This is a genomic window from Brevundimonas sp. AVps23W (genome assembly GCF_058681395.1).
The window spans coordinates 2105900-2162919 of record NZ_CM178738.1 but is presented as its reverse complement, the minus strand read 5'-3'; the positions used below and the strand labels follow the sequence as shown (position 1 = coordinate 2162919).

Annotated in this window: 48 protein-coding genes and 3 tRNA genes (2 of these 51 running past the window's edge); 29 read left to right on the top strand and 22 right to left on the bottom strand. The window is 65.5% G+C overall.

Annotation, left to right across the window (positions count from 1 at the left end; translation table 11 throughout):
* Positions 1-629, top strand: partial view of a 50S ribosomal protein L11 methyltransferase gene (locus ACW177_RS10540; RefSeq protein WP_492025673.1) — the 3' portion only. 238 nt of this gene lie to the left of the window's left edge; 629 of the gene's 867 nt are visible here — the last part of the coding sequence; its start codon lies off the left edge, out of view; the stop codon is at positions 627-629.
* 18 nt (positions 630-647) lie between these two features.
* Positions 648-2453 carry an aminopeptidase P family protein gene (locus ACW177_RS10535; RefSeq protein ID WP_492025672.1) on the top strand — a complete coding sequence of 602 codons (1806 nt, stop codon included), beginning with the start codon at positions 648-650 and terminating at the stop codon, positions 2451-2453.
* A gap of 40 nt (positions 2454-2493) precedes the next feature.
* Here the strand turns inward: ACW177_RS10535 and ACW177_RS10530 are convergent, their stop codons facing one another.
* Both ACW177_RS10530 and ACW177_RS10525 read right to left on the bottom strand, forming a co-directional pair.
* Positions 2494-4224, bottom strand: a complete 1731-nt coding sequence (locus tag ACW177_RS10530; protein ID WP_492025671.1) for a patatin-like phospholipase family protein — start codon at positions 4222-4224, stop codon at positions 2494-2496.
* 701 nt (positions 4225-4925) lie between these two features.
* Positions 4926-5468: a DUF924 family protein gene (locus ACW177_RS10525; RefSeq protein WP_492025670.1), complete on the bottom strand. Its 543-nt coding sequence runs from the start codon at positions 5466-5468 to the stop codon at positions 4926-4928.
* Here ACW177_RS10525 and ilvC point away from each other — a divergent pair.
* Positions 5467-6510, top strand: a complete 1044-nt coding sequence (ilvC, locus tag ACW177_RS10520) for a ketol-acid reductoisomerase (protein ID WP_492025669.1) — start codon at positions 5467-5469, stop codon at positions 6508-6510. The two genes, ACW177_RS10525 and ilvC, sit on opposite strands and share 2 nt — an antisense overlap.
* A 62-nt stretch (positions 6511-6572) precedes the next feature.
* Here the strand turns inward: ilvC and ACW177_RS10515 are convergent.
* Positions 6573-6649 (bottom strand) — tRNA-Pro (locus ACW177_RS10515).
* A 199-nt stretch (positions 6650-6848) separates the two neighbouring features.
* Between ACW177_RS10515 and ACW177_RS10510 the strand changes: the two genes are divergently transcribed.
* Positions 6849-6922 (top strand) — tRNA-Gln (locus tag ACW177_RS10510).
* 386 nt (positions 6923-7308) lie between these two features.
* Here the strand turns inward: ACW177_RS10510 and ACW177_RS10505 are convergent.
* Entirely contained in the window at positions 7309-9738 is a 2430-nt protein-coding gene (locus tag ACW177_RS10505; RefSeq protein ID WP_492025668.1) for a TonB-dependent receptor domain-containing protein, read from the bottom strand.
* Between the two features lie 629 nt (positions 9739-10367).
* Between ACW177_RS10505 and ACW177_RS10500 the strand changes: the two genes are divergently transcribed.
* Complete coding sequence (locus ACW177_RS10500) at positions 10368-12629, top strand: TonB-dependent receptor (RefSeq protein WP_492025667.1); 2262 nt, start codon at positions 10368-10370, stop codon at positions 12627-12629.
* A gap of 77 nt (positions 12630-12706) precedes the next feature.
* Positions 12707-13414 (top strand): TetR/AcrR family transcriptional regulator, encoded by a 708-nt coding sequence (locus ACW177_RS10495; protein ID WP_492025666.1) that lies wholly within the window; start codon positions 12707-12709, stop codon positions 13412-13414.
* On the opposite strand, the gene ACW177_RS10490 is transcribed toward ACW177_RS10495, so the two are convergent.
* Positions 13411-14853 (bottom strand): coniferyl aldehyde dehydrogenase, encoded by a 1443-nt coding sequence (locus tag ACW177_RS10490; protein WP_492025665.1) that lies wholly within the window; start codon positions 14851-14853, stop codon positions 13411-13413. The two genes, ACW177_RS10495 and ACW177_RS10490, sit on opposite strands and share 4 nt — an antisense overlap.
* 94 nt (positions 14854-14947) lie before the next feature.
* Between ACW177_RS10490 and ACW177_RS10485 the strand changes: the two genes are divergently transcribed.
* The 4 genes from ACW177_RS10485 to ACW177_RS10470 are packed head-to-tail and all read left to right on the top strand — an operon-like array spanning position 14948 to position 18980.
* On the top strand, positions 14948-16237 hold the full coding sequence (locus tag ACW177_RS10485; RefSeq protein ID WP_492025664.1) for an aminotransferase class III-fold pyridoxal phosphate-dependent enzyme: 1290 nt from the start codon (positions 14948-14950) through the stop codon (positions 16235-16237).
* Between the two features lie 39 nt (positions 16238-16276).
* Positions 16277-17203, top strand: coding sequence for a carbohydrate kinase family protein (locus tag ACW177_RS10480; protein WP_492025663.1), 927 nt, complete (start codon positions 16277-16279; stop codon positions 17201-17203).
* Positions 17200-17847 carry a class II aldolase/adducin family protein gene (locus tag ACW177_RS10475; protein ID WP_492025662.1) on the top strand — a complete coding sequence of 216 codons (648 nt, stop codon included), beginning with the start codon at positions 17200-17202 and terminating at the stop codon, positions 17845-17847. Before ACW177_RS10480 ends, ACW177_RS10475 begins: the two co-directional genes overlap by 4 nt.
* Positions 17844-18980, top strand: coding sequence for an MFS transporter (locus ACW177_RS10470; protein ID WP_492025661.1), 1137 nt, complete (start codon positions 17844-17846; stop codon positions 18978-18980). The genes ACW177_RS10475 and ACW177_RS10470 overlap by 4 nt, the downstream gene beginning before the upstream one ends.
* A gap of 96 nt (positions 18981-19076) precedes the next feature.
* On the opposite strand, the gene ACW177_RS10465 is transcribed toward ACW177_RS10470, so the two are convergent.
* Positions 19077-19958 carry a LysR family transcriptional regulator gene (locus ACW177_RS10465; RefSeq protein ID WP_492025660.1) on the bottom strand — a complete coding sequence of 294 codons (882 nt, stop codon included), beginning with the start codon at positions 19956-19958 and terminating at the stop codon, positions 19077-19079.
* Between the two features lie 89 nt (positions 19959-20047).
* Here ACW177_RS10465 and ACW177_RS10460 point away from each other — a divergent pair, with 89 nt between their 5' ends.
* The 5 genes from ACW177_RS10460 to mmsB all read left to right on the top strand — a co-directional run bounded on the left by ACW177_RS10460 (position 20048) and on the right by mmsB (position 25135).
* Entirely contained in the window at positions 20048-21550 is a 1503-nt protein-coding gene (locus ACW177_RS10460; protein ID WP_492025659.1) for a CoA-acylating methylmalonate-semialdehyde dehydrogenase, read from the top strand.
* Between the two features lie 134 nt (positions 21551-21684).
* Positions 21685-22827 (top strand): acyl-CoA dehydrogenase family protein, encoded by a 1143-nt coding sequence (locus ACW177_RS10455; RefSeq protein ID WP_492025658.1) that lies wholly within the window; start codon positions 21685-21687, stop codon positions 22825-22827.
* Positions 22824-23141: a DUF6968 family protein gene (locus ACW177_RS10450; protein ID WP_492025657.1), complete on the top strand. Its 318-nt coding sequence runs from the start codon at positions 22824-22826 to the stop codon at positions 23139-23141. The genes ACW177_RS10455 and ACW177_RS10450 overlap by 4 nt, the downstream gene beginning before the upstream one ends.
* 8 nt (positions 23142-23149) lie before the next feature.
* Positions 23150-24205, top strand: a complete 1056-nt coding sequence (locus tag ACW177_RS10445) for an enoyl-CoA hydratase/isomerase family protein (RefSeq protein WP_492025656.1) — start codon at positions 23150-23152, stop codon at positions 24203-24205.
* A 27-nt stretch (positions 24206-24232) separates the two neighbouring features.
* A complete protein-coding gene (mmsB, locus tag ACW177_RS10440; RefSeq protein ID WP_492025655.1) occupies positions 24233-25135 on the top strand; it encodes a 3-hydroxyisobutyrate dehydrogenase in 903 nt (300 codons plus the stop codon).
* Positions 25136-25335: 200 nt separating this feature from the next.
* On the opposite strand, the gene ACW177_RS10435 is transcribed toward mmsB, so the two are convergent.
* From ACW177_RS10435 to ACW177_RS10405, 7 genes are read right to left on the bottom strand one after another with little or no spacing between them, the layout of a single operon-like run.
* Positions 25336-25995, bottom strand: a complete 660-nt coding sequence (locus ACW177_RS10435; RefSeq protein ID WP_492025654.1) for an RraA family protein — start codon at positions 25993-25995, stop codon at positions 25336-25338.
* Complete coding sequence (locus ACW177_RS10430) at positions 25992-26657, bottom strand: RraA family protein (protein WP_492025653.1); 666 nt, start codon at positions 26655-26657, stop codon at positions 25992-25994. The genes ACW177_RS10435 and ACW177_RS10430 overlap by 4 nt, the downstream gene beginning before the upstream one ends.
* Positions 26654-27964 carry a Rieske 2Fe-2S domain-containing protein gene (locus ACW177_RS10425; protein ID WP_492025652.1) on the bottom strand — a complete coding sequence of 437 codons (1311 nt, stop codon included), beginning with the start codon at positions 27962-27964 and terminating at the stop codon, positions 26654-26656. The genes ACW177_RS10430 and ACW177_RS10425 overlap by 4 nt, the downstream gene beginning before the upstream one ends.
* Positions 27965-27970: 6 nt before the next feature.
* A complete protein-coding gene (locus ACW177_RS10420) occupies positions 27971-28372 on the bottom strand; it encodes a RidA family protein (RefSeq protein WP_492025651.1) in 402 nt (133 codons plus the stop codon).
* 20 nt (positions 28373-28392) lie between these two features.
* A complete protein-coding gene (locus ACW177_RS10415) occupies positions 28393-29388 on the bottom strand; it encodes a DODA-type extradiol aromatic ring-opening family dioxygenase (RefSeq protein WP_492025650.1) in 996 nt (331 codons plus the stop codon).
* A 1-nt stretch (position 29389) separates the two neighbouring features.
* On the bottom strand, positions 29390-30397 hold the full coding sequence (locus ACW177_RS10410; protein ID WP_492025649.1) for an amidohydrolase family protein: 1008 nt from the start codon (positions 30395-30397) through the stop codon (positions 29390-29392).
* 13 nt (positions 30398-30410) lie between these two features.
* The gene (locus tag ACW177_RS10405; protein ID WP_492025648.1) at positions 30411-31055 is read right to left on the bottom strand and encodes an RraA family protein; all 645 of its coding nucleotides are present in this window, start codon (positions 31053-31055) and stop codon (positions 30411-30413) included.
* A gap of 420 nt (positions 31056-31475) precedes the next feature.
* Here ACW177_RS10405 and ACW177_RS10400 point away from each other — a divergent pair, with 420 nt between their 5' ends.
* From ACW177_RS10400 to ACW177_RS10390, 3 genes are all read left to right on the top strand, one after another.
* Positions 31476-33584 (top strand): TonB-dependent receptor, encoded by a 2109-nt coding sequence (locus ACW177_RS10400; protein ID WP_492025647.1) that lies wholly within the window; start codon positions 31476-31478, stop codon positions 33582-33584.
* 119 nt (positions 33585-33703) lie between these two features.
* Positions 33704-34792, top strand: coding sequence for an aromatic ring-hydroxylating dioxygenase subunit alpha (locus tag ACW177_RS10395; RefSeq protein ID WP_492025646.1), 1089 nt, complete (start codon positions 33704-33706; stop codon positions 34790-34792).
* On the top strand, positions 34765-35778 hold the full coding sequence (locus ACW177_RS10390) for a PDR/VanB family oxidoreductase (protein ID WP_492025645.1): 1014 nt from the start codon (positions 34765-34767) through the stop codon (positions 35776-35778). The genes ACW177_RS10395 and ACW177_RS10390 overlap by 28 nt, the downstream gene beginning before the upstream one ends.
* Before the next feature lie 20 nt (positions 35779-35798).
* Here ACW177_RS10390 and ACW177_RS10385 read toward each other — a convergent pair whose 3' ends face one another.
* Together ACW177_RS10385 and ACW177_RS10380 are read right to left on the bottom strand one after the other, a co-directional pair.
* A complete protein-coding gene (locus ACW177_RS10385; RefSeq protein WP_492025644.1) occupies positions 35799-36935 on the bottom strand; it encodes an MDR/zinc-dependent alcohol dehydrogenase-like family protein in 1137 nt (378 codons plus the stop codon).
* A gap of 24 nt (positions 36936-36959) precedes the next feature.
* Positions 36960-38282 carry an MFS transporter gene (locus ACW177_RS10380; RefSeq protein ID WP_492025643.1) on the bottom strand — a complete coding sequence of 441 codons (1323 nt, stop codon included), beginning with the start codon at positions 38280-38282 and terminating at the stop codon, positions 36960-36962.
* A 298-nt stretch (positions 38283-38580) separates the two neighbouring features.
* On the opposite strand from ACW177_RS10380, the gene ACW177_RS10375 reads away from it, so the two are divergent.
* Positions 38581-39246, top strand: a complete 666-nt coding sequence (locus ACW177_RS10375) for a TetR/AcrR family transcriptional regulator (RefSeq protein ID WP_492025642.1) — start codon at positions 38581-38583, stop codon at positions 39244-39246.
* 25 nt (positions 39247-39271) lie between these two features.
* Here ACW177_RS10375 and ACW177_RS10370 read toward each other — a convergent pair whose 3' ends face one another.
* Positions 39272-40813, bottom strand: a complete 1542-nt coding sequence (locus tag ACW177_RS10370) for a class I adenylate-forming enzyme family protein (RefSeq protein ID WP_492025641.1) — start codon at positions 40811-40813, stop codon at positions 39272-39274.
* 270 nt (positions 40814-41083) lie between these two features.
* On the opposite strand from ACW177_RS10370, the gene ACW177_RS10365 reads away from it, so the two are divergent.
* The 4 genes from ACW177_RS10365 to ACW177_RS10350 all read left to right on the top strand — a co-directional run bounded on the left by ACW177_RS10365 (position 41084) and on the right by ACW177_RS10350 (position 44682).
* Positions 41084-41992, top strand: a complete 909-nt coding sequence (locus ACW177_RS10365; protein WP_492025640.1) for an enoyl-CoA hydratase-related protein — start codon at positions 41084-41086, stop codon at positions 41990-41992.
* Positions 41993-42101: 109 nt separating this feature from the next.
* Complete coding sequence (locus ACW177_RS10360) at positions 42102-43127, top strand: Gfo/Idh/MocA family oxidoreductase (protein WP_492025639.1); 1026 nt, start codon at positions 42102-42104, stop codon at positions 43125-43127.
* 1 nt (position 43128) lies between these two features.
* Positions 43129-43446 (top strand): 2Fe-2S iron-sulfur cluster-binding protein, encoded by a 318-nt coding sequence (locus ACW177_RS10355; RefSeq protein WP_492025638.1) that lies wholly within the window; start codon positions 43129-43131, stop codon positions 43444-43446.
* Positions 43447-43449: 3 nt separating this feature from the next.
* On the top strand, positions 43450-44682 hold the full coding sequence (locus ACW177_RS10350) for an NAD(P)/FAD-dependent oxidoreductase (RefSeq protein WP_492025637.1): 1233 nt from the start codon (positions 43450-43452) through the stop codon (positions 44680-44682).
* Positions 44683-44826: 144 nt separating this feature from the next.
* Here ACW177_RS10350 and ACW177_RS10345 read toward each other — a convergent pair whose 3' ends face one another.
* Complete coding sequence (locus ACW177_RS10345; RefSeq protein ID WP_492025636.1) at positions 44827-45954, bottom strand: lipocalin-like domain-containing protein; 1128 nt, start codon at positions 45952-45954, stop codon at positions 44827-44829.
* Between the two features lie 114 nt (positions 45955-46068).
* On the opposite strand from ACW177_RS10345, the gene ACW177_RS10340 reads away from it, so the two are divergent.
* Positions 46069-46680, top strand: coding sequence for a TetR/AcrR family transcriptional regulator (locus ACW177_RS10340; protein ID WP_492025635.1), 612 nt, complete (start codon positions 46069-46071; stop codon positions 46678-46680).
* Here ACW177_RS10340 and ACW177_RS10335 read toward each other — a convergent pair.
* Positions 46677-47207, bottom strand: a complete 531-nt coding sequence (locus tag ACW177_RS10335; protein WP_492025634.1) for a chemotaxis protein CheD — start codon at positions 47205-47207, stop codon at positions 46677-46679. The two genes, ACW177_RS10340 and ACW177_RS10335, sit on opposite strands and share 4 nt — an antisense overlap.
* Before the next feature lie 188 nt (positions 47208-47395).
* Between ACW177_RS10335 and ACW177_RS10330 the strand changes: the two genes are divergently transcribed.
* From ACW177_RS10330 to ACW177_RS10320, 3 genes are all read left to right on the top strand, one after another.
* On the top strand, positions 47396-47911 hold the full coding sequence (locus tag ACW177_RS10330; RefSeq protein ID WP_492025633.1) for a Dps family protein: 516 nt from the start codon (positions 47396-47398) through the stop codon (positions 47909-47911).
* 81 nt (positions 47912-47992) lie between these two features.
* Positions 47993-48355: a hypothetical protein gene (locus ACW177_RS10325; RefSeq protein WP_492025632.1), complete on the top strand. Its 363-nt coding sequence runs from the start codon at positions 47993-47995 to the stop codon at positions 48353-48355.
* Positions 48356-48413: 58 nt separating this feature from the next.
* Positions 48414-48498, top strand: a tRNA-Leu gene (locus ACW177_RS10320).
* Positions 48499-48607: 109 nt separating this feature from the next.
* Here ACW177_RS10320 and ACW177_RS10315 read toward each other — a convergent pair.
* Positions 48608-50182 carry an amino acid permease gene (locus tag ACW177_RS10315; protein WP_492025631.1) on the bottom strand — a complete coding sequence of 525 codons (1575 nt, stop codon included), beginning with the start codon at positions 50180-50182 and terminating at the stop codon, positions 48608-48610.
* 166 nt (positions 50183-50348) lie between these two features.
* On the opposite strand from ACW177_RS10315, the gene hrpB reads away from it, so the two are divergent.
* On the top strand, positions 50349-52784 hold the full coding sequence (gene hrpB / locus ACW177_RS10310; RefSeq protein WP_492025630.1) for an ATP-dependent helicase HrpB: 2436 nt from the start codon (positions 50349-50351) through the stop codon (positions 52782-52784).
* Between the two features lie 62 nt (positions 52785-52846).
* A complete protein-coding gene (locus tag ACW177_RS10305) occupies positions 52847-54133 on the top strand; it encodes an MFS transporter (protein WP_492025629.1) in 1287 nt (428 codons plus the stop codon).
* Between the two features lie 9 nt (positions 54134-54142).
* Here the strand turns inward: ACW177_RS10305 and ACW177_RS10300 are convergent, their stop codons facing one another.
* The 3 genes in view from ACW177_RS10300 to ACW177_RS10290 are tightly spaced (at most 18 nt apart) and all read right to left on the bottom strand, a layout consistent with a single transcriptional unit that may run on beyond the window.
* Complete coding sequence (locus tag ACW177_RS10300) at positions 54143-54952, bottom strand: TrmH family RNA methyltransferase (protein WP_492025628.1); 810 nt, start codon at positions 54950-54952, stop codon at positions 54143-54145.
* The gene (locus ACW177_RS10295; protein WP_492025627.1) at positions 54949-55860 is read right to left on the bottom strand and encodes an RsmD family RNA methyltransferase; all 912 of its coding nucleotides are present in this window, start codon (positions 55858-55860) and stop codon (positions 54949-54951) included. Before ACW177_RS10295 ends, ACW177_RS10300 begins: the two co-directional genes overlap by 4 nt.
* A gap of 18 nt (positions 55861-55878) precedes the next feature.
* Positions 55879-57020, bottom strand: partial view of a glycosyltransferase gene (locus ACW177_RS10290; protein WP_492025626.1) — the 3' portion only. It continues 244 nt past the right edge of the window; only the last 1142 of its 1386 coding nucleotides appear in the window; its start codon lies off the right edge, out of view; the stop codon is at positions 55879-55881.

The following is a 57020-nucleotide window of genomic DNA, read 5'->3' as shown; positions in this document are numbered from 1 at the left end:
ACGCCGACTGGCTGGCCATGTCGCTGTCGGGCCTGCCGCCGGTGCGGGCCGGGCGCTTCTTCGTCTATGGGGCCCATGACGAGGGACGGGTGCCGCCCAACGCCGTCAATCTGAAGATCGACGCCGGCGCCGCCTTCGGCACCGGCCACCACGGCACGACGGTCGGCTGTCTGGAGGCCTTCGACGATCTGCTGAAGCGCGAGCGGTTCGAGCGGGTGCTGGACGTCGGCTGCGGCACGGGCGTCCTGGCCATCGCGGCGGCGCGGACGGGCAGCCGAATCGCGGTCGGCACCGACATCGACGCCCCCTCGGTGCGGATCGCCAATGAGAACTCCGCCCTGAACCAGGCCCACGCCAGCTTCGTCCACGCCTCGGGCCTGAACGATCAGCGGGTGCGCCGCCACGGGCCCTATGATCTGGTCTTCGCCAATATCCTGGCCCCGCCGCTGGTGGCCCTGTCGCAGGACATCAAGATGGCGCTGAGCCTGGGCGGGGTCGCCATCCTGTCGGGCCTGTTGCGGACCCAGGAGCGCCGGGTGACGGCGGCCTATACCTCGCGCGGCTTCCGGCTGGAGAAGCGCATCCATCACGACGCCTGGAGCGCCCTGGTGCTGCGGCGGATGGGCTGAGGAACGAGAGACGAGACGATGCGCCAGACCTTTGATGAGACCACCGATCCGTCCTTTGGGGCCAAACACCTGCCGCTGCTGCGCGCCGAGATGGCCAAGCAGGGGCTGGACGGCTTCCTGATCCCGCACGAGGACGAGCACCAGAACGAGTATCTGCCCGACGCCAACGAGCGGCTGGCCTGGGCCACCGGCTTCACCGGCTCGGCCGGGGCGGCGGTGGTGTTTCAGGACCGGGCCAGCATGTTCACCGACGGCCGCTATACGGTGCAGGTCAAGGCCCAGACCGATCCGGCCCTGTTCGAACGGCGCGACCTGAACGACGTCGCCGCCTATCTGGAGACGGCGAAGCCCGGCCAGGTGATCGGCTATGATCCGAAGCTGCACAGCCCGGACGCCCTGGTCGCCCTGAAGCGGGCGGCGCAGAAGGCCGGGGCCGAGTTGAATCCGGTCGAGGTCAATCCGCTGGACCTGGCCTGGGGCGCGGAGCGTCCGGCCCAGCCGACCGCGCCGGTCACGCCGCACGAGGACGTCTATTCCGGCGAGGCCCATGCGGCGAAGCGGGCGCGGATCGGTCAGGCCGTGGCGGACGCCGGCGCCGACGCCGTGGTTCTGACCGCGCCCATGTCCATCGCCTGGCTGTTCAATGTACGCGGCGGTGACGTGATCCGTTCGCCCCTGCCCATCGGCCAGGCCGTGCTGGAGGCCGACGGCAGGGCGCGGCTGTTCCTGGACGGGGCCAAGGTGACGAATGAACTGCCGGCCTGGCTGGGCGACGACGTCCAGCTGGAGGCGCCCGAACGGCTGGCCGAGGCGCTGGACGGTCTGGCGGGTCGGAAGGTGATGATCGATCCGGCCCTGTCGTCCGCCTGGTATTTCGACCGGCTGGAGCAGGCGGGGGCGACGGTGGTGCGGGCGGCGGACCCCTGCGCCCTGCCTCGTGCGACCAAGAATGCGGTCGAGATCGAGGGCAGCCGCCGGGCCCATATCCGCGACGGCGCCGCCCTGGCCAACTTCCTGCACTGGGTCGATACGACGGCGCAGCAGACCCTGCCGGACGAGCGCGAGGTGGTGGAGACGCTGGAGCGGTTCCGCGAGGCGACCGGGGCGCTGAAGGACCTGAGCTTCGACACCATCGCCGGGGCCGGCCCGAACGGCGCCCTGCCGCATTACAAGCCGGTCGGCGCCAAGATCCGCAAGATCGAGAACGGCTCCCTGCTGCTGGTGGACGGCGGCGGCCAGTATCTGGACGGGACGACCGACGTGACCCGCACCATGGCGGTGGGCGAGCCGACGGCGGATCAGCGTCACAAGTTCACCCTGGTGCTGAAGGCCCATATCGCCATGGCGACCGTCCGCTTCCCGGCGGGGACCAGCGGCATGGCTCTGGACGCCATTGCGCGAGCGCCGATATGGGCGGCGGGGCTGGATTATGATCACGGCACCGGCCACGGCGTCGGATCCTATCTGGGGGTTCACGAGGGACCGCAACGGATCGCCAAATGGGGCACCAGCCAGCCGTTGCTGGAGGGGATGATCCTGTCCAACGAGCCCGGCTATTACCGCGAGGGCCATTGGGGCATCCGTATCGAGACCCTGCAGGTGGTGACGCCGGCCGTGGTTCCCGAGGGCGGCGAGCGGCCGATGCACGGGTTCGAACAGCTGACCTTTGCGCCCATCGACCGCAAGCTGATCGCGGTCGATCTGCTGACCCCGGACGAGCGGGCCTATGTGGACGCCTATCACGCCGAGACCCTGGCCAAGGTCGGGCCCTTGGTCGAGGGCGAGGTGCGGGCCTGGCTGGAGCGGGTCTGCGCCCCGCTCTAAGCCTCCGAGTCCGCTCATTCGCGGGGATGAGCGGAGGGTTCTAGTGATCGCGCAGCCTGCGCCGCAGGTGGGTGATCGGGACGGTCAGGTCGGCCAGGGCCGCCCGGGTCGCCTCGTAGCCTGAGGCGACCGGCTCGTCATAGGCCTTCCAGTCGCGGATGTCGGTTCCGCCGGTGCGCGGCAGGATCAGGACGTCTGCGGCGGCGCGCGACTGCTCCATCTCGGCGTCGGTGGTGATGGTCGCTGAACGCATCAGGATGGAGACGATGGGCGGGCCGGCCTTCCAGGCGCCCGACAGCACCCATTTCCACCAGGAGGGGGGATTTTCCAGCCCCGCCGGATCGACGCCGCGCGTCTGGGACATGTCCACGCCGATGATGGGGCCGCTGTTCAGCTGGCGCATCACGCTGGTCGGGAAGTTCTTCAGCACGGCCCCGTCCACCAGCACCTGGCCGTCCATGACCACGGGCGGCAGGACGCCGGGAATGGCGATGGACGCCCGCATGGCCCGGCGCATCAGGCCGGTGCGATGCACCTCGATCCGGCCCGAGGTCAGGTTGGAGGAGACGGCGAAGAAGGGCAGGCAGAGATCGGCCAAGTCCGTGTCGCCATAGGCGCGCTCCAGCAGGCGGGCCACCTTGCGGGCGCGGGACATGGCGATGATGGGGAAGGCCAGGTCGGACAGGGGGTCGGATTCGACGAAGGCGCGGCGGACCTCGTAATCCAGCCGCTCGAACGACCAGCCCATGGCCGGTCCGGCCGCCACGACCGCCCCCATGGAGGCGCCGCCGACGAAGTCGATGGGCACCTTGGCCTCTTCCAGCGCCTTGACCGCCCCCATGTGGCAATAGGCGCGCGCGCCGCCGCCCGACAGGACCAGACCCACGGCCGTTCCGGTGATGACGCGGGCCATGCGGGCGGTGTCGGCCTCGACCCCCGAGACGCAGTGGAACCAGCGGTCGGGTTGCAGCGCGTCCAGCCAGACGCGGGTGTTGGCGGGCCGGTTCATGCGCGGATCGCGCAGCAGGATCAGGTCCGTCAGGCGCCGGTCGTCGCCGAAGCCCATCCGGCGCGGCAGATCGGACGGCGGGGCCAGCAGGCCGCTGCCGACGATGAACAGCCGGTCCACCTGGCGGGCGCAAAGCTCGGCCCAGGCGGGCTGGTCCAGTTCGGCGACATAGAGGACATAGTCGTGATCGTCCTCGACCCGGCTGAACCATTCGGCGGCCGAGGTCAGGGCCGACTGGTCGATGACCCGGCAGGTGAAGCCCATGGCCTGGACCGCGGCGGCGATTCGTTCGACGAAGGCGCGGATCGGGCGGGGGCGGGCGGAGACGAAGCCGAAGACGCTGGGTTCGGCGGCGCCCCCGGCGCGCTCGCGGGCGCGGTGGATCATCAGTCGCGACAGTTCGACCATCAGGTCCGGTTCGGACCGGGCGGCCTCGAAGAAGGCCTCGCGCGGCAGGGCCAGAATCTCGGTGTCGCGCAGGGCGACGACGTCGGCGGTGTGCGGCGTGCCGGCCAGCATGGCCATTTCACCGACCGGCTCGCCGGGGCGGACCACGCCCAGAAGCCGGGGCGGCTGATCCTGTTCGCTATGGAAGACGCCCAATCGGCCCGACCGGACCAGATAGAGGGTGTCGGACGGATCCCCCGCCGCGAACAGCCGCTCGCCCCCCGTCAGGGCGAACCAGCTGGCGCGATCGATCATCGGCCCCTCGAAGATGCGCGACAGGGCGGAGGCCAGGGTGTCGGGACGAAGCGGAGCCATGGGACAGTTGTAGGTGAGATTCCGTTGCGGGTGAATCGGCTTTGTCCTCGCCGTTTTCGCAGCGAAGTTCGGGGAGGGCGTGGGACGCCGGGTCTGCACCCGGGTTTTGGAGTTTTAAGTACCGTTTCGGCGCAGTCGTCGTCCCACGCGGTCGTTTTCCACACGCACTCCGGCTGGCGGCCCTCCTTTTAGAGCCTTGCCGGATCGGCGGGCCGCCTTGCGACGGCTTCGCCGGGGCGGACATGCCGACGAAGGTCGACAGCGGTCCGCTTTCCTAGGCGTGCGGCGAGCAGGAGACGGCATCCATCGCCGCCCCTAAGGACCCCGGCGGTCTCCTCCCCACCGGCTTCATCGCTCGACCACAGCCCCGCCGCCGTCAGGGCGCTGGATCCGACGCCCTCCCCATCGGCGGGGATGAGGAGAGGATAAGGGCGCCGGCTTCTATGGCGCGGAAGTCGGGGCGAGATTCTTGTAGGGCGTTGAAATTATGCGATTCAGACCAGCGTCATTGTGCGCGCTGGCTCACCTCTCCGCGCGCGAAGGCGCGGGGGGAGGACCGGTCGCGCTTGCGACCAGGCGGGGGCGACTCAGGCGGTGGGGATGACCGCGTCAGCGTCTGACACCGAGTCGCCCCCTCCTGGCGCTCGCTGACGCGATCGCCGGTCCTCCCCGTTCGCCTTCGCGAACGGGGAGGTGAGAAGTCAGCCGCCGAAGCCGCCTTCGTCGAGGAAGGCCTGCTCCTCGGGCGTGGTGGTGCGGCCCAGGGCGGGGTTGCGGTGGGGGAAGCGGCCGAAGCGGACGATGATGTCGCGGTGGAGGCGGCCCCATTTCTCCAGCTCGGCGTCGCCGGCGACCAGGGCCATGTAGCGGTCCTGATCCTCGATCCGTTCGGAATGTTCGAAGGGGAGGAGGAGGAAGTTCTTCAGCTCGGGGGCGACCTGAAGATGGAGGCCGCGCGCCACGGCCTGGTTCGCGAACATCAGGGCCAGGGGGTCGGTGGCGAACTGATGCGCCGTGCCGCGGAAGCTGTTGCGCGGATACTGGTCCAGCAGGATCAGAAGGGCGAGGGCGGTGTCCGCTGTGTCGATCCAGTCGTCACGTTCGCGCCGGGCGGCGGACCAGTGCAGGTCATGGCCTCGCGCGCGAAACTCGGCGTCGAACGCTTCGTCCTTGGCGAACCACTTGTCGGGACCGGCCGCTTTCCAGAAGGCGACGACGTCGGATGGGGCTATGAAGGCGGTCATGACCCAGATCCTAGCCAATCCGTTGCCCGTCTTCCATGACCGCGACTGCGACCTTTCGATCCTTCGGGGCAAGCGCGTGGCCATGATCGGTTACGGCAGCCAGGGGCGGACCCATGCGCTGAACCTGCGCGATTCGGGCGTGACCGACATCGTCGTGGGCCTGAAGACCGGGTCGAAGACGCGGGAACGGGCCAAGGCCGATGGATTCGACGTGATGACGGCCGCAGAGGCGGCGGCGGGCGCCGACGTGATCGCCGTCATGACCTCGGACGAGGCGCATCGCGACCTGTGGCGCGACGAGCTGGCGCCGAATGTGCGGCCGGGCGCCGCCCTGGTCTTCGCCCACGGCCTGTCGGTGCGGTTCGGCCTGGTGGAGCCGCGCGCGGACCTGGACGTGATCCTGGCCTCGCCCAAGGGGATCGGGCCGCGCATCCGCGACCTGTACGAGGCCGGGGAGGGGGTCTTCTGCCTGTTCGGGGTGCATCAGGACGCCACGGGCGCCGCCCACGCCCTGGGCCTGTCCTATGCGGCCGCCCTGGGGTGCGGGCGCAAGGGGATCCTCGAGACGACGATGAGGGACGAGTGCGAGAGCGATCTGTTCGGCGAACAGGTGGTGCTGTGCGGCGGCATCGCCGAACTGATCGATTCGGCCTTCATGAAACTGGTCGAGGCCGGCTATCCGCCCGAGGTGGCCTGGTTCGAGTGCTTCTATGAGGCCAAGCTGGTCACCGACCTGATGTACGAGCGCGGCATAGCGGGCGCCTTCGCCAAGATTTCCAACACGGCGGAGTACGGGGCCTATCTGACCGGACCGCGCGTGATCAACGCCGCCTCGCGCGCGGCCATGGACCAGGTGCTGGCCGAGGTGCAGGGCGGGGGCTTCGTGCGGGCCCTGATGGCGGATTACGACGCCGGCTCGCCCGACCTGCTGGCGCGGCGAGGGGCGCTGGGTCGGCGGCCGATCGAGGCGGTGGGGGCGCATCTGAACGAGGTGGCGCGGCTGGCGCGGGAGACGGCGGCGAACGACGACTCACGCACATAGGCTTTGTCATCCTCGGGGCGAGCCCGAGGGTGGCGATTATTGGATTTTGCAAAAAGAGAAGATGGTCGGAGTGAGAGGATTCGAACCTCCGACCCCTGCGTCCCGAACGCAGTGCTCTACCAGGCTGAGCCACACTCCGACCGTGGGGGCTGGCCTGGCGGCGTCGCCCCGAAGTGAGGACGCGGCTTATAGCCATGGGTTTCGGACCCCGCAAGCACCCATTTCCACCTTCTTTGCACGGGGCGAAAATAGTCCTGAAAGAGGGTGTTGCATCCGAAAACGGTTTGGCCTATCTGACCGCCTCCGCCGCGCGAGAGCGCAGCGGTCGCCGGACCTGCTGGGGAATGGTGTAATGGTAACACTCCGGTTTTTGGTACCGTCATTCTAGGTTCGAGTCCTAGTTCCCCAGCCATCCGCCCTCCCTGGATTTAAGCCGCTTTCAGGCCCCCGCGAGCGCGTTGCTGCGCGGGTTTTACCGAGGGTTTTACAGTGGCTTGTCTGTTCTGGGTCTTTTGAAGCCGGGACGATCATGCCCATTCCGACGGCTTTGCCGGTGACGTAGCGGCGGGCGATTTCCAGCACGCTTGAGCGTTCAGCCGAGAATCGTGGCGACGTCGTCTGGCGGCAGACGGTTGCCGCGTGAGGATCAACGCAAAGGGCGGCGCGATCCGGGGTTGGGGTGGCGCACTCTGACGCTCCCTGGCGCACGACCTGTCATTCGCTCACCGGTTCTGTCCAGACCGGGGCGTCGCATCCGACCCGCCTGCGACGCCGAGGCGTCGCAGGCGGCGGAGCGCTTCAGAACGAGTAGCTCAACGTCGCGGAGATGGCGCGAGGGTTCAGCACGCGCGCCAATCCGACGCCGGAGGCGGGGATCGTCGTGTCGTTCACATCTGTGACCGCGAGCACGTCGAACAGATTGTTCGCATTGACCGAAACCGTGATGCTGTCGGTGAGATTATACCGCGCGAACGCGTCTGTCGTAATATAGCCCGGCTGACGCAGTTGGTTGGACGGATCGGTGTAGCTGCTGGTCGTTCCGATGAAGGCGGCGCCCACGCTGAAGTTTTTCGTGGCGATCTGCGGCGTCGCCTGGAAAATCCAGTCCGGCTGGCGGCCGGGCCTATGCCCGATGTTCGACGGAGTCAGATTGTCAGCGGAAATCTCGGCGTCGGTATAGGTTGCGCCGGTGTTGAGCCGGAACGGCCCGCGCTGGAACTCGCCCTCAAATTCGAAGCCCTTGGTGTCGTAGGTACGGGTGAACGGCGAGCCGCGGAACCCGTTGGTGTCATCGGCCTTGGCGGAGAAGCCCGTGATTTGCAGCGTCACCCCGTTGTTGCGGTATTTTACGCCGCCTTCGAGCTGTTTGACGATGTCGACGGCGGCGCTGCTGTCGGTCAGCTCGCCGGTCGTCAGATCGACGAAGCTGTTGCGGACGAGGCGTTCAGCATTTGCCCGACCGCCCCGGCTATAGCGCAAAAAGCCGGACAGGTTTTGCGAAACGCGATAGTTCGCGCTCATCGAATAGGAGAGATATTCGGTCGAATAATCGAGGGGGGACGAGGTCGTCAGATCGAACTGCGAAACCCGCGTTTCCGCCGCCGACACTGTCCCGTCGTTGTTCACGTCGAGCGATGAATAGCCGGTCGCGCGGCGATAGCTCCCCTCGGCGTCGAAGAAGTCGTAGCGAAGGCTGCCGCCCAACGAAAGCTTGCCCAGCTTTATGTTGGCAGAGCCGTAGGGCGCGGCGACATCATAGGTGGTCCTCATGCTCAAATGGCCCAGGCGGACTGAGCCGAACCCCGGCCCATACGAATAGTAGCCGTTCTGAGTAACCGCCGTTCCGTTGGCTCTCGTCAGGTTGATCAAGGCCGCCTCGCCGTCGCTTTTGACTTCGGACAGGACGGATCCAAAGAGGTAGTCGACGTCGATTTCCTGGCGCGATTTGTAGAACCCTCCGGTCAGCGTGAGTTCGGCCTTGCCCAGGGCAAAGGTTCGGCTGGCGCGCGCGTCATTGGTGAAATTGTCGAGGCTGCGGAAATCCAGATTGCCGAAATTGATCGGCACCAGCAATCCATTGCCGTTGAGCGTCGAGGGATTGGTAATGACCTGACCGGCGTTGGGGCCGTTGGCGTAGCTCAACGTCGCGCCCGCGCCGCCATATTGTGTGGCGACCGCCGTGGCCGTGTTGATCACGACCTGCTCGGCGCTACGAAAGCCGCCGGAGATGTCGGAATAGCGGGTGCGGTTGGTGATGGTCCATCCGGCGAGATCAAACTGCGTCTCGAAGCCGACCGACTTGACCACCGGATGCTGGCCGTCAGTCAGATCATAGCTCGCCAGCTGATTGTTGCTGTCCAGCGTCAGCAAGTTGGTCATATATTTCGACATCAGCGTGTCGTGCGTCGGATCGAAGCCGGCGATGGCGCGATATTTCGGATTGGCGTTGCTTCCGGTGATGGCGACCGGCGCGACACTGTACGCCGGGGTGCGGTCGTCCAGATATTTTCCGTAGAAGCGGATGTAGCCGCCGTTGAATTCCTTGGTGATGTTCAGCTTGACCTGGCCGCCGCGTTCACCTTCGAGGCCTATCGCGCGCGGACCTTCGCCTTCGCGATAAAAGCCGCCGATATGCATCCGCAAACTGTCTGACAGCTTGCCGCCGTAGTCGAAGTCCAGGCGATAGCGTTCGAAATCGAGACCGATCGTCGTGGCGATCGCGCCGCCCTCTGCGACGCCGGTCTTCGAAATCAGGTTGATCACGCCGCCCGGTGAGTTGGACGCGAAGGTAGAGGCCGAGCCGCCGCGGATCGCCTGCACGCCGGCGAGATTGAGGTCGGACCTCAAGAACTCGTCACTGCTCGCCCAACCGATATCGCCGAATTCAAAGACGGGTAGGCCATCTTCTTGAAACTGAACATATTTTGCGCCGTTCGCCGAGAGCGGCAGGCCGCGAATTGTCACATTCGCGTATCCCTCGCCCGAACTCGCTTCGGTGCGAACGCCGGGGATCAGGCGCAGCATGTTTGGAACGTCGCGCAGCCCGAAATTGATGATCGTCTCGCTGTCCAACATGCTGGTCGACGTCGCGCTGTCGAGTTGGTCGCGCGCCTTCGCCACACCGGTGGAGAAGGACTCCTTGTTGGCGGGCGCGCTCGCCGGGCGAGAACTCTCCGCCGCATCTGCATCGGCCGCACCAGCCTGACCGGCGGGTGTGATCTGCGCCATAGCAGGAGAAGCAAATATAAGGAGTGTTACGGATAGAAGCCACAGGCGCTTCTTAGTGTGCATTGGCCAGACTCCGGTGTTTATATCGTTGTTTTTACAACGAGTTATATCATTGTTGAATTTGTTCACCCGCGAATCGACGCTCTTGTGTCGAAACATCGTGACGTACGTTTCTACATCGCCTTTTTTTAATCAATAACCTTACCGGCCTGTAGTAAAACTACGTAGTTGTTGCTGGCGAAGTGCTGTCTGAGGGCGGGTTTGCTTGCGTTCGACATGCCTTGTGGACGAGGGCTGTCAGGCGGCTCGAGCCGCGCGATCATGCCCAGTCCGCTGGCCTCGCCCGTGACGGAACGGCGCGCGATCCGCTTCACCTGATCAGGCGCTCAGAGAATTTTGGCTGAGTGCGCGTCTCGAAGTTCGACCGTCTTCGGCGCCAAAACCCCGATACCCGGTCCAGCTGAGATCGCGGCGCCCGCAGAGGCTCTTCGCGAGCCTGCCGCTTGTGCGTTGAATTCGCGTCGGTACGCAAAAAATAATAGCGATGAATATAGAATAGTCTTGACTATCTTATTCATCGTCACACGATTGTCGAGCAGCTTCGCAAGGCCAGTTTGGGGATCCTAGCCGTGAAGACCATTTTCCTGACAACCGTCTCTATCGTCTCCATGATCGCGGGGGGCGCCCTGGCTCAGACCGAGCCGCCGCTGAACGACGCCGCTTCGAGAGTGGACGATATTGTCGTCACGGCGCAGAAGCGATCCGAACGGCTGCAGGATGTGCCGGTCTCCATCAGTGTTCTCAACACTGAAACGCTCGAGACACAGGGCGTCAACAACGTCCTCGCGCTGAACAACCTGGCGCCCGGACTGCGGGTTTCCAGCGGAGACGCCGCCGCCAGCCCCAAGATCTATATCCGTGGCGTGGGGTTGAGCGACTTCAATCCCAATGCGTCGAGCGGCGTCGGCATCTATGTCGACGGGGTCTATATCGGCTCGCCCCTGGCGCAGATGTCGGGCTTCTATGATCTGGCGCAGGTCGAGGTCCTGCGCGGTCCGCAGGGCACGCTTTACGGCCGCAACACCAATGGCGGCGCGATCAACATCACGACCAACCGCCCGACGTTCGACTGGGCGGGCGACGTCCGGACCGAGTACGCCAGCGACAACGGGGTCAATCTGGAAGGCGGCTTCGGCGGGCCGATCGTCGATGACGTGCTCGCCTTCAGACTGGCCGGCCAATATGTGTCCCGCGACGGCGACACCCATGATCGCGTCACCGGCGAGGATCTGAACGCCGTCGAATATTACGGCGGTCGCCTGTCGCTGCTCTACACGCCCAACAGCGACATCAGCGTCCTGACCCAGATCAATCATTTCGAGAACCACGGGGACGCCACCACGCCGCAACATCGCGCCCTGTTTCCGGCCACTGCCGAGGCGACGGGCGCCGACGGTCTGTGCGCGGCCGGCGCCTACTCAAGCGGCATGTGTACGGATCTATTGGGCTATGCCGACACGGACAATGACATCCGGGCCGGCGACTATGGTCCGGAAGCGGGCAAGGACAAGGTACGGCTGAACGGCGCCTCCATCCAGTTGGACTGGACCCTGGGGGGCGTGGATCTGGTCGCCATCTCCGCCTATCAGAACGCCAAGCGCAACGCGTTCGAGAACACGGACGCCAGCCCGTTGCGGATGATCGAAATCAACTACAGGTCCGAGTCCGAAGCCTTCAGCCAGGAACTGCGCCTTCAAAGCAATGATCCCGCCGCCGATCTGAAATGGGTGCTGGGCGCCTATTTCATGGACGAGACGATCAAGGACAACTCGACCCAGGACGTGCTGCGCGACCTGCGCCCGCTGTTCGTCACACCCGACAATCCGCTGGGCCTAAGTCCCGAGAACAGCGTCGGCGTCTTCGGCTATCCCTATACGCAGAAGACCAAGAGCTACGCCCTGTTCGGTCAGGCCGACTACCGGTTCAGCGACAAGCTGGTCGGCACGGCGGGCCTGCGCTGGTCGTCGGACGACCGCGATTTCGATTATCGCAGCGAGATCGAATATGGGCTGGCGACCATTCTGACCTACCAGGCGAGCAAGACCTTCTCGGCCTGGTCCGGGCGGCTGGGGCTGCGGTATGAACTGAGCGACGAGGCCAACCTCTACGCGACCTATAACCGCGGCTTTAAGAGCGGGGGCTTCTTCGGCGGCCTGGCCACGACGGTCGAACAGCTCGAACCCTACGACAATGAACAGCTCGACGCCTACGAGGTCGGATTCAAGGGCCAGTTCTGGGATCGGCGCGCGCGGCTGAATACGTCCGCCTTCTTCTATGACTACAAGGACCAGCAGGTTTTCGCCCAGGTGCTGCGCAACGGACTGACGGTCCAGGTGCTGGACAACGCCGGGAACTCGACGGTCTACGGAGCGGAAATCGAGGCCAGCCTGATCCCGATCGACAACCTCGATCTGTCGGCCGGGGTGTCGTTGCTGCACGCCAAATATGATGAGTTCGTCTCGGAGGGCGAGGACTATGGCGGGAACTGGCTGCCCCAGTCGCCCAAGGTGACCTTCAACGCCTCCGCCACCTATACGTGGCCGCTGGCCTCTGGCGACGAGGTGGTGGTCAATCTGAACACCACCTATTCGTCCAAGGTCTATTTCGACAACTCCAACCGTGAGCGACTGTCGCAGGACGGCGTGTGGAACACCGGGGGGCAGATCAGCTGGCGCGCCAGCGCAACGGGCCTGGAAGCCGGGGTCTTCGCCCGGAACGTCTTCGATGAGGAGTGGGTGGTCAGCACGTCGGCGATCGATAGCCTGGGCGTCGATCAGGTGATCTACAACCCGCCGCGCAGCCTGGGGGTTTTCCTGAAATACAAATACTGACCGTGCGGACCGCGGGCATGGCCATTGTGAGCCATCCGGTCTAGTGCAGCAGACCCATCAGACCTGCGAACAAACCCATGGCGAAGCGTAACAAGGAGGCGGACAGGAGCGTCGGCGCGGTCGAGGTGTCGCTGGACACCAAGGTCAAGCCGTCTCAAGCCCGCTCTCAGCACACCTTCGAAATGATCCTCTCCGTCGCCGGAGATCTGCTGGCGGAGGTCGGGTTTGAGCGGTTGTCGACGAACCTGGTCTGCCAGCGGGCCGGCCTGACGCCGCCGGCCCTCTATCGTTATTTTCCCAACAAGTACGCCATTCTCGGCGAACTGGGACGACGGCTGATGGAGGCTCAGGATCAGGCGGTTTTCGACTGGATCGAGGGGGGCGGGCTCGAGGCGGACACCATCGAGGAGGCGATCGATCAGAACCGCCGTATTCAGGAAACGGTCAATCAGATCACGCGCGACATGCCCGGCGGAGTCTGGATCCTGCGCGCCATGCGGGCGGTGCCGCTGCTGCAGGACATCCGTATCGCTTCGCGCGACAAGGTGGCGCGTCATACGGCCGAACGCCTGCTGGAACAGCATCCGCACTCAAGCACCGAGGAGGTCTATGCGGCGACGCGGATCACCACGGAGCTGATGTTCGCCGCGACGGAAATGGTGCTCGAGGAGCCCGATATCGACGAGGCTCTGGTGACCCGGGAGGTTTGCAGCATGGTCTGCCTCTATTACTCCCGTTTCGTAGGCGGCAAGGCGCGGCCTCCCTTCGAAGACACGCCGGCCTAACGGCGTATCCGTCCATCCAGATATTTCCGGATCGCGGGACCGAACGGCGGGCGAAGATCGCGCAGGGGGCCGAGTTCGATACGGACCTGTTCGTAGATCGAACGGCGATGGCTGAACTCCAGAAAGCCGTCGCGCCCCTGGTAGGCGCCGAATCCGGACGGCCCGACCCCGCCGAACGGCAGGTTTTCCTGAGCGACGTGGAAGACGACGTCATTGATGGTCACGCCGCCGCTGCGCGTGTGGGACAGGACGAAATCCTTTTCGCGCCGGTCTGAGCCGAACCAGTAGAGGGCGAGGGGGGCGTCGCGAGAATTGACCTGGGCCACGGCGTCCTCGATTTGGTCGTAGGCGACGACCGGCAGGATCGGGCCGAAGATCTCCTCTTGCATCACCGCCATTTCGGGCGTCGCGTTCAGGATCAGGGTCGGCGGGAACCGGCGGGTCTCCGGCCTGGCGGGCGGCTGTCCCGCAGGGCGAAGTTCGACGATGCGCGCCCCCTTGGCGCGCGCGTCTTCGACATAGGCCGCAAGCCGACTGAAACTGCGCGCGTCTATGATCGAGGCGTAATCCGGACTGTCGGTCAGTTGGGGGAACATGGCCGCAACCGCCTCGGACGCGGCGTCGGCGAAGGCGTCCACCTGATCCGCCGGGACCAGCGCATAGTCTGGAGCGAGACAGATCTGACCGGCGTTCAACGTCTTGCCGTTCATGATCCGCGCCGCAGCCACGCCTAGGTCGGCGCCGCTCGAGACGATGGCAGGGCATTTGCCGCCCAGCTCCAGCGTGACCGGCGTCAGGGTCTTGGCGGCGGTCGCCAACACCATCCGGCCGACGCGGGCGCCGCCGGTGAAGACCAGATGGTCGAACGCCTGCGCGGCGAACGCCTGACCGACCTCCGACCCGCCGGTGACGACGACGACTTCATCGGGGGCGAAGGCGCCCTCGATCAGGGTTTTCAAAAGGGCGGACGTCCGCGGGGTCAGCTCGGACGGCTTGATCATCGCGCGATTGCCCGCCGCCAGAATGCCGGCGAGGGGGCCGAAGACCAGGAATACGGGGAAGTTCCACGGCGCGATCAGTCCGACGACGCCCTTGGGCTGCGCCTCGACCCGCGCGCGGGCGGCGAACAGACCCAGCAGGGCAGGCGTGGTCGAAACCCGTTCGGGACGCATCCAGCGTCGGACATGGGCGCGAGCATGTTTCAGCGCGCCGATGGAGGCGGCGATGTCGGTCAGGCGTGAGGCCTCTCTCGCCCGCGTCCCGAAATCCCCGGCCATGGCGTCGATCAAGGCGTCCTGATGATCGACCAGCAGGCCGATGCAACGGTCCAGACGGTCGATACGGACGGAGGCGTCGGGCGGGCCCTCGCTCGACGTCCTGGCCTTCATGGCTTGGAGGATGGAGGCGAGTTCCTGTTCGGGCGTGTCCATGGGTTCCATTCCGAAAATACGCGCACCTGTTCGAGAGCTGTCTTGACGCCGAACTGGCGCGTCGTAAAGATAGCGAAGACTACTTTTCTGCACGGGGGATACGATGACGTGGACCAATACGGCTGATCGGGCGCTGCGGGCGCGTGCGGAAGCCGTGATTCCAGGCGGCATGTACGGGCATCAGTCGGTCATGCTCCTGCCGGACGACTATCCCCAGTTCTTCTCGAGAGGGGCGGGCGCCTATCTCTGGGACGCCGACGGCAATCGCTACATCGATTATCTTTGCGGCTATGGCCCCAGCCTGTTCGGCTATGGCGTCGAGGCGATCGACCAGGCCTATGTGCGCCGGATGTCCCAGGGCGACACCCTGACCGGCCCTGCTGAAGTGATGGTTGAGTTGGCCGAGGCCTTTACCGCCCAGGTGACCCACGCCGATTGGGCGATGTTCTGCAAGAACGGCACCGACGCCACCACCATGGCCCTGATGGTGGCGCGCAATCACACCCAGAAGAAGACCATCGTTCGTGCGCGCGGCGCCTATCACGGCGCGGCGCCCTGGTGCACCCCGCTGTCGCTCGGCGTCACGACCGAGGATCGCGCCAACCAAATCTTCTACGACTATAATGATGTCGAAAGCCTGGAGGCGGCGGTAGCCGCCGCCGGTTCCGATCTGGCCGCCATCTTCGCCTCGCCGATCAAGCACGACACCTTCGTCGATCAGGAACGACCGACGACCGCCTATGCCACGCGAGCGCGCGAGTTGTGCGATGAGCATGGCGCCCTGCTCATCGTCGATGACGTTCGTGCAGGGTTCAGGCTGGCGCGGGATTGCAGTTGGTCGCTGGTCGGGGTTCAGCCGGATCTGTCGACCTGGGGCAAGGCGATCGCCAACGGCCATCCCATCTCGGCGCTTCTGGGTTCGGAGAAGGCGCGGGGCGCGGCGGCCTTCGTCTATGTCACCGGCTCCTACTGGTTCTCTGCAGCGCCAATGGCGGCGGCGCTGGAGACCCTCAAGCTCATTCGTGAGACAGACTATCTCGAGACAAACCTGGCGCTGGGCAAGCGGCTGCGGTCTGGGCTGGACGAATCGGCAGGGCGGCACGGTTTCGCCCTTCGCCAGACCGGGCCGGAAGAGCTGCCCTTGATCATGTTCGAAGAGGATGCCGACATGGCCAAGGGCTATTTCTGGTGCAACGCCCTGATCCGGCGCGGCGTCTACTTCCACCCCTGGCACAACATGTTCTTCTCGGCCGCGATGACCGAGGCCGACATCGACTTCACGCTGGAGGTTGCGGACGAGAGCTTCAAGCTTCTCAAGGCGGCCGGCCCCCTGGAGCCGGTGTCCAAGCTGCAGATGGCCCACCACGCCATCCATTCGATCCAGCCACTCTGAGCGAAGGGGCGTGTGACCATGTCGAGCGGCTTGATATGTGTGGGACTGACGACCCTCGATGTGGTGGCTCTGCCCATCGACGCCCTGCCGGCGGACGAGGGGACCATCCTGGTCGAACGGATCGTCGTCGCACCCGCCGGAACGGCGGGAGGGACGGCGTTGATCGCCTCTGTTCTGGGCGTGCAAACACGTCTGGCGTCGGCGGTCGGCGGAGATTTGGCGGGCAGGGTGGTGCGTTTGGGGCTGGAAGAACGGGGCGTCGATCTGTCTCTGTTGGAAACCCTGCCAAACCTGCCGACCTCGACCACGGTGCTGGCCGTGAACTCGCGCGGGGAACGCCCCAATTTTCACGCCATGGGGGCCGGGGTCTTCGCCGGGGTCTCGGCGGCGACGTCCGCTGCTGCGGGCGACACGCGCTTTCTGCATTACGCCGGGGTCGGCGGCCCGCTGCTTGACGGCGGACCGGGGGCGCAACTGTTGGCGTCGGCGCGCGCGAGCGGCGCCGTCGTCACATGCGACCTGATCGCGCCGCAACCGACCGCCATGGAGGAGTTGCGGCTTCTTCTGCCGGCGGTGGACTATTTCCTGCCGAGCGCGACCGAGGCCGTCATGCTGTCAGGCTGTGGGGATCTGGCGGATGCGGCGCGGTTCTTTGTGGACTGCGGGGCGGGCGCCTGCATTATCAAGGCTGGCGCGCGGGGCGCCGTCGCCTGTCTTGACCACGAGATCATCGTCGTGCCGGCCTATGATATCCGTCCGGTGGACACCACCAGCTGCGGCGACGCCTTCTGCGCAGGCTTTATCGCCGGTCTCGACCGAGGTCTCTCTGCGCGGGACGCCTGTCGTTTCGCCAGCGCCACGGCCGCTCTGGTGGCCCAAGGGGCCGGCACGCTGGGCGTTCTGACGACGGCGGACGATGTCACGGCCGCGATGAGCAATCTGTCGCCGAGGGCCGTGAGCGAATGACCCATCCCGATGAGGCGGAACTGAGGGCCGGCATCGTCGCCGTCATGCAGGCGATGGACGCCCGCGGTCTGAACCGCGGAACATCCGGCAATGTCTCGGCGCGGCTGGGCGATGCGATGCTGGTGACGCCCAGCGGCGTGCCGCCCCTGCGCATGACCGCTGACATGATCGTGCGTGTGGACGCCGACGGCTCGGTTGCGGCCGGAGCGCTCAAGCCGTCCAGCGAGTGGCGGATGCACCAGCGGCTGTTGCAGCGGCGGCCGGATGCGTCCGCCGTCGTCCACTGCCATTCACGCCACGCCACCATTCTGGCCTGCGCGGGCACGCCCATACCGCCCCTGCACTATATGGTCGCGGTCGGAGGCGGCGGCTCCATTCCGGTCGCGCCCTACGCCACCTTCGGGTCAGAGGCGCTGGCGGACGCCGTCGTCGAGACCCTGGGCGGGCAGTATGCGGCGCTGATGGCGAACCACGGCCAGGTGGTCGTCGCGCCCGGTCTCGACCTCGCGCTGCTGATCGCGGAAGAGGTGGAGGAGCAGGCGGCCGTCTTCTGGGGAACGGCGGCCCTGGGCGGCGCAAAACTGCTGGATGAAGCGGAGATGGCGCGCATCCTCCAGGCTTTCCGAAAGTATGGCCAACAATGACGCCGCCGGTCGCCAGCACCCAAACCTCCACACGGGCCGCGGCGGCCAGCCTGACGGTCGGCGTTATCGCTCTTTTGATCGCGGGGCTTCAGCCCCTGGTCCTCGGTGGTCTTCTGCGTGAAGGTCGTCTGACTGAGGCGGAGATCGGCCTGACGGCGATGGTCGAGTTGCTGACGCTCGGGCTGACTTGCGGCCTCGCGGCGGCCCGACTGAAGGCCGAACACATTCGTCTTCGTCTGATCCTCGCCGCCCTGGCCCACGCCGGGGTCACCCTGGCCGGCGTCGGCGCGACCGGTTTGTGGATCATCGCTGATCGCGCGGTTGCGGGCGTGTTCGAAGGACTGATGCTGTGGGGTACGATCAATATGATCGTCCGCGCCCACAATCCCGAAAGGGTGGCCGGTGTTTTCGCCACGACGCAGACCCTGGGCCAACTCGTCGCCGCATCAGGCCTGGCGCTGTTCGTTGTGCCTCGGTTCGGCGTCAACGGCGCGCTCGTGGTCCTGACCGGCCTGTCGGTCCTTGCGGCGCTGGTCGCCGGCGTCGGGCAGAGCCGATATGATCGTCTGCCGTCGTCGCCCGGCGGGAAGGGGCCGATCAACGCCGCCGCAGTCGCCGGCCTGGTCTCCATCTTCCTGTTCATGGCCTTCATCGTCGCCACATGGGTCTATCTGGAGCCGCTGGCGGCCCGATCCGGCCTGGCGCCCCAGGCCGCCGGCCTGACCATATCGATCGCCCTGGGCGCTCAGGTGGCGGGCGGGGCGGCCGCAACGGCGCTGGGCGGACGGTGGCGAAGCCTGCCTGTGCTGCTGGGGGTCGTCGTGATCTACGCCGCCGTGCTGCTGGTGCTGGCCAGTCGGCCGTCGCCCCCGGTCTTCATGGCCGCCATGGCCGTGTTCGGGTTCCTCTGGATGTTCGCCCTGCCGATCCAGACCCAGAGGATGATCGAAATCGATCCCACCCGGCGCGCCGCGCTTCAGGTCGGGGCGGCGCAATTGCTGGGCTCGGCCTTCGGCCCGCTTTGTGCGGCGCTGCTCGTTCAAGACGCAGGGTCGGCGCAAGCCCTGATCCTCGGCGGGGGCTTTCTGATCCTCTCTGTCAGCCTCTTGCTCGTCAGTGCGAGAAAGCGCTGACGCGAAGCCCTGGGCGCGCGTCAGACACGCCTCTCCAGCTCGGAAAATCCGGCATGGGGCGCAAAGATCAGGGGGGGGCGCCGTTGGGGCGTGACCTTAAAGACCGTGTGGAGACAGTCTCTCGCGGTTCAGTTCGCAGATCGACTTGATCCAGGCGCGCACGGCCGAAAGCCGCGCCGTCCCATGGACCCCCTGGTGCGTACTCAGCCAAAATCGACGCTCTAGCCGGATATCCGGAAGAACCCGCGTCAGGCCTTGGGCCATGAAACAGGGTAGGACGCCGATGCCGCCTCCGCTCGCGATGATCTCGCGCTGCGCCCGGATCGACGAGGACGCAAGACAGGGGCGCAGTCCGGGCAAAACCTCGTCGAGATAGCGAAGCTCAGGGGCGTAGATCAGGTCGTCCACGTAGCCGATGATCTCGTGGCGCCTCAGATCTTCGGCGACCGCAGGAGGCGAACGGGCCTCCAGATATTCGTGACCGGCGTAGAGGCCGAGTTGGTAGGGCGCTAACGGCTCCACGACGACACGCGGGGTCGGTGGCGCGCTCAGGGTGATGGCCATGTCCACCTCTCTGCGGCTGAGAGAGAGGAAGCCTGAACTGGCGGCCAGTTCGATGTTCAGATGCGGGCGTTGACGTCTTAGGCCCGCCAACTCAGGCGCAATGACCGATGTTCCAAACCCTTCGGCGACGCTGATGCGGACGGTCCCGGCGACAAGGTCCGGTCTGCCGACGGCCGCGCCGCTCTCCATCACCTTCTCAGCGCTGCACGCCGTCTCAAGAAGCTGGGCCCCGGCCGCTGTCAATTCCAGCCCGCTTTTGGTCCTGATGAACAACGTGGACTTCAGGCTGGTTTCAAGACGGGCGATGCGGCGTCCTACGGTCGCTGCGTCGATGCCCAATCGTTTTGACGCGGACGAAAGTGATCCGCTTCTCGCGGCGGCGAGGAAAATACGAAGATCATCCCAGTCGAACATGCAAATTTGCATTCCAGAAGGTGCGTAAACGCAGTTCCCCTCTTGTGCGCGCGGCAGTAGCTCTGGGCAACAGAGAAGCGGACATCACCATGCGCGACATTCACCATTTCATCGACGGCGCGGCTTTCGACGGCGCGTCCGGTCGTTTCGGCGACGTCTTCAATCCCAATACCGGCGAGGTCCAGGCCCGCGTGCAGCTGGCCAGCGTCAGCGAGGTCGATCGGGCGGTCCAGGCGGCGCAGAACGCCTTCGACGGCTGGGCCAGCACCAATCCGCAGCGCCGCGCCCGCGTCATGTTCGACTTCAAACGCCTGGTCGAGGCGCGGATGGACGAGCTGGCCGAGCTGCTGTCCAGCGAGCACGGCAAGGTCATCGCCGACTCGAAAGGCGACATCCAGCGCGGACTGGAGGTGATCGAATTCGCCTGCGGCATCCCCCACGCGCTGAAGGGCGAATACACCCAAGGGGCCGGCCCCGGCATCGACGTCTATTCGATGCGTCAGCCGCTGGGCGTGGTGGCGGGCATCACCCCGTTCAACTTCCCCGGCATGATCCCGATGTGGATGTTCGGCGTGGCCATCGCGGTCGGCAACACCTTCGTGCTGAAGCCGTCCGAGCGGGATCCGTCCCTGCCGGTGCGGCTGGCCGAACTGATGCTGGAGGCCGGGGCGCCCAATGGCGTGCTGAACGTGGTGCACGGCGACAAGACGGCGGTCGACGCCATCCTGACCCACCCGCTGGTCCACGCCGTCAGCTTCGTCGGCTCGTCCGACATCGCCCATTATGTCTATCAGACCGGCGCCGCCAATCATAAGCGGGTCCAGGCCATGGGCGGGGCCAAGAACCACGGCATCGTCCTGCCTGACGCGGACATGGATCAGGTCATCAAGGATCTGGCGGGCGCGGCCTATGGCTCGGCCGGCGAACGCTGCATGGCCCTGCCGGTGGTCGTGCCGGTCGGCAAGAAGACGGCGGACGAACTCCGTGAACGGATGGTCGCCGAAATCCCCTCGCTGCGGGTCGGCGTCTCGACCGACGCCGGCGCTCATTACGGCCCGGTCGTCACGGCCCAGCACCGCGACCGCGTCGCCGGCTGGATCGAGAAGGGGGTGCAGGAAGGCGCCGAACTGGTCGTCGACGGCCGCGACTTCAGCCTGCAAGGACACGAGAAGGGCTATTTCATCGGCCCGTCGCTGTTCGACCATGTGAAGCCCGAGATGTCGTCCTATCAGGAGGAGATCTTTGGTCCGGTGCTTCAGATCGTCCGTGCCGAGACGTTCGAGGAGGCCCTGGCCCTGCCGTCGAACCACCAGTACGGCAACGGCGTCGCCATCTTCACCCAGAACGGCCGCGCCGCGCGGGATTTCGCCGCCCGGGTCAATGTGGGCATGGTCGGCATCAACGTGCCGATCCCGGTGCCGGTCGCCTATCACACCTTCGGCGGCTGGAAGCGGTCGGCCTTTGGCGACATCAACCAGCACGGCATGGAGGGCGTCCGCTTCTGGACCAAGACCAAGACCGTGACGGCGCGGTGGCCCGACAGCGCCCTGGAGCATTCGGACAGTTCGTTCGTCATTCCGACGATGCGCTGACCCAAGACCGTCGCCCTCGGGCTTGACCCGAGGGCCGGATTGTCCGCCGCTAATGCGATGGCGGGGGCGCACAGCGCGTTCCCGCGTCTGATCCTCGGATCAAGTCCGAGGATGACGGAGCAGGTTTAGAGATCATGGACTTCGCCCTTACCGACGACCAGCGCGCCATCCAGGACGCGGCGCGCGCCTTTGCCGAGGCCGAACTGGCTCCGCACTCGGCCCGCTGGGACGAGGAAAAACACTTCCCCGTCGCGGTGATGAAACAGGCGGCCGAGATGGGCTTCTGCGGCATCTATACGGGAGAGGAACACGGCGGCATGGCCCTGGGCCGGGTCGAGGCGGCGCTGATCTTCGAGGAGCTGTCGCGCGGCGATGTGGCGACGGCGGCCTTCATCTCGATCCACAATATGGCGACCTGGATGATCGACCGGTTCGGGTCGGACGATCTGCGCGCCCGGTTTGTACCGGATCTGGTCGGCATGGCGAAGATCGCCAGCTATTGCTTGACGGAGCCGGGATCGGGGTCGGATGCGGCGGCGCTGCGGACGACGGCGGTGCGGGACGGCGACCACTATGTGCTGAACGGCTCCAAAGCCTTTATCTCCGGCGCGGGGACCAGCGATCTCTATGTCGTCATGGTCCGCACGGGCGGCGGCGAGGGGGCGAAGGGCGTCAGCGCCCTTGTGGTCGAGTCCGGGACGCCCGGCCTGTCGTTCGGGGCCCAGGAGAAGAAGATGGGCTGGAACGCCCAGCCGACCGCCATCGTCCAGTTCGACGACTGCCGCGTGCCGGTCGCCAATCTGCTGGGCGAAGAGGGGGCGGGCTTCCGGTACGCCATGGCCGGACTGGACGGCGGGCGGCTGAACATCGCCGCCTGTTCGCTGGGCGGCGCGCGGCTGGCGCTGGAGACGGCGCAGGATTACGTCGCCACCCGCAAACAGTTCGGCCGACCGATCGGGGAGTTCCAGGCGTTGCAGTTCCGCCTGGCCGATATGGCGACCGATCTGGAGGCGGCGCGTCTGATGGTGCTGCGCGGCGCCTGGGCCATCGACACCGATCATCCCGAAAAGACCAAATGGTGCGCCATGGCCAAGCGTCTGGCCACCGACGCCTGTTTCCAGATCGCCGACGAAGCCCTGCAACTGCACGGCGGCTACGGCTATCTGAAGGACTATCCGCTGGAACGGATCATGCGCGACCTGCGGGTCCACCGCATCCTGGAAGGGACGAACGAGATCATGCGGGTGATCATCGCGCGGGAGATGGGGCGGGGATGAGCGAAGTCATCTGTGATCGAGAGTTCGGCTTAAACATCGACGGTGTCGAACGACGTGTCGTTGTCGAATGGATGAAGCCTCACCGACACAAGGGCGACTGGCGTTGCGATTGGGTCATCCATTGGCCCCACCGCCCGGAGCAAGCTCGTTATGCAGTAGGCGTAGACTCCGCCCAAGCCTTGCTCTTGGCTATGAAGAGCGTCTCGAGCGAACTCTATAATGTAGAGCCTGATGTCTTCTGGCATGCTCCTGGAGACAAGCTGGACCTTCCAGTCCTCATGGACGACGTGGAAATCGAGGCGTCTCGCAAATGACATTGCTCATGACCGAACCCGAAATCATCACCCGCATCGAGAACGGCGTCGGCCGGATCACCTTGAACCGGCCCAAGGCCATCCACGCCCTGAACCGGCCGATGTGCGAGGCGATGATCGAGGCTCTGTCGGCCTGGCGCGACGATGCGGCGGTGCAGTCGGTGCTGATCGACCATGCGGGCGAACGGGGCTTCTGCGCCGGGGGCGACATCCGCACGCTCGCCGAGAGTGGGGCGGGGGACGCGTCGGAAGCCAAGGCCTTCTTCCTGGCGGAATACCGGCTGAACCAGCTGATGTTCGACTATCCGAAGGCGATCACGGCCATTGTGGACGGGATCGTCATGGGCGGGGGCGTCGGTATATCGGAGCCGGCGGACATTCGCATCGCTACCGAGCGAACGACCTACGCCATGCCGGAGACGGGCATCGGTCTGTTTCCCGACGTCGGCGGCGGCTGGTTCCTGCCGCGCCTGCCGGGCCAGACCGGCGTCTGGCTGGCGCTTACGGGCGCGCGGCTGAAGGCGGCGGATACGGTGGCGCTGGGGATCCACACCCATTTCGTGCCGGCCATCGACATCGACGGCTTCAAGGCGGCGCTGCTGGCGAACCCGGGGGATCCGCTGGAGGAGGCGAACCGCTGGGTCTGCGCCACCGAGCCGGAAGAGGCGCCGCTGAACCCCCACCGCGAGGCCATCGACCGGCTGTTCGCCTTCGACACGGTCGAGGAGATCTTTGGGGCGTTGGAGGCCGATGGGTCGGACTGGGCGTCGGCGCAGTTGGCGACGTTGAAGACCAAGTCGCCGCAGTCGCTGAAGGTCACGTTGCGCCAGCTGCGGACCGGCGCGACGCTCGCCGGCTTCGCCGAGAACATGGCCATGGAATACGCCCTGGGCGGTCGGGTGGTGCAGACCCACGACTTCCAGGAAGGGGTGCGGGCCGTCATCGTGGACAAGGACAATGCGCCAAAATGGTCGCCGGCGGACCTGTCGGGCGTTACCGACGCAATGCTGGACGCCCTGTTCGCGCCGTTGCCGGACAATGAGAAATGGACGCCGCTGCCCTGACAGCGACGCCGCCAAGGGAGAGAGACCATGACCAAGATCGCCTTCATCGGCCTGGGCAATATGGGCGGCGGCATGGCCGCCAATCAGGCCAAGGCCGGCCATACGGTCGTCGCCTTCGATTTGAGCGCGGCTGCGCTGGAGCGGGCGGTCGCCGCCGGTTGCTCCCCGGCGGCCTCAGTCGCCGAGGCCGTGCGCGACGCCGAGGTGGTGATCACCATGCTGCCCGCCGGCCCCCATGTGCATAAGGTCTATGCCGAGCAGATCATCGGCGCGGCGCCGTCCAGCGCCCTGTTGCTTGACTGTTCGACCATCGACGTGGAGACGGCGCGGAAGGTGGCGGGCCTGGCCAAGGAGGCGGGCTACGCCTTTGCCGACGCGCCGGTGTCGGGCGGGACGGCGGCGGCCGATGCGGGCACCCTGGCCTTCATGGTCGGCTGCGACGAAGGCGATTTCGGCCGCGTCGACATCGCGCTGGAGCCGATGAGCCGGATCACCATCCGCGCCGGGGATCACGGCGCCGGTCAGGCGGCCAAGATCTGCAACAACATGCTGCTGGGCATCTCCATGCTGGGCACGTGCGAGGCCATCGCCCTGGCCGAGAAGCTGGGCCTGGATCCGGAGCGGTTCTTCGAGATCGCGTCCAAATCCTCGGGCCAGTGCTGGAGCGTGACCAGCTATTATCCCTGGCCCGGCCCGGTGCCGACCGCGCCGTCGAACCGCGACTATCAGGGCGGGTTCGCCACGGCCATGATGCTGAAGGATCTGAAGCTGGCCCAGGACGCGGCGGCCAAGTCCGGCGCATCCACCCCCTTGGGCGCGCAGGCCGAGGCCCTGTACGCCTTGCTCGACGGCCTCGGCCACGGCGGGCGCGACTTCTCGGCCATGCTGCAGATGTTGCGGGGGCGGCTGACGGACCTCGGGGCCACATAACCCAAGCGGTTCAGACGACAGGGGAACAGCGCGCCTTTGATCCCAGCGCAAATCCGCGACAGCCGCCCCTGCGTCGGGGGTAATCGCGCGTGAGCGCTGGGTGTGGAGGCGGTCGTGGTCACGGCGCCTACCGGAAACATGGATCAGCTTGTTAGAGCCTTCCATGTTTCCGAGGGCGATACCGGCGGCGACGCCTTCTCTTAGTCGTTGGATCGGGTCTGGAGGGCGTGGTAATTGAGGGCCTTGCGGACCTCATCCAGACGGCCGCCAGCCTTCACGCCGGCGCGGATTCTGTCCTCCACCGCCTCGATCTCTTCGGCGATCCTGAGGACCTCTTCGGCGCGGTCGGCCGGAATGGCGACGACCCCGTCTGCATCACCCGCAAGCCAGTCGCCTGGGGCGACGCGAATTGAAGCGATCTGGACGGGGACATTGTAGGCGTCAGCCGTGACGCGATCCTTGCCGGTTCGCATCGTGTTGGCCCGGGCGAACACCGGGTACCCGAGTTCGACGCAACGATCCGAGTCGCGGCAAACCCCATCGATGACAGTGCCGGCGATCTTCTTTTCCGAGGCGACCCAGGTCAGGATATCGCCCCAGACGGTCGCGTCCATACGCCCGTCATTATCGATGACGACGACCTGTCCAGGCGCGACATCATCAATGTAATCGCCGACAGATCCTTTTGTGAGCCCTACCGGCAACATGCGGATCGTGAAGGCGCGACCGGCGAACCTCATCGTCCGAACCACGGGCATGATGCCCAGGATCTGTCCGTCGATGCCCAATCTGTCCAGGGCATCGGAGAGGGCGGTCGTTCCGGCTCTCTCAAGGCCGGCCTGTAGGTCTTGATCGTTCACAACTTGGCTTCCCGTTTGAGCATGTCTTCGTAGTTGGCGCCGAGGACCTCTTCCAAAGGCGCGCCGGCCTCGATGTCTCTCACCATGAGCTGTTCCTTGGCGAAGACGGCTTCGGCGACTTCGACGATCTCCTCGGCCCTGGCGGCATCGACGAAAACAACTCCGCTGCCGTCGGCCAGCACCAGGTCGCCGGGCTTTACCGCCACGCCGGCGATGGTGATGGGTCCGTTGAACGCGTGTTCCGCCACGCGGCCCCGCGCTGTGACGGGGACCGCAGCCCGGCCGTAGACCGGCAGCCCGAGATCGCGTGCTTCGTCTATATCGCGGAATGCGCCGTCGATGATCACGCCCGCGACGCCCTTGGCCAGGGCGCCGCGAGAGAGCAGCCCACCCCATCCCGAGACGTCGGTCCGTCCGCGATGTTCGACGACGATGATGTCGCCCGGCGCCGACGCCATGATGGCCCCGGCGCCGAGATGGCGTTTGGGAAGGTCCGGTATCGGGGCGCCCAATTTTACGGTCATGACGCGCCCGGCTACGCGCCGGGAAACCGTCATCGGCGCGATCCCGAAAACCGCGCCAGGAAGGCCGAGCTTGTCGAGGGCGTCAGATACGGTGGGGGTGTCGAGGCGGGAGAGTCGATCGATAAGGGGAGAGGTCATGCGCTCTTCTGTTTCGTGAGGGTGTCGCCGAGATCGAAGTCCTCGAACCTGGCGCTGGACAGGCCGATGGCGGCTTCAAAAGCGCGCCTGACCGTCTCGGGTTGGCCGGCTTGAAAGACATAGGTGGTGTGCAGCATCCGCTTCAGCGGATCGGCGAGAATCTCCGCCTTGGTATGGCCCTCGACCACGTCCGTCAGGCCCATGGAGGGTAGAGACACCGACTGATTCAAGGCTGGTTCGCGTATCAGCCCCTTGGGTTCCTCACCGGCGGCGACACGCTCGAGTTCGTCGAAGAACCTTCGGCGAAGCAGCACAATACCCTTGTCGCTCAGGCCGAGGCTCTCGATGGTCCGGTCGGCGATCCGGCCCTGGCCCGCCCAGGCGAGGAAGTCCTGGTTCAGGACGTGACTGGTCAGCCATTCGCCATTTTCGTCGTGAGTGGGGCCGGTCCAGGTCGGGATGCGGTCCTGGGCGTAGGGTTCCTGTTCCTTGGGTACTCTGGTGAACTTCCAGGTGACGCTGAGCATGTTCTCGTCGTCGATGGGGACGCGCCACTCGAAATGCTCTGTCAGGAAGAAGGCGTTGGGCCAAAGGCAGACGCGGCCGATGGTCCAGTTTTCGTGGGCCTCGTCGGTGTCTTCCTTGATCCGCCGGTACACGAAACCGTAGTCGAACTCGTCGAACTCTAACTTGAGGTGGCGGGGCGACCTGGGGCCGTCCTTCCCACGCAGCCTCTGTCCCCAGTTCTCATGCATCCACTCGAAATGGACCGGATCAATCGAGTTCTCTTGGGCCTGGAACCAGTTGCAGGGCACCTCCGAGAGGACGATCTGGACGAAGCCGTTCTCCCAGTTGAAGGGCGCCCAGTCGGGCACGAGCGGCGGATCGCCTTCGCCCATATAGACCCAGAGCATCCCCGCCTTCTGTGCGACAGGGTAGGTGTTGGCCCGCACATTCCCGCGACCGCCGCGACCGCCGCGCGCGACATCCTCATAGGGCTGCTCGACACAGTCTCCGGACGTGTCGAAGCACCAGCCGTGGTAGCTGCAGCGCAGGCCGGAGTCTTCGACCATCCCGTAGGCGAGGTCGGCCCGTCGGTGAGGGCAGTGTCGTTCGATCAGGCCGAACGCCCCCGAAAGATCCTTGAACAGGACGAGGTCTTCGCCGAACAGTCTCACCGGTTTGACGCTCAGAGTTTCGAACTCCGAGATCCCGGCGACGGGATGCCAATAGCGTCGCAGATAGTCGCCCATGGCCGTCCCTGGGCCGATGCGCGTCAGAAGGTCGTTCTTCTCTCTGGAAAGCATGACGGTTCAAGCCTCTGGCTGCGTCGCGGCGGCGCTTTCGAGTGTGTCGATGAAGGCGGTTGCGTCGCACTGGACGAGCATGTTCGCCGGAAGATTGTCGTTGACCAGCGTGTGTCGGGCGGGGCGGGATGCTGGATCGGGGAAGGCTTTCAACCATTCAGCGTTGACGGCTGCCCGGGCTTCGGGAACCTTCACATAGACCGTCACCTTCGCGATCCGATCGAGTCCGCCGCCCGCTGCGATCATGATGCGCTCGAGGTTCCAGAACATCAGTCGGGCCTGATCCTCGACTCCGTCGGGGAGGGCGTTTGTGGCGGGATCCAGGCCATGCACCCCGCCGGTCATCACGAGCGGTCCGACGCGACTGGCGGCGGGGATCGGCTGCGGCCCGTGATTATAGCCGTCCACCTCTATGCTTCGACGCGTGCTCATCGCGCGCCTCCCCACACAGCGAACCCTAGGCCGATGCCCGTGCCTGCCGGCGTGCGTCTGCAGGCTTCGTAATTCTTCCACTTCAGCGGCATGTGCGAGACGGCGCCGGCCGTCATGATCCAGTTGAGGATTTCTGACGAGCCTTCCGCGAGCGAGGGCCGGGTGACGGTTCGCAGGTTCTCGACCGAGTCCCCATCGAGATTGTCGAGCACATAGAGGTCGAGTTCTTCCTCGACAACGAAATGGCTCAGCCCCCCGGACGCGAGGACGACGACCCTGAGATCCTCGGGCGCGCCTTCGATCGCCTGTCGCAATGCGCGCCCGACGTCCAGGCAGCGCGAGGCCGACAGGACATTGGGCGGGTAGTAAGTATTGAGCATGATGGGGACCATCGGGATCTCGCGCCCCTTGAACAGGCGCTCGACCGGGAAGCCGAAGGCGTGGCCAAAGCCGGCCTTCTCCGGATCCGGAACATCCTTGCAGATCGCGAGATCGACATTGCGATCAATCAAGCCCTCGATGAGGTTGAGCGCGAAAGTCGGATGACCGGCGAAATAATGGGTCTCGTCCATGCCGTAGCCTTCGGCCACAGTCTTCATCCAGTCCGGGATCTCATCGTCGAAATTGTGTGTGACGACTTGTTCGCCCCAGAACACCGCGATCGCCGGCGTGTTGCCCGGCGTGTAGAGTTCATTCTGGTCATCGCCGATGATCACGATGACATCGGGAGCCGCGGCTTCGATCTCGTCCGCTATCCGATCCAGGCTCGCCTGACAGCGCGCCGCGATCTCGTGGAAGACTTCGGGCGTCGCCACATCCGCGTAGGGTTCCCCCCGCTCGGCGACCAACTCCGGGTAGGTCACCCGGCGGCCGTCGATGAGGGACAGGCCCTGGTTGGCGAAGTCGGCCTTGGCTCTCTGATGCCAATCCTTGCTCTCGAGGGTCAGGATCGGACTGTGTGACGTGCCGACGCCCAGAACGATCTTGGCCATCTCAGACGTCCAGTCGGCTGAACAGCCGCCGAGCATTGTCCTCGAACAGACCCTTGCGCTGCGCGTCGCTCAAGGAGTCGATGCTTTCGATTACCGGCTTCAGGTCGTCCAGCGGTCGTCCCGTCTTCGGATCGATACCCCCGCCGGAGCCGGGGCGCTCGGTTCCGAAACAGCACCGGTGCGAACCGACGACATCGAACAGGAGTTCGAGCGAGCGCTTGTTATGGACGACGGTGTCGAACCAGAATTTCTGAAGGATCTCGTCGAAGGTGGGGGCGTCCGCGGGGATTTTTCCGGCCGCTCGCTGCATTTCGCGGTGCGAACGCCAACGTCCAACCTGGTAGGGGATCGGCCCCCCGCCGTGGCTGATCATCATCTTGAGCGTCGGAAACTTGTCGAATACGCCGGCCCGATAGATCGACGTGATCGCAAGACCTTCCTCGGCCATGAAGTGTTCGTCGTAGGTCTCGCGGCCGTTGCAGCAGTTGCCGCTGTGGATGTGGATCGGCAAATCCATCTCGCAAACCTTCTGGTACAAAGGATACCAGTAGGGATCGCCCATAGGGGGCGAGGTGTTCAGACCCTCGCCTGGATCGGGGTTGAGAAGAATGCCGACGAACCCCAGGTTCGAGATGCGGTCGAGTTCGTCGAACAACGACTCCACGGGACGCCCGGCCTGCTGAGGAAGCACGCCGACCCCGCGGAAACGGGTCGGATGCAGCTTGACGGTCCGATCCACGATGTCGTTCTGGTCCATCGCCCAATCGACGATGTCCTGCCATCGCGCCTTGCCGTTCAGCATCAGGAATGGACGAGGAGACAGCAGCTGGAGATCGGTGCCGACCGCATCCATCATCGCGACATTCTCGTCGGCGTATTTCTTCAGATCCGCATCCGAGACCTTAGCTCGGTAGGATTCGCCGTACTGTCCGTTGGAGACAATCAGGTTGCTGCGGTGGGCGTAAAGGGAGGGCGGAGCCCAAAGGTGGGCGTGGGCGTCAATGATCATGTCGGCTCCAGGGTCAGAATTTGTAGACGTCGAGAGTCAGGGCGCCGCCTTTGAGCTTCTCGATGATGGCGACTTCATCGGCGTCGCGTTTTTCGGACGCTGGGACAGCCAGCGCCGCCTGTTCGGGCGTGAGAACCACGAGGCCATCAGCATCGCCAAAAACGAGGTCGCCTCGTCGAACCACGACGTCGCCGATACGGACGGCCTCGCCGACGGCGCCGTCGCCCTTGGCGTTCTTGGCGGTGCCGCGAATGGTGATGCGTGTCGTGAACGTCGGCAGCCCCATCTCGATGAGACGCAGGGTGTCCCGCACACCGCCGGTGATGACGAGACCGGCGACGCCGCGCACCTGCGCCGCAGTGGCCATGATCTCACCCCAGTAGCCGTAGTCCGCTCCTGCAGGTCCGGTCTCGACGACCAGCACGTCGCCGGCCTGGGCCTGGGCCAGGGCGTGGTGGATCCACAGGTTATCGCCTGCAGGGCAACGCACCGGAAGAGCGCGGCCGGTCATCCGCATGAGCGGCGCGATCGGGCGGATCTCGCTCGGCAGCGCCCCTAGACGTCCAGCGGCCTCATGAAGTGTTGCGGCGGATAGATTGGCGGCCCGCGCCAAAATGGCGTCGGAAAGCGGATCGCTCGAAGCGATGCTGTCAGTCATCCCGTTTCACTCCCGATGGGCAGTTGCGCCTCTTCGCTGGACACACTTCATCGCCGACCGGATCAATTGTCAATCCAAGTGGTCAGTTTAATGCGTCTTTAATTGGAATTTCGGTCAGAGTTGACTTGGCGTAGCGCAGGTCGTCGAGTGAGGCATGGAATCCACACCGCGAACCCCCATTCGCAAAATGACGCCAAGTATCTTGTCCATCTGGAATAAGAACGTAACGTGATACTGTCCTAACGGGCGACTTATAAAAAAATAAACGACGATATAGGGAATAGGAAAATGGTTCATCGCCTTCGCTGGCGCGCTGCTTCTGCGTGCCTGCTCGCCTCTACCGCGTTGTGTTCGCCAGCGTTGGCGCAGCAATCCAGTCCAACAACCGCCGACCATGCGTCCCAGCTCGACGAAATTGTCGTGACCGCGCGCAAGCAAGGCGAAGCGCTTCTTGAAGCGCCAGCCACCATCACCGTCGTCAGCAGTGAGGTGCTGCAGAACGCCAACATCACCCAGGCCAGCGAACTCAGCGGCATCGTGCCCGGCCTGAACCAGGCCCCCGGGGTCGGCGGGTCGCCGGCGACCACGCTGCGGGGACTGGGCTCGAACTCCTCGAATTTCGGCATCGAGACGTCGGTGGCGATGTTCCAGGACGGCATCTACCTCGGTCGTCCAAGGGACTATGTCGCGCCCTTGTACGACATCAGCCAACTGGAGCTCATCAAGGGCACCCAGGCCACCTTGCTGGGAAAAAACTCCTCCTTGGGTGCGATTAGCGTCGTCAATCGTCGTCCCGGCGGCGACTTTGGTTATGACCTCAACCTGACCCACAGTCCCGAGATCGGCGGGACCAAGGCCGAGGGCGCCGTTGACTTGCCCCTGTCTGAGCGTCTGCACGCCCGCTTCGCCTTCCTCGCGGCGGACGAGGACGGTTTCATGCGCAACGACTTCCTGGAGAGTGACGAACAGTCCTTGCGCGACCTAAGCGGCCGACTTTCGCTGGCCTGGCAACCGAACGACTCCGTCGATGTGGTCTTCGTCTGGCAGCATGATGATCGTCAGGCCGATGGACAGAACCTCGAGGCGATTCTCGATCCGGCCGGCACCCTGACGGCGCGTGCGGCCGCGATCGGCCAGACGGACTTCGACACTCAGGCAAACCGGGTCAGCTATTCCGGAAACCAAGCCGTCGGGACGGGCGCCGTGGAGTTTCCCCTTCCGTTCGACGAGCAGACGACCGACCGGGTCAATCTGATCGCCACGTTCGACCTTGGGGCCTACACCCTGACCTCACAGACCGCCTATGTGAATTGGCAGTCGGATCGGGCGAACGATCTCGATTTCACGCGGGCGTCACTGTTGGCCTTGATCGACGACGAGGCCACCAAACAGTTCACCCAGGAGGTGCGGATCGCGTCGCCCGTGGGGCTTCGATACAGCTTCCTGGCAGGCGCCTTCTTCTATCACAACGAATGGGACCTCTATCGCCAGCTCATCGGCCAGTCCGGCGGCGGCGTGTTCCCGCTGTCGGGCCGCTACGACAACTTCCTGTCGATCGACACCGACAGCGTGTCGGTTTTCGGATCCTACAACTACGACATCACGGATCGTCTGTCTGCCTCGGTGGGATTGCGGTACACTCACGAGGAGAAGGAGGCGACCTACACGCGGACCTCATCCGGCGCGATAGGGGTAGGCTTCCCCGCGATCCCGACGACGACTCTGCCCGTACAGAAGTCGGACGAGGTCGATGGTGATGTCGGTCTGAAGTTCCAAGCGACCGACGGCCTGATGATCTACGGAAGCTTCTCGCGCGGCAGCAAGAGCGGCGGCTTCCTGGATACGCCACTCACCACTGCCGCCGCACCCTATGACGGTGAAGTCGCCTACACCACGGAGATCGGGGCCAAACTGGACCTCGGAGCCAAGGGTTTCGCCACCTTCGCCCTGTTCAACACGGACATTAAGGACTTCCAGACCAACTATACGGCCTTCATCAACGGCCTCGCGCAGGGCGTCATCGGCAATGGTGATGTTCGATCGCGCGGGTTCGAGGCGGGCGGCTCCTACCGGATTTCCGACGCCGTCACCCTGGGGGCGAGCGTCGTCTTCGCCGAGTCGGAGTTCACCGAGAACTTCCCCACGACCGCACCATATATCGCCACCGAGGGGATGCCCTTGCCGCGGGCGCCCAAGTGGTCGGGTAAGCTGGAGGCCGCGCTGGATCAGCCGTTGAGCGACAATCTTCGCCTGGTCGGCAACGCCTCGGTCCGAATGGCGTCGTCGACGGATCTCCAGTTCCGGTCTTCTCAGCCGCTCGCGCCTCGATCCGACGCCTACCAGATCGTCGACGCCACGATCGGCATCGCTGCGGCGGATGACGCCTGGCGTGTCGCCCTGGTCGGCACCAACCTGACGGACGAGACCTACAACGTCTTCGCCACCAGCATTTCGTCAGGGGGCGGGTCCTACTACGGAACGGTCAATCGGCAACGAGTCATCGGAATACAATTGACGCTGAAGCACTAGCAGGGACGACCCAGGTCGCCAGCATCATGGCGGCCTGGGTTTGATCCTCCATCGGCCGACACCAGGGATGACTGATCGCCTGGTGAAACCGATGCCCGTATCGCTCCATGGAGAGTTCAATGGTGACCGTGATTGATCGTAGCCAGGGCCGCAGGCCGGATTATCCGCTCAATGCCTGGTATGTCTGCGCCTTCTCGCGCGAGCTTGAACACCGTCTGCTGGCTCGACGTGTCTGCAACCGACCGCTCGCGCTCTACCGCACCGAGGCCGGTGCGGCTGTCGCCTTGGAAGACGCCTGCTGGCACCGGCTCGTTCCTTTGACAATGGGGCGGCTGGCCGGTGACGAGGTGGTCTGCGGTTATCATGGGCTGCGCTTCAACTCGGATGGCCGTTGCACTCACATGCCCTCCCAGGAGACGCTCAACCCGGCCGCCGCCGTCAAAACCTATCCCGTGGAGGAGCGACACGGGTTCGTCTGGGTTTGGCCAGGAGATCCGGCGATGGCCGATCCGGCCCTGATCGCTGACCTGCACTGGAACGACGATCCGGAGTGGGTCGGCGACGGTCGGCTGATCGAAGTCGCTTGTGACTACAGGCTCGTGATCGACAACCTTATGGATCTGACCCACGAAACCTACGTCCACAGCACCAGCATCGGGCAGGAGGCGGTCGCCGAGGCGCCGTTCGTCACCTTCCACGGCGACCGTATTGCTCAGGTCAAGCGCTGGATGATCGATCTGGAAGAGGCTCCGCCGGCTTGGGCCGCCCAGATGCGGGCGAAGTTTGGACGCTCGGGGCGCGTTGATCGCTGGCAGATCATCCGGTTTGAAGCCCCATCGACCATCACCATCGACGTCGGTGTCGCCGACGCCGCGACGGGCGCGATGGAGGGGGACAGAACCCACGGCGTGAACGGCTATATCCTCAACACCATCACCCCGTCGGCCCAGGGGAAGTGCCTCTATTTCTGGTCCACCGTGCGGAACTACAATCTCGATGACACGGTCCTGACGGATCGCACGCGCGACGCGGTCGCCGGCGTATTCCAGGAAGACGAACTCGTGCTTGAAGCCCAGCAGCGGGCGCTGGATGAGAACCCAGGGCGGCGTCTCAACAACCTAAATATCGATTCCGGAGGGGTGTGGGCGCGCAAGCTGATCGACCGCATGATTGAGGCCGAATGCTTCGATCGGCAGGCCGCCGCATGAGCAAGGTCTGGATCGCCGCTCGCGTCACCGCCATTGACGTCATCGCCGAAGATGTCCGGCTGATCACCATCCGGCCCGAGCGGGACGGCGCTGTGGGGCGGAACTGGTCGCCCGGCGCGCACATCGACGTCGATCTTCCCATCGGCGTGCCGGATACGGTCAGGAGCTATTCTCTCATCGGTCGCGGCCCTGTCGCCGGCGGCTGGCGGATCGCCGTGAAAAGGCTTGATCACAGCCGCGGCGGGTCGCGGTACATGCACGCTCTCAAGCCGGGCGACCCGATCACGGTCAGCGAACCCGCGAGCCATTTCGACCTCCGCCAGGGACGCAGCGATTATCTGCTCATCGCGGGCGGCATCGGCGTGACGCCGCTGGTGGGCATGGCCGAGATCCTCGCGGACGTCGGCGCTTCGGTTCGAATGATCTACGCCGCCCGCAGCCAGGCGCATATGGCGTTCACGGATCATCTGTCCAAAATTCTCGGTCAACGGCTGCAGCTCTTCGCCGGCGACCAGGGGCAGCGTCTCGACATCGACGCCGAACTCGGGGCGCTTCATCCCGACGGCGAGGCCTATATTTGCGGGCCGGTCCCCTTGATGGAAGCGGTCCAGGCGGCCTGGAAGGCTGCCGGCCGACCAGCAGATCGTCTTCGTCGGGAAACCTTCGGTTCCAGTGGGCGTCGACCGGCGGAGCCGTTCGATGTCGTGGTGCGCGATCATGGCCGTCGGATCACCGTCTCCGCCGACGAGTCTCTTTTGGACGCGCTCGTCGCCGCCGGCGTCGATGTGGCGAGCGACTGCCGACGTGGAGAGTGCGGCCTCTGCACGGTTCGGGTGTTGGAGGTCGAAGGCGCACTCGATCACCGGGACGTCTTTCTCAGCGAGCACCAAAAGACGACCGGCGGCGAGATCTGCGCCTGTGTCTCTCGCGGGATCGGCCTGATGACGATCGACACGGGCTACAGGTCAGAGTTGGACGCCTTGTGACGGTTTGACCTGGCCGACCTTCAGGACCCGGCCAGGTCGATCAGGAGCTTTTCTCCCGTCGCACGACGAGCCGCCCGTGCGAGCAGGTCCGGATCGAGAAGCGCATCAAGCGTGACTTCTGCGGCGTACTGACTGGCGAAGATCGTCGTCAGGTTTTGGGCGACCCGCGCCTTCAGATCGGTCAGACGGTCATGGTCCAGGGAAAGGACGTGGGTGTTGAGAAGCCAGCCGCCGAGGCCCCAGGCCATGCCGAACGTACGGGCGATCTGTGTGGGGCCGGTGTCCAGGCTGCCATAGATGTAGACCTGTTTGAACGTCGACGAACCATAGCGGCTGTAGGATGAGGAGGCTCGCGTTGCTGCGGCCTCCATGGCGGCGAAAATTTGGCCGGCCATGGAACCGCCGCCGATCGCGTCGAACGCCAGGGTCGCGCCAGTGGTGGCGATGGCGTCGGTCAGATCGGCGAGGAAGTCGTCGGACGTGCTGTCGCAGACATGCTTCGCTCCCATATTACGCAGAAGGGCGGCCTGCTGGTCGTTTCGCACGATGTTCACCAGGGGGACTTCGTCAGCCTGGCAGAGCCGGTTCAACATCTGGCCAAGGTTCGACGCCGCCGCCGTATGCACGAGGGCCGAGTGCCCTTGTGCGCGCATCGTCTCGATCATCCCGAGCGCCGTCAGGGGGTTGACGAAAGCCGACGCGCCCTGGGCGGGCGTCGCTGCATCCGGGAGCAACAGGCACTGATCCGCTTCGATCACGCGATATTGGGCATACATTTCGCCGCCGAACATCGCGACCTTGCGACCGATCCATTTGGTCGCGTCCAGGCCCGCCGCGACGACGACCCCGGCCGCCTCATTGCCCACCGCCATGGGGCGATCAAGTCGAGCGGCCACTGAAGCCAGTCGGGCAGGGGGCACAGCCCCCTTCACCACAGGACCCGTCGGCGTATTGACCCGCTTCAGTGTGGCGGGGTCCGTCGGACCCAGCAGCATACCCAGATCCGATGGATTCAGGGGGGCGGCCAGCAGGCGGACCAGAACCGCGTTCGGGGCCAAAGTTCCGATCGGCTGCCGGACGAGCCGCAGCTCGAGTTGGCCGTCGCTGCCGATCACGGACCGGAGAGCGGCGAAATCGGTTGGGATCTCTGGGGGCATCGCGAGTCTCCTAAAGGTGTGGGATCAGCGGATATCGCCTAGCGCTCGCCTCAGCGGCCGCGCCGCCAGTCCGAAACATAGTCCGGAGCCGAGAAGGCCGAGGACAGCGGTGGCGGCGAGGCCGACCGAAAGGGGCGCGGCGCCTTGCGCGAGCCCGGCGATATAGGCCGCCAGCGGAGGCCCGACGCCCAGGCCGAAACTCGAGATGCAGATCAGAAGGAGGGCTGTGAGCGTCGCCCGCATCTGTCCGGGCGCCATTTGCTGAAGGATGATGATGATGATGTTCGCCCCCCCGATGATCAGGAATCCGCCGACGAGATAGAGGCCCAGGAACGCCTCGGGGGAGGCGCTCAGCACCCCGACGATGACGGCCGCGGCGCCGAGCGTCGTGGCGATCGCGGGAAGCCATGAGGCCAGCGCCACGCTGCGCTTGATCAGCGCCTTGAGGACGAGCGGGACGATGAGCGTCCCCGCGACGGCGGCAACGAGCTGAACCGCGCCGAACTGATATCCCGCTTGGCTCCGATCCAAGCCGTGAACCCGTGAGAGCAGCGTCGGCCCCCAGGCCACCATGGCGTAGCCGACAACCTGTGCGAACCCTGCGCCCATGAAGAGGCCTCCGTACAGCCGGAAATTGGCGCCGAGATACTTGAAAACAGCGCCCATGCCGGGTGCGCTGGCCGCCCCGGTCGCTTGTCGAGCCGGTTCGCGAGCAAACAGGCCGAGCAGCAGAGCCAGAAGGAAGCCGGGGGCTCCAACGACGACGAAGACGACCCTCCAGACGGCCCAATCCCCCCCGCTGGCGAGGAGAAATTGCTCGGCGCCGTCGATGATGGCGCTGCCGAGCAAGAAGGCGCTTGAACCACCCGCCATGCCTGCTGCGCTGAATAGCGTCGCTGCGAGCAATCGACGTTTCGGCGCAAAACTGTCGGTGAGAAGCGAGAAGGCCGCCGGCGTCAAAGCCGCCTCGCCAAGCGCCAATCCGATCCGGAGGAGAGCCAGAACGGTGAAATTCTGAGCCAGGCTGGAGAGAATGGTGCAGCTCGACCACAGGAGGACGCCGGTGATGATCAGTCTTTTGCGATTTTGCGTGTCGGCGAACCGCGCGAGCGGAATCCCCACCAGACCATAGAAGAGGGCGAAGAAGGTGCCGAACAGCAGGCCGAGTTGCACGTCGCTGATCCCGAGATCGTCGTTCAGCGGCTTGACCAGAAGGGCGAGTATGAAACGGTCCAAAAACGACAGGACGTACATCAGCCCGAGAATGGCGAGCATGACCCATGCTCGGGGCGGCGTCCGATGAACGCCGGGCGCATCTAGGGCGTCGATTGATGATGTCGTGGCCATGCCTATCCTCCAGCGCGGGATCTGACGTCGCCGCTGCTCGATGACGCTAACAGGGCGTCGTGCCAAAACAAGGCAAAACTGACCGAGAGGACAGATTAAGGATCCGCCTTATCCTAACTTTCCCGCACCACTCCGCCGTGCCGCTTCAGCGTGTGCTTTTTGCGCCGTTCTTTGCCAGTTGGTCGGGATCATGGTTTAGAGTGTGGGTTCGCCTTGGAACCGGCTGACGCACTGGCGTGATCGTTGCTTTGTCCGGTTCCTTAGCAACCTGAGATTACGACTGAGACTGGAGCCTGGTTTGGACAGCGCCACTGCGCAGGAGATTGAAACGCCGACGGATATTGTGCGCGTTCGGCGGAGGCAGGTCCGCTCGATCGACACCAGGGCCAAGATCATCAAGGCCGCCATCAAGGTGTTCGCCGATTCCGGATTCGAGGGCGCCAGCACGCGGCAGATCGCGGAGCTGGCCGGAATTCGCCACGCGCTCGTGATCTATCATTTCGACACCAAGCTGGGCATCTGGCAGGCCGTAATGCAGGACGTGCTGGGGGGATTTCACGATGCATTCGTTCGACGCCTTGAGGGGTTGGACGGCGTCGATGATGTCACCAAGCTAAAACTGCTGAAGGCGGATTTCATCCGAATGTCGGCTCAGAGGCCCGAGCTTCACTGGCTCATGTCCCACGAGGCTGGGCAGAGCGACCGCACGTCCTGGTTGGTCGAGAACCTGCTCGGGAATACGACGGGGATCTTCCGGGAACTGATCGCCTCGGCCCAGGCCTCCGGACGCTATGTGTCCGGCGACTCGACCCACCTGTTCTACATCTTCCTTGGGGCGGCGGTCCGCATCTTTATGGTGGCGGGCGAGGTCGAGCGCATCTCCGGCCGATCCCCGTTCGCCCCCGACTATGTGGAAGAGCACATCCAGCTTTGCGAACGGCTCTTCTTCATCGACCCAGAGTGAGCCTGTGGTGTTAGGCTCCATCGCCCTATGAGCGTGACGCTTGCGCCGCCCAATAGGGTTCGCGCAGCTCGCGTTTGAGAACCTTGCCGGCGCCCGAGATCGGCAGCGGCTCGGCCCGAAAGCTGACGGATCTCGGCACCTTAAAGGCGGCCAGGTGATCGCGGCAAAGCGCCACGATTTCCTCTTCGCTCGCGTGTGCGCCCTCATGGAGCACGACGACGGCGTGGACGGCTTCGCCCCACACCGGATGTGGCACGCCGATGACCGCGCACTGCCTTACGGCCGGGTGGCGGGTGACGGCGTTTTCCACCTCGATGGAGAAGACGTTCTCTCCTCCCGAAATGATCATGTCCTTGATGCGGTCCGCCAGGAACACAAATCCGTCTGCATCCATCAGACCTCCGTCCCCGGTCCGCATCCAGCCGTCGACGATCGCCTCCGCGGTCGCCTCCGCCTGGCCCCAGTAACCGGCCATGACGCCTGGCCCCCGGACGGCGATCTCTCCGAAGGCCTCTCGCTCCACCTCTCGGCCGTCCGCATCGATGATGGCCAGCTCCGTGCCGAAGATGGGGCGACCGACGGATGTGATGAGATCGGGTCGTCCCGCTGGTCCGGCGAACATCCGGGAATGCAGAACGCTTGAGGTCGGCGCGGTCTCCGTCATCCCATAGAGTTGGATGGTCCTGCACCACGGCATCAACGTCATGGCGCGCTTAAGCAGGGCAGGGGGCATCGGCGCGGCGCCGTACAGGAGCGTGGCGAAACTGGTGGTGTCCGTCTCGGCAAAGGCCGGATGGTCGAGAACCATGCCGAGCATGGTGGGCACCAGCAGCGCCTGTGTGACCATGTGGGTCTCTATCGCCCTTAGCGCGGCGCCCGGCTCGAAAGCGGACAGCAGGACGCCTCTGGCTCCGCTGAGGAAAGAGGCGAACATCACTAGCGCGCCCGCGATATGGAAGGCGGGCGAAGCGTGGAGCATGACTTCCTGCTCTCCGAACATGCCCTCGGCCATGCAGGCGCAGGCGTTCGATGAGATGTTCCGCTCCGTCAGCATAACGCCCTTGGAGCGACCGGTCGTTCCGCCGGTATAGTAGATCCCCAAGACCCGGTCCGGCGAAGGCGCGATGGCGTCCTCCTTAACGCCTGTGAACAAGGACGCGTAGGATACCGACCCGTCGGTGATCCCCGCCCCGGCGTCGATGACCGTGACGCCGACCTGTCGGGCAGCTTCGGACGCCACCTCGCGAAATGCATCGTCCAGGACGACGACCTTGGCGCCCGAGTCCTGCAACCCGTGGACGATCTCGCCGGCGGTCCAGCGGAAGTTGAGCGGAACAATCGTGATCTCGGACAAGCAGGCGCAGGCGCTCAGCTCAACCATGGTGAAGCCGTTGGCGAGGACCGCAGCGACACGATCGCCCGGGCGGACACCCAGGGCCTTGAGGCCGGCCGCCAACTGCAGCGCGCGGTCCACGAGCGATGACCAGGACAGGACGGCGTCGCCCTGAACGAAGGCGGGCGCGTCTCCGTGAAGGCGGACGGCGCGGTAAAGTGACGTGGCGAACATGGTTTCCTCCGTATGATGTCAGGCTTCTGCGAGCCCTTTGACGGGTGAGCGGATCAGTCGGGTGTTTGGCGCAGCGCTTGGTTCCTCGCGATGAGCGCTGGCCGGGCCATACCTGCGAGTTCCGCCGAGGTCGCAACGACAGCCAAGATCCATCCCCAGACGGCAGCATTTTACGAAAGCTGCTTGCTATATTGTCCATTGGGATAACATAATAATGGCCAGATACAAGAGGACGTTCGGCTAAGGCCTCGTCCCAGGGAGGCCCGATCAATGTACGAAACGCTTCACCACGCGCTGGGTGATGACGGGATTCTTCTCGTCACCCTTAACCGGCCGGACGCGCTGAACGCCTTCACCGTCCAGATGTGCGATGAGCTTATCCGGACCTTCGAGGCGGCGAGTCTGGACGACGCCGTCCGGGCCGTGATCGTGACCGGCGCGGGCAAGGCCTTCTGCGCCGGCATGGACCTGTCGGGAGAGGGTAATCCATTCGGCCTCGACGAAACCCAGTCGCTGACGCTGGTCGAACTTGAAGCCCGGATGACGGACCCTGCGATCGTGACGGGCGTTCGCGACTCGGGCGGGCGTGTCACCCTGGCCATCGATGCCTGTCGCAAGCCGGTCATCGCGGCGATCAACGGCGCAGCTGTGGGGATCGGCGCGACGATGACCCTGGCCATGGATTTCAGACTGGCCGCGGACACCGCCCGGATCGGCTTCGTCTTCGGCCGGATCGGGATCACCACCGAGGCCTGTTCATCCTATTTTCTGCCGCAACTGGTCGGCCAGCAGCAGGCGCTGGAATGGCTTTACGTGGCCGAACCCTTCCCTGTCGCTGAGGGGCTCGCTGCGGGTTTGATCCGCTCGATCCATCCAGCCGACGCACTGATCGAGGCCGCCCGAGACCTCGCTCGCCGCATTACGCAGGGCCGCTCGGCCGCGGCGGTCGCGGTGACCCGCGCGCTCGTCCGCCGCAACGCCGCACGCGATTCGCTGCACGCCCACAAGACGGAGTCTCTGGCCGTTCACTGGCTCAGCCGCTTTGACGGCGCCGAAGGCGTCGCCGCTTTTCGCGAGCGACGGCCGGCCGTCTTCACAGGTCGCGCGTCTGACGGCCTGCCGCCGGACATGGCCTCCTGGTGGCCGGAAACGCTCGCCAATACGGCGTCTCTGCTGTGAACTTTCAGACGCGCGCCAATTCCAGCGTGGGCGCACCGCGTCGCACCGGTTCGTCTTGGCTAGAAGCCATTTGTGGACCGCGCGCGGGGCTTGAAGAAGGGCACCCGGCTTGACCGCTCCTGGTGGTCGAAGCGCTCCCTCGGACCTGACGATAGCCGTCGTCGGGGGCGGAGCATTTGGTGAGAAGCATATCTCGGCCATCCAGGCCACGGGTCGTGCCCGGGTGGGCGCGCTGGTCGGGCGGCGGCTGGAACCGACTCGGCGGATGGCGGCGCGGTACGGAATTCCGATTGCGACGACGGATCTCGACGCTGTCCTTGCCGATCCCCAGATCGATGCGGTCGTTCTCTGCTCGCCCACGCCGCTCCATGCCGGCCAGGCGATCGCCTGTTTGCAAGCTGGTAAGCCGGTCCAGATCGAAATTCCTCTCGCAGATTCCCTCGCCGACGCGCGCAGGGTGCTGGTGGCGAGCCAAGCGACCGGCGTCCTCTGCATGGTCGGCCATACCCGCCGCTTCAACCCCTCCCATCAGTGGATTCATCGCAGGATCCAGGCGGATGAGCTCAGGGTCCAACATATGGACATCCAGACCTTCTTCTTCCGGAGGAGCAACACCAACGCCAGGGGTGAGGCCCGTTCCTGGACGGACAATCTTCTCTGGCACCACGCGGCTCACAGCGTGGATCTCTTCGCCCATCAGGCCGGACCGATCATCGCCGCAAACATCCTTCAGGGGCCCATCGATGCGAATCTCGGGATACCGCTTGATGTGTCGATCCAGCTAAAGAGCCGGACAGGCGCGCTTGCGACGGTCTGCCTGTCCTTCAACAACCAAGGTCCCTTCGGCAGCACGTTTCGCTACATCTGCGACGGCGGCACCTGGATTGCGCGCTACGACGAGCTGTTTACCGGGGAGGGCGTCGACGTGCCGCTCGGGAACGATGCCCCGCACCTTGATGGCGTTCGCCTTCAAGACGAGGCCTTCATCAGCGCCGTTCTCGACGGCAACCCCACGCAAAGCGACATCGTCGACGTCATGCCTGCGTATGAATGGCTGGGGGTGCTCCAGCAGCAGCTCGACGCCCACCGGCTGTCGGAAATCGCCGCCAATCCACTTCATAAAGAGGGACCGTAACGTGCCGCGTTTGATTGTGACCACCCGTGCCGGGGTGGAGACGCCTGTCTTTGCGGAAGCGGGGGGATCTCTCATGGAAGCGATCCGCGACAATGGCTTCGACGAGCTGATGGCGCTTTGCGGCGGGTGTTGCTCCTGCGCAACCTGCCACGTCTACATTGATCCCGAATATCTGGATCGACTGCCGGGCCCAGCTCCGGACGAAGACGATCTGCTCGACGCCTCTGATCACCGCCTGCGGCAGTCTCGACTGTCTTGCCAGATCCGGTTGACGGACGCCCTCGATGGTCTGCACGTCACCATCGCGCCGGAAGACTGAAAAATGTCGCTGAATACGGAGTTTGATGTCGTGATTGTGGGCGGTGGCCACGCCGGTGCGCAGGTCGCTATTTCACTGCGAAAATGTGAGTTCCAGGGCTCGATCGTGATCGTGAGCGAAGAGAGCGACCCGCCCTATGAGCGGCCGCCGCTGTCGAAGGACTATCTGGCGGCCGAGAAAGGTTTTGAACGGATCCTGATCCGACCGAAAGAGTTCTGGGTCGATCGACGCGTGGAATTCCTGCTCGGACGCCGCGTCGTTTCGCTAGACCCTGAAGCAAAGCGGCTGGAGTGCGACGGCGGGGCGACCTTATCCTACGGTTCCCTGATATGGGCCGGCGGGGGCAAGCCCCGCCAACTGAGCTGCGAGGGTCATGATCTGGCGGGTGTTCACAGTCTGCGGACCCGTCTCGATGTGGATCGGCTCGCATCGGAACTGCCAGACGCAAGAAATGTCGTCGTCGTTGGCGGCGGCTTCATCGGCCTTGAGGCCGCGGCGGTCCTCTCGAAGCTGGGTAAGTCCGTCACAGTGCTCGAGGCCTCCACAAGAGTGCTGTCACGCGTGTCTTGTGAAGCTGTGTCGCGGTTCTACGAGGCCGAGCATCGACGCCATGGCGTGGACATTCGCACGCAGGCCCTGGTCGAAGGGCTTGAAGGCGTGGAGGGCCGGGTCAGGGCTGTTCGTCTGGGGGGAGGCGAGCGCCTGCCCGCAGACATCGTCATCGTCGGGATCGGTATCGAGCCGGCGGTAGGTCCGCTGCTCGCCGCCGGCGCTCAAGGTCGTTCCGGGGTCGATGTGGACGAGTATTGCCGCACGACCCTGCCGGACGTCTTTGCGGTGGGCGATTGCGCAAGTCACGACAACCTCTTCGGACCCGGCGGCAGTGTGCGTTTGGAGTCGGTCCAGAACGCCAATGATCAGGCGCTCGTCGCCGCGACAGTCATTGCTGACAGTCCCCAGCCGTATCGCTCAGCGCCATGGTTCTGGTCGAACCAGTACGACCTCCGGCTTCAGACGATCGGGCTCTCATTGGGCTATGACGACGTGGTCATGCGCGGAGAGCCAAGCGCGCGAAGCTTCTCCGCCATCTACCTGCGGAAGGGGCAGGTGATCGCGCTCGACTGCGTGAACGCCACAAGAGATTACGTACAGGGACGTCGTCTGGTGGTGGACCACGCCTGCGTGGATATTTCGGCGCTTTGCGACGTCACTGTCCCTCTGACGGCGCATTTCTGATCCTGCCTCGGTTCAGTGAACACCTGTCCGCCTACGACCGGGCGCGAGATTCACGGTCGTTCTGAACAGGGTGCGGGCGCGCGGTCGTCTGGGAGGACGGACCGCGCGCCACAGATCGGATTGATGAAGCGGCAGTTAGCAGCCTCAGCCGCGCCAGTCGCCCATCAGCTCAATCAGCGTAAAGCCGGTGACGTTTTTGCCGCCATAGACTCCGGAAACGGTCGCCACGCCTTCGTATTTGGGCTCCGTCGGGGAGACGATTTCCTGGGCCTCCATGACGGCGGCGACATCGAGCGTGCAGTCCAGCGCAGGGATGCGGACCTTGAAGCGGGTGGGGTATTTCTGCCCGCTGGCAGGGCTGGTCCAGATCGCGGAGGCGTCCTTGGTCAGGGGCTCGATGGCGGCGACCACATGGGTGCCGTCGGGATGAAGGGCGGTGACCCAGCTGAATCGCTGACCGTTCATTTGAATGTCCCAGAGCCCCAGGGCGACGCCGTTGCTGAGGTTGAGGTCCATCCAAGCCCAGTTGTCGTGCGGGCCGACGGCCCTGCCGGCCTGGCCCAGGAGGCCTTGCAACTGCCCCCACTGGCGGTCGAACCAGAATTTCCCTGTGACCTCATGCCGCTCGCCGTTCAGCCTCAGCCAGCCGGAGCCCTGGCCCCACGGGATCGAATACTGGACCGTCGGGGTGCCGCTCAGGAAGTCGAAGACGCCGGCCCCGCCGTTCATCATGATCCGCCCGGGGAAGTCGGCGCTGAGGTCCAGCGCGCCCCAGCCGAAATCCGCCTGGACATGGATCGCACGATGGTCGCCCTGGAGCATCGAACTCGGCGTGACGTTGCGCATCCGGGTCTCGTCCAGGCTGACTTCCCCGGCCGAGTGGATCTTTTCCTCGCCCCGATAGGTGCGCTCGGTGATGTCGGTGATGTTGAGAATACTGGCGATCTGCACCGGCTCGCCCGGCGGCGAGTTGATGATCTGGTGGACGAGGCAGTTCAGCTTATGTCCGGACGCGGTCTCGAGATAGCCGATCAGGAACCAGGAGTTTCGAAACACGCCGGGAAGATAGCGAAGGCACGAGACCGGATCGAAGAGCGGGGGAACCAGCGTCGTGAACTCCGGCGATGATGCGGATGCAAGACCCGCCGCCGAAGACGCCATCGCGGGCGTCACGCCCAGCGCCATGCCGCCCAGGGCTGCGCCGTAGCCTAGGAAAGATCGACGGTTTGTGTCTTGCGACCCGCCGGAAGATGCTACCTTGGAAGACTGCATAACCCACCTTTTCGCGATACTCATCTATCGTAATGGATAGAAGGGCGAGGCCTTGGGATCAAGGGGCAAAAAGGGGGATGCGGGGTAGTGAAACTGTTGAAGGGCAGGACAGCGATGGCGAAATCCGACGCCGCAGGCGCGACGCTGGGAAGACCGCGCGACAGAATGGTCGATGAGACCCTCATCCGCGTGACACTCGAGCTGCTGAGCCAGACGGGTATCGAGGGGGTCACCATGGCCCTGGTCGGGCGGCGCTCCGGACTGCCGGCCTCGACGATCTATCGCCGGTACCCGGATGCGCGAAGTCTGGTCCTTGCGGCGATCAAGGCCGACCTTGACCAGACTTCGTTTGACCTGACCGATCAAGGATCGCTGCGCGCCGATCTGCTCGCCTTCCTGCACGTGATCGCGGCGGGGCTGGGCGAGGGCCGTGCACGATTGCTGGCCGGGTTACTGCTGCCGGTACAGACGGATCCCGTGCTGGAGGCCCTGTTCACCACCAAGATCGACGCGATCCGCAACGATGGTTGGCGCGGGGTCATAGGTCGCGCCGTTCAGCGCGGAGAACTTCGACCGGAGGCGCTGCAAGCGCAGCCTCTCGACGATGTGGCCCACACCATGATCTTCTATCGGGCCGTGGTGAAACGCCATGCTGCGGATGAGGCCTTCCTCGCAAACCTGCTGGATAATGTCCTGGCGCCCGCCTTGGAGCCGTTCCGAACCTAGCGTGAGGGCCTGGGCCGCCGTCTTGCGGCTCCGAGCGAGGTCTCGACCACCTTTCCAGACACCGGCCAGTATTCCAGGCGGCATCCCAGGGCGCACACGCGTGGCGAGTTCAGGACCGGAATTCCCCGCGCGGCGAGGAAATCCAGGGCGAAGGCGACATTGCGCCGCCCCACATTGTAGAAGGATTCCGAGAGGCTGGCGCCGCCGAAGACAGCGGCTTCCAGGCGATGGAGAGACGCGCCATTCGCGAGCAGGGCGTCGACGAGCTGTGGCATCAGGTATTCGCCGTAGCGCGACGCCTGCGACGGGTTCGACACGGGCGTCAGAGACTGGGGGAGGACGAAATGGTTCATTCCGCCTATGCCGCGGAGGGGGTCGCGGATACAGGCGGCGACGCAGGAGCCCAGAACCGTAGTAATCACGGCGTTCGGGTTGCCGGAGATGCTGTACTGGCCCTGGGCGATGGCCGTACGCAGGACCGGTCGGCCGTCGTCAGCCCACTCGCGCTTGCAAATATTGTACTGCATGACCATTCGAGCCGAACAAGACCCGATATTGTTCAGGTCACTGAATTCATCATGCTCAGGATTGGTGTATGGGTGGTTTACTGGCGCTCGCGTCTTGCGAGAAAATATCAACATGACGCCGACGCGGGGGTTTCGCCGAGGCAAGTCGATACCTAGCTTGACGATAAGTCGAAGCCCAGGAGAACATCATGGCCACCGCCCGCGAAAAACGTCTGGCGCCGTTGAGAACCCCCACCAGCCTGTCGGAAGCGGCGACGCGGGATATTTCGGCCGCCTTGACCGGTCTGCTGGCGGACGTGTTCGCCCTCTATATCAAGACCAAGAACTTCCACTGGCACGTGTCGGGCCCGCATTTCCGCGACTACCATCTGCTGCTGGACGAACAGTCGGCCGAAATCCTGGCCATGACCGATCTGATCGCCGAGCGCGCCCGCAAGATCGGCGGAACAACCCTGCGCTCCGTCGGTCAGATCGCCCGCGAGTCGCGGGTGCTCGACAACGATGCCGACTATGTCGATCCGCTCGACATGCTGGCCGAGCTGAGGGACGACAACAACGATCTGGTGGGGCGGATGCGCGAGGTTCACGACCTGTGCGACGAGCACAAGGATATCGCCACCGCCAGCCTGCTGGAGAACTGGGTCGACGAGACCGAGAAGCGGGTCTGGTTCCTGTTCGAATCGGGCCGTCGCGGCAACGTCTGAGGTCGCGGCGTCCGGAACTCTCCCTGCTTGCCAAACCTTAACGGGCGGTAATAATCCCGTTCGGAAGGTGGGGAGAGGAAGATGCGGATCGCGTGGATCGGCTGCGGACTTGCGCTGGGCTTTGTTGTGGCGGCTGCCCCGGTGCGGGCGGACATGTCGGAGGCCTTTGGCAACACGATCGTGTCCCACTATCCCAACGGCCAGTGGGTGAAGCATTTCTTCGAGCCTGACGGGCGTTATAGCTCCCAGTTCTCGGACGGGCGGCAGTTGAGCGCGCGGTGGAGCCTGGAGGGCGACAAGATCTGCCTGACCGGTTTCCGTCCGCGTCAGATCCTGCCGCGCTTTTGCAGCCGTATGGTCGAGGCTGACATCGGTCAAAGCTGGCAGGCTCGCGACCCTTTAGGGCGCACTATTCGCAATGAACTGGTGGCCGGGCGTCGCTGAAACCGGTCTGCCTCTTGTCAGGCGCGGCGCGGCCCTCTAGAGCCCACCCCCTGCCCATGCGGATGTGGCGGAACTGGTAGACGCACTGGATTTAGGTTCCAGCGCCGAGAGGCGTGGAGGTTCGAGTCCTCTCATCCGCACCAAAGCAAAAAGGCCCCGGATCGCTCCGGGGCCTTTTCTTCTTTTTGGGCCTATCGCCCTCAGGGCTTAGGGCCGTCTTGGTTGGCCTGCCTGAGGACGTCAGCGCGCGTCTTAGCTGATCGGCGGGACGGGCGGAGGCGGCAGATCGCTGTCGGTCTCGTGGACCTCGATCAGGCCGCGTCCCAGATGGCTCTTGCGATAGCCGTACAGGAAATAGATCAGCAGGCCGAAGCCACCCCAGATCGGCAGCACCATCTTGGCGTCGTGCGGCAGGTTCCAGAACAGGAAGGCGCAGCCGAAGGCCGACAGGGGCGCGAAGACCCAGATCAGCGGCGTCCGGAAGGGGCGCTTGCGGTTGGGCTCCTTGACCCGCAGGACAAGCACCGCGATCGACACCATGAAGAAGGCGAACAGGGTGCCCGAGTTCGAGATGTCGGCCAGTTGGCCGACCGGGAACAGGGCGGCGCCGATGGCCACCGCGATGCCGGTGCAGGCCGTCACGATATAGGGCGTCTTCCACTTGGGGTGGATCTTGGTCAGGCCTTCCGGCAGCAGGCCGTCGCGCGCCATGACGAAGAAGATGCGGGTCTGGCCGTAGATCATCATCAGGATGACCGAGGGCAGGGCCAGCAGGGCGGCAGTGCCCAGGGCGTTGCCGATCTGGGGGTGGCCGATCACGCGCAGGACGTGGGCCAGGGCCTCGTTGGAGCAGACCAGAGCCTCGGCGTTGGCCGGCAGGGCGCAGGCGGCGACGAAGGCGGGCGAGCCGGGTTGGACGGCTTCGCCGGCCGCGCCGAGCACCGGCTGTGCGCCGATGGCGCCGGCTGCACCCAGAGCGACCAGCAGATAGAAGACGGTGCAGATGGCTAGCGAACCAATCAGGCCGATGGGCACGTTGCGTTGCGGGTTCTTGGTCTCTTCAGCCGCCGTGGAGACGGCGTCGAAGCCGACATAGGCGAAGAAGATCGAGGCGGCGGCGCCGACGATGCCCATGCCGGAAGAGGCGCCGAACAGGCCGTTGGGCGCGAAGGGCGACAGGTTGGCCGTCTTGATCACCGGCAGGGTGATGACGATGAAGACGGTCAGGGCGACGACCTTGATCAGAACCAGGACCGCGTTGACCCGGGCCGATTCCGTCGTTCCCAGCATCAGCAGGCCGGTGACCAGCAGGGCCACCACGATGGCGGGGATGTTGACGATGCCGACCGAGAAATCGGGCATAGGAATGAAGCCATTCATGGCCCAGGTCGGTCCGGCGGATAAGAGGTCAGGGAAGTCGAACCCGAGCCCCTGTTCTATCAGCCCCAGCACGTATCCTGACCAGCCCACCGAAACGGCCGAGGCCGCCACGGCGTATTCCAGGATCAGGGCCCAGCCGACGCACCAGGCGAGCAACTCGCCCATGACGGCGTAGGTATAGGTGTAGGCCGAGCCCGAGACCGGGGCCATGGCCGCCAGTTCCGAATAGCAGAGCGCCGCGACGGCGCAGACGGCGCCGGCGATGACGAAGCTGACCATCATGCCGGGGCCGGCCTTCTGTGAGGCCGCAGCCGTCAGCACGAAGATGCCGGTGCCGATGATGGCGCCGATGCCCAGCAAGGTCAGTTGGATAGGTCCGAGCGACCGATGAAGCGATTTCTTCTCGGCCGTGGCCAGAATCGCGTCGAGCGACTTAACGCGCCACATAAAATACCCCCACGTTTACAGCGACCCCTCGGCCGCGTCGGCGGGACGCTAGCGGCGGATCGCGGGCCGCGCAACGCGCATGACGACGGGGTTAAGCCCTCACGACGCTTTCGTGATCACCGCGCATCGGTGGCGCATCGGGGGCGCATCGGGCTAGAGGCGGGTCATGTTGCCGATTCACGCCGTTCTCGAGCCGCTGAAATCCGCCCTCGCGAGCGGAAATACGGCGGTGCTGGCCGCCCCGCCGGGCGCCGGTAAGACGACGGTCGTACCCCTGGCGCTGCTGGATCAGACCTGGCTGGCGGGAGGGCGGGTGCTGGTGCTGGAGCCGCGCCGTATCGCCGCACGGGCCGCCGCCGACCGGATGGCGAGCACCCTGGGCGAAACGGCGGGCGAAACGGTCGGCTATCGCACGCGGCTGCAAAGCCGGATCGGGCCGAAGACGCGGATCGAGGTGATCACCGAGGGCGTCTTCACCCGGATGATCCTGGACGATCCCGGCCTAGAGGGCGTGGGCGCCGTCCTGTTCGACGAATTCCATGAGCGCAGCCTGGACGCAGACCTGGGGCTGGCCCTGGCGCGGGAGACGCAAAGCCTGTTGCGCGACGATCTGCGGCTGCTGGTCATGTCGGCGACGCTGGATGTTGCGGGGGTGTCGAGACTGCTCGACGGCGCGCCGGTGATCGAGGCGGAGGGGCGGGCCTATCCGGTCGAGACCCGTTATTTGGGGCGCAATCCCGCCGAACGGTTCGAAGAGGCGATGGCGCGGGCCTGTCTGACGGCCCTGGGCGAAGAGACCGGTTCGGTGCTGGCCTTCCTGCCGGGACAGGGCGAGATCCACCGGGTGGCGCGACTGGTCAACGAACGGCTGCGGCTGCCGAACGTCGATGTGGTTCCGCTGTACGGCGGGCTGGACCGGGCGGAGCAGGATCGGGCCATCGAGCCGGCGGCGACGGGACGGCGCAAACTGGTGCTGGCGACCTCGGTGGCGGAGACCAGTCTGACCATCGACGGGGTTCGGGTGGTGCTGGACGGCGGTCTGTCGCGCGTGCCCCGGTTCGAGCCGTCCAGCGGCCTGACGCGCTTGGCCACCGTGCGGGTCAGCCGGTCCTCAGCCGAACAGCGGCGGGGGCGGGCGGGGCGGACCGAACCGGGCGTCTGCTATCGCCTGTGGGACGAGGAACAGACACGGGGTCTGGTTCCGCATCAGCGGCCGGAGATTCAGGAGGCGGACCTGACCGGTCTGGCGCTGGACCTGGCGCGATGGGGCGCGCGGTCGGTCGAGGGGCTGGCCCTGCTGGACCCGCCGCCGGCCGGGGCTATGGCGGAGGCGCGCAAGGTGTTGACGCGGCTGGGGGCGCTGGATGCGGATGGGGGGCTGTCGGCGCATGGGCGACGGCTGACCCGAATTCCCCTGTCGCCGCGCTTGGCCCATATGGTTGCCGTTGCGTCGGACGGGGACGACGCGATGACGGGCGCGCGGATTGCTGCGGTGCTGAGCGAGCCGGGACTGGGCGGGAACGGGATCGATCTGGCGGATCGGCTGGTGGGGCTGGAGCGGGATCGGTCGCCGCGCGCGCGGGACGCCTTGAAGCTGGCCGAGCGCTGGGCGCGGGCGGCGGGGGGAGGCGCGGGCGGCTCGGTCGAGCCGGGGCTGTTGCTGGCCGAGGCCTTTCCCGAGCGGATCGCCAAGGCGCGGGGCAAGGCCGGCGAACTGCTGCTGGCCAGTGGGCGGGGGGCGATGTTGGACGCGACCGATCACCTGGCGCGAGAGACCTGGCTGGCGGTCGCGGAACTGGGCGGAGGCGAGGCGCGGGACCGGGTGCGGCTGGCGGCGGCGTTGGACGGGACGCGGATCGAAGCGGACCTGGGTCGGTTGATCGAAATCGAGGATCGGCTGGTCAAGGAACCGTCGGGCCGAATGGTGATCCGGCGCGCGCGGCGGATCGGCGCCCTGGTGCTGGACGAAAAGATCATCGGTACGCCCGACGCCAAGGCCATGACGGCGGCCCTGAAGTCCCAGGTGGAGGCCGAGGGGCTGGGCGCGCTGAACTGGGGCGAGCAGGCGGCCGGGCTGCGGGCGCGATTGGGGTTCCTGCACGGGCTTGATCCCGCCTGGCCCGAGGTGTCCGACGCCGCCCTTCTGGAAGCGCGCGCTGACTGGCTGTGGCCGTTGCTGGAGGGAGCGCGGTCGTTGTCGTCAATCGTTGATGGGCGGTTGGCCGAGGCGTTGCGGGGGCTGGTCCCTTGGGACCTGCAGAGGAAGCTGGATGAGCTGGCGCCGGTGCGGCTGACGACGCCGCTGGGGTCGGCGGGGATCGACTATGGCGCCGAGGGCGGGCCACGCGTGGAGATCCGCGTGCAGGAGTTGTTCGGCGTCACCACCCATCCGACGGTCGGGGGCGGGCGGGTTCCGCTGACGCTGTCGCTGTTGTCGCCGGCGCGGCGACCGGTGCAGGTGACCAAGGACTTGCCGGGCTTCTGGGCGGGGTCCTGGGCGGCGGTGCGCTCGGACATGCGCGGCCGCTATCCGCGCCACCCCTGGCCGGAGAACCCGGCCGAGGCGCAGGCGACCAACCGGGTCAAACCGCGCGGAACCTGAGGCGCGGGCTTGACCGCGTGCGGTGATCAAGCAATGCCTTTGCGCCCAAACAGGATTCCGCCGTGTCTGACGCAAAGACGATTTCGCCGACCGCCCGAAAGGGGCGGGTTCTTTTCGCCAGCCTGATCGGCACCACGATCGAATTCTACGACTTCTACATCTACGCCACGGCGGCGGTGCTGGTGTTTCCACGCCTGTTCTTCCCCGGCGCTGATCCGACGACGGCCATGCTGTCGTCTTTCGCCACCTTCTCCATCGCCTTCTTCGCGCGGCCGGTGGGCGCCCTGGCCTTTGGGCATTTCGGGGACCGGGTGGGGCGAAAGGCGACGCTGGTGGCGGCCCTGATGACCATGGGCGTCTCGACAGTGGCGATCGGCCTGCTGCCGACCCATGCTTCGGTCGGAATCATTGCGCCGCTGCTGCTGGCCCTGTGCCGGTTCGGACAGGGGCTGGGCCTGGGCGGCGAATGGGGCGGGGCCGTGCTGCTGGCCACCGAGAACGCTCCGCCCGGCAAGAAGGCCTGGTTCGGCATGTTCCCGCAACTGGGCGCGCCCATCGGCTTCATCCTGTCGACGGGCGCCTTCATCGTGTTGACCTCGACTATGAGCGAGGCTCAGTTCGAGGCCTGGGGCTGGCGGCTTCCCTTCCTGGCCAGCGCCCTGCTGGTCTTCGTCGGCCTGTGGGTTCGGCTGAAGATCACCGAGACGCCGGAGTTCCAGACGGCGATAGATCGCAAGGAGCGGGTCAAGGCGCCGGCCGTGACCCTGTTCGCGCACCACAAGATGGCGCTGTTTCTGGGGACGTTCAGCGGGGTGACGACCTTCACCCTCTTCTATCTGATGACCGTCTTCGCCCTGGGTTGGGCGACCACGGGCATGGGGCTGGCGCGCGGCGACGTCCTGCCGGTCCAGTTGATCGGGGTGTTGTTCTTCGCCGCCTTCATCCCGGTGACGGCCCTGCTGGCGGACAAATACGGGCAGGTGAAGGTGCTGATCGCCTCGTCGGTCGGGATCGGCCTGTTCGGCGCCCTGTTCGCGCCGCTGTTCGGGGCGGGCTTGACCGGACTGTTGATCTTTTTCGCCCTTGGGTTCGGGCTGATGGGCTGCACCTATGGGCCTATCGGCGCGGCGATGGCGCGGCCCTTCCCGACGACGGTCCGCTATACGGGGGCGTCCATGGCCTTCAATCTGGCGGGGATCGTCGGGGCGTCGGTGGCGCCCTATCTGGCGACCTGGCTGGCGCGGACCTATGGGCTGGCGGCGGTCGGCGGCTATTTGGCCCTATCGGCGGTCATCACCATCCTGGCCCTGTGGGGCATGGGACGGGTCAGCCCGGAAACGGAACTCTGATCCGGGGCTTTAGGCCTCGTCCGTGGCGGCGTAGACCATGATGCCGGTGGCGATGGCCAGGTTCAGGCTGTCGGCCCGACCGCGCATCGGGATCTTGACGTTGACGTCGCAGGCGGCGGCCAATTGGTCGGTCAGGCCCGCCTGTTCATTGCCCATCAGGATCAGCGACGGCTTTTGCATCACGGCTGAGCGGTGGCTGACGGTGGCGTCCAGGCGGGTGCCGACGACGCTGCCCGGCCAGGTCTTGCGCCAGGCCAGGAAGGCCTCGGGGTCGGTCTTGGTGATCGAGACGGCGAAGACCGAGCCCATGGTCGCGCGCACGGCCTCGACCGAATAGGGGTCGACGCAGTCGCCGATCAGGATGACGCCGCCGCAACCCGCCGCGTCGGCAGTGCGGATGATGGTGCCCAGATTGCCGGGATCGCGCACCTGCTCCAGGGCCACCCAGCAGGGGGCGGAGGCCGGGTCCAGGCTGTCCAGAGGCGCATAGGCCTGGTCGAACACGCCCAGCACGGTCTGCGGATTGTCGCGGCGGCTGATCTTTTCGAGGATGGCGTGGGTGACGATGATGATGTCGCCGCCGGCCTTGCGCGTTTCGGCCTTGGCCCGGTCCAGCAGGGGGTGGGGGCGAGCCTCCTCGCCGACCAGCAGCATGCGGGGCGCGCGACCCAGGTCCAGGGCCTCGCCGATGAACTTCAGACCCTCGGCCAGGAAGGCGCCGGTCAGGTCGCGTTCCTTGCGCATGTGCAGGGCGCGGACGCTCTTGATCGTGTCGTTCGTCAGGGAGGTGATGACGCGATATTCGTCTTTGGCGCTCATCGGCTCCACCGCGCGAAGAAGGACAGGCCGATGGCGCGGGCGTCCGGGCCGTCTTCGGACAGGGCCAGTTCGCCCCAGTCGATGCGGCCGCCGCGGTCATGGGTCGCCTCGGCCATCAAATGGGCCAGGGACAGGCCCGAGACCCGGGCGGCATAGGCGTTCAGCAGCAGGAAGTCGGCGTCGTCGGCCAGCAGGGCGGCGCAATCCTTCAGCAGGAGCGGCATGTCCTCGAACAGGCGCCAGACCTCGCCGGTCGGGCCGCGCCCGTATTTCGGCGGGTCGAGGATGATGCCGTCGTATTTGGAGCCGCGACGGACCTCGCGGGCGACGTATTTGCGGGCGTCCTCGACGATCCAGCGTATCGGGTGCTGAGCCAGGCCGGACTGTTCGGCGTTCTCACGGGCGTAGGCGACCGACTTCTTCGAGGCGTCGACATGGGTGACCTCGGCCCCCGCGGCGGCGGCGGCCAGGCTGGCGACGCCGGTGTAGCCGAACAGGTTGAGAATCTTCGGCGCTCTGCCGGCTTCGTGCGAGAAGGCTCGCACCCGGTTGTCCAGCCATTCCCAGTTGGCGGCCTGTTCCGGAAAGAAGGCCAGGTGGCGGAAGGGGGTGAAACGGCCGGTGAATTTCACGTCGCGCCATTTCAGGGGGAAGGCGTCGATGGGGCCGTGCTGGTCGAACTTCCAGCGGCCGGAGTCTTCCTCCTCCTGCTGGGGATCGAAGGTGGCCGTGGCCTTGTCGAACGCCGCCGGATCGCGCGGAGACCAGAAGCACTGGGGCTCGGGACGGACCACGGTGTAGCGGCCGTAGCGTTCCAGTTTCTTGCCGTCGCCGGAGTCCAGCAGGGCATAGTCGGACCAGCCGCGGGTCACGAGGGTTTCGGGGGTGGGGGAGAGCAGGGGCGCCATCCTGCGGCTGATAGGCGGTCAGGCGGCCTCGCGTCCAGCGTCCAGCGCCACGACGGGCGCGCATTCGGCTTCGACTTCGGCGTCGTGGACCGTCTTGTCCCAGACATGGGGCGCCACGACCAGCCGCCAGACGGCATGGACGAAGGCCAGGCTGAGCAGGGACCAGTAGGCAGGCGCGGCCAGCATGTCGGTCAGCCTGTAATCCAGCCCTGCCTTCCGCGCGCCCACGGCGCAGCCCATCCAGGCGGCGATGATCCCCACGCTCAGCACCGCGTAGGAGGCGACCGGCGCGGCGGGCGCCATGCCGGCGTGAAGCCCGACCATCAGGGCCGAGGCGATCCAGGCCAGGGTCGGGGCGTGACAAGCGGCGGAGACGATGGCGGCGCCCAGGGTCATGACCAGGGACAGCAGCCCCCGTCGGCCCAGGGCCATGGGCGCGCGAGTGTGGACGCCCCAGGTCTGCATATAGCCCTTGAGCCAGCGGGTGCGTTGCGGGAGCCAGCGCTCCAGACCGCCGGGCGGGGGCTCCCAGGTCGGGCTGTTCAGTACGCCCAGCCGCCAGCCGGCCGACCACAGCCTGAAGCCCAGATCGGCGTCCTCGGTGACATTATGGGCGTCCCAGCCCCCGGCGGCGCGGAGGGCGGCGGTGCGCAGGTGGTTACTGGTGCCGCCCAGCGGAAACGGCAGGTTCAGACGCGCCATGCCGGGCAGATTGACCTCGAACAGGGCCGCGTATTCGAAGGCGAACTGCCGGTCGAGGAAACGCGTCAGGCCCGCGCCTCCCCGGCGGATGCGAAGCGGCGCCTGGAGGCAGCCCAGTCTGGGACTGGCGGCGAAGCGCGCGGCGGCCTCGCGAAGCTGGCCCGGGTCGGGGGCGTCCTCGGCGTCGTAGATGGTGACGAGTTCGCCCGTGGCGGACGACAGGGCGTGGTTCAGGGCGCGGGGCTTGGTCTGGGGCGAGCCCGGTGGGACGACGAGAATCCGAAGCCAATCCGGGCGCGGCGTGGCCTGGGCCGCCTCGAGGGTCGCGCGGTCGTCGGCCTCAAGCACCAGAAAGCCTTCGAGCTGGCGCCGGGGGTAATCGATCTGCGTCAGATTTCGGATCAGCTGGGGCACGACGGCCGCCTCGTCGTGAAGGGCGGCCAGGATGGTGTAGCGCG

Bases quoted from the DNA above. Each gene is read 5' to 3' on its own strand.
- ACW177_RS10535 (WP_492025672.1), top strand. From the start codon at position 648: ATGCGCCAGACCTTTGATGAGACCACCGATCCGTCCTTTGGGGCCAAA.
- ACW177_RS10530 (WP_492025671.1), bottom strand. From the start codon at position 4,224: ATGGCTCCGCTTCGTCCCGACACCCTGGCCTCCGCCCTGTCGCGCATC.
- ilvC (WP_492025669.1), top strand. From the start codon at position 5,467: ATGACCCAGATCCTAGCCAATCCGTTGCCCGTCTTCCATGACCGCGAC.
- ACW177_RS10525 (WP_492025670.1), bottom strand. From the start codon at position 5,468: ATGACCGCCTTCATAGCCCCATCCGACGTCGTCGCCTTCTGGAAAGCG.
- ACW177_RS10505 (WP_492025668.1), bottom strand. From the start codon at position 9,738: ATGGCGCAGATCACACCCGCCGGTCAGGCTGGTGCGGCCGATGCAGAT.
- ACW177_RS10495 (WP_492025666.1), top strand. From the start codon at position 12,707: ATGGCGAAGCGTAACAAGGAGGCGGACAGGAGCGTCGGCGCGGTCGAG.
- ACW177_RS10490 (WP_492025665.1), bottom strand. From the start codon at position 14,853: ATGGAACCCATGGACACGCCCGAACAGGAACTCGCCTCCATCCTCCAA.
- ACW177_RS10485 (WP_492025664.1), top strand. From the start codon at position 14,948: ATGACGTGGACCAATACGGCTGATCGGGCGCTGCGGGCGCGTGCGGAA.
- ACW177_RS10475 (WP_492025662.1), top strand. From the start codon at position 17,200: ATGACCCATCCCGATGAGGCGGAACTGAGGGCCGGCATCGTCGCCGTC.
- ACW177_RS10470 (WP_492025661.1), top strand. From the start codon at position 17,844: ATGACGCCGCCGGTCGCCAGCACCCAAACCTCCACACGGGCCGCGGCG.
- ACW177_RS10465 (WP_492025660.1), bottom strand. From the start codon at position 19,958: ATGTTCGACTGGGATGATCTTCGTATTTTCCTCGCCGCCGCGAGAAGC.
- ACW177_RS10460 (WP_492025659.1), top strand. From the start codon at position 20,048: ATGCGCGACATTCACCATTTCATCGACGGCGCGGCTTTCGACGGCGCG.
- ACW177_RS10455 (WP_492025658.1), top strand. From the start codon at position 21,685: ATGGACTTCGCCCTTACCGACGACCAGCGCGCCATCCAGGACGCGGCG.
- ACW177_RS10450 (WP_492025657.1), top strand. From the start codon at position 22,824: ATGAGCGAAGTCATCTGTGATCGAGAGTTCGGCTTAAACATCGACGGT.
- ACW177_RS10445 (WP_492025656.1), top strand. From the start codon at position 23,150: ATGACCGAACCCGAAATCATCACCCGCATCGAGAACGGCGTCGGCCGG.
- mmsB (WP_492025655.1), top strand. From the start codon at position 24,233: ATGACCAAGATCGCCTTCATCGGCCTGGGCAATATGGGCGGCGGCATG.
- ACW177_RS10430 (WP_492025653.1), bottom strand. From the start codon at position 26,657: ATGACCTCTCCCCTTATCGATCGACTCTCCCGCCTCGACACCCCCACC.
- ACW177_RS10425 (WP_492025652.1), bottom strand. From the start codon at position 27,964: ATGCTTTCCAGAGAGAAGAACGACCTTCTGACGCGCATCGGCCCAGGG.
- ACW177_RS10415 (WP_492025650.1), bottom strand. From the start codon at position 29,388: ATGGCCAAGATCGTTCTGGGCGTCGGCACGTCACACAGTCCGATCCTG.
- ACW177_RS10410 (WP_492025649.1), bottom strand. From the start codon at position 30,397: ATGATCATTGACGCCCACGCCCACCTTTGGGCTCCGCCCTCCCTTTAC.
- ACW177_RS10405 (WP_492025648.1), bottom strand. From the start codon at position 31,055: ATGACTGACAGCATCGCTTCGAGCGATCCGCTTTCCGACGCCATTTTG.
- ACW177_RS10395 (WP_492025646.1), top strand. From the start codon at position 33,704: ATGGTGACCGTGATTGATCGTAGCCAGGGCCGCAGGCCGGATTATCCG.
- ACW177_RS10390 (WP_492025645.1), top strand. From the start codon at position 34,765: ATGCTTCGATCGGCAGGCCGCCGCATGAGCAAGGTCTGGATCGCCGCT.
- ACW177_RS10385 (WP_492025644.1), bottom strand. From the start codon at position 36,935: ATGCCCCCAGAGATCCCAACCGATTTCGCCGCTCTCCGGTCCGTGATC.
- ACW177_RS10380 (WP_492025643.1), bottom strand. From the start codon at position 38,282: ATGGCCACGACATCATCAATCGACGCCCTAGATGCGCCCGGCGTTCAT.
- ACW177_RS10370 (WP_492025641.1), bottom strand. From the start codon at position 40,813: ATGTTCGCCACGTCACTTTACCGCGCCGTCCGCCTTCACGGAGACGCG.
- ACW177_RS10365 (WP_492025640.1), top strand. From the start codon at position 41,084: ATGTACGAAACGCTTCACCACGCGCTGGGTGATGACGGGATTCTTCTC.
- ACW177_RS10350 (WP_492025637.1), top strand. From the start codon at position 43,450: ATGTCGCTGAATACGGAGTTTGATGTCGTGATTGTGGGCGGTGGCCAC.
- ACW177_RS10345 (WP_492025636.1), bottom strand. From the start codon at position 45,954: ATGCAGTCTTCCAAGGTAGCATCTTCCGGCGGGTCGCAAGACACAAAC.
- ACW177_RS10340 (WP_492025635.1), top strand. From the start codon at position 46,069: ATGGCGAAATCCGACGCCGCAGGCGCGACGCTGGGAAGACCGCGCGAC.
- ACW177_RS10335 (WP_492025634.1), bottom strand. From the start codon at position 47,207: ATGCAGTACAATATTTGCAAGCGCGAGTGGGCTGACGACGGCCGACCG.
- ACW177_RS10330 (WP_492025633.1), top strand. From the start codon at position 47,396: ATGGCCACCGCCCGCGAAAAACGTCTGGCGCCGTTGAGAACCCCCACC.
- ACW177_RS10325 (WP_492025632.1), top strand. From the start codon at position 47,993: ATGCGGATCGCGTGGATCGGCTGCGGACTTGCGCTGGGCTTTGTTGTG.
- ACW177_RS10315 (WP_492025631.1), bottom strand. From the start codon at position 50,182: ATGTGGCGCGTTAAGTCGCTCGACGCGATTCTGGCCACGGCCGAGAAG.
- hrpB (WP_492025630.1), top strand. From the start codon at position 50,349: ATGTTGCCGATTCACGCCGTTCTCGAGCCGCTGAAATCCGCCCTCGCG.
- ACW177_RS10300 (WP_492025628.1), bottom strand. From the start codon at position 54,952: ATGAGCGCCAAAGACGAATATCGCGTCATCACCTCCCTGACGAACGAC.
- ACW177_RS10295 (WP_492025627.1), bottom strand. From the start codon at position 55,860: ATGGCGCCCCTGCTCTCCCCCACCCCCGAAACCCTCGTGACCCGCGGC.